General features: G+C 70.3%; 51 protein-coding genes, 2 tRNA genes and 1 pseudogene (1 of these 54 cut by a window edge). 29 read left to right on the forward strand and 25 right to left on the reverse strand.

The genetic code is table 11. The features are described 5' to 3' along the window. Nucleotides 1–90 precede the first annotated feature (90 nt). Both OG2516_RS03515 and hpt read right to left on the reverse strand, forming a co-directional pair. A complete protein-coding gene (locus OG2516_RS03515) occupies nt 91–294 on the reverse strand; it encodes a hypothetical protein (RefSeq protein WP_007254239.1) in 204 nt (67 codons plus the stop codon). Between the two features lie 4 nt (nt 295–298). Further along, nucleotides 299–844, reverse strand: coding sequence for a hypoxanthine phosphoribosyltransferase (gene hpt, locus OG2516_RS03520; RefSeq protein ID WP_007254240.1), 546 nt, complete (start codon nt 842–844; stop codon nt 299–301). Nucleotides 845–981: 137 nt separating this feature from the next. Here hpt and OG2516_RS03525 point away from each other — a divergent pair, with 137 nt between their 5' ends. Continuing rightward, nucleotides 982–1,428 carry a type II toxin-antitoxin system RatA family toxin gene (locus OG2516_RS03525; protein ID WP_007254241.1) on the forward strand — a complete coding sequence of 149 codons (447 nt, stop codon included), beginning with the start codon at nt 982–984 and terminating at the stop codon, nt 1,426–1,428. 15 nt (nt 1,429–1,443) lie between these two features. On the opposite strand, the gene OG2516_RS03530 is transcribed toward OG2516_RS03525, so the two are convergent. Then, complete coding sequence (locus OG2516_RS03530; RefSeq protein ID WP_007254242.1) at nt 1,444–2,604, reverse strand: cytochrome P450; 1,161 nt, start codon at nt 2,602–2,604, stop codon at nt 1,444–1,446. Between the two features lie 59 nt (nt 2,605–2,663). Here OG2516_RS03530 and OG2516_RS03535 point away from each other — a divergent pair, with 59 nt between their 5' ends. From OG2516_RS03535 to OG2516_RS03555, 5 genes are all read left to right on the forward strand, one after another. Further along, nucleotides 2,664–4,394 (forward strand): sensor histidine kinase, encoded by a 1,731-nt coding sequence (locus tag OG2516_RS03535; RefSeq protein WP_007254243.1) that lies wholly within the window; start codon nt 2,664–2,666, stop codon nt 4,392–4,394. After that, nucleotides 4,391–5,614, forward strand: a complete 1,224-nt coding sequence (locus OG2516_RS03540) for a sigma-54-dependent transcriptional regulator (RefSeq protein ID WP_007254244.1) — start codon at nt 4,391–4,393, stop codon at nt 5,612–5,614. Before OG2516_RS03535 ends, OG2516_RS03540 begins: the two co-directional genes overlap by 4 nt. Before the next feature lie 273 nt (nt 5,615–5,887). Beyond that, nucleotides 5,888–6,889 (forward strand): DctP family TRAP transporter solute-binding subunit, encoded by a 1,002-nt coding sequence (locus tag OG2516_RS03545; protein WP_007254245.1) that lies wholly within the window; start codon nt 5,888–5,890, stop codon nt 6,887–6,889. Nucleotides 6,890–6,965: 76 nt separating this feature from the next. After that, the gene (locus OG2516_RS03550) at nt 6,966–7,649 is read left to right on the forward strand and encodes a TRAP transporter small permease (protein WP_007254246.1); all 684 of its coding nucleotides are present in this window, start codon (nt 6,966–6,968) and stop codon (nt 7,647–7,649) included. Between the two features lie 4 nt (nt 7,650–7,653). Beyond that, entirely contained in the window at nt 7,654–9,162 is a 1,509-nt protein-coding gene (locus OG2516_RS03555) for a TRAP transporter large permease (protein ID WP_007254247.1), read from the forward strand. A gap of 140 nt (nt 9,163–9,302) precedes the next feature. On the opposite strand, the gene tpiA is transcribed toward OG2516_RS03555, so the two are convergent. The 9 genes from tpiA to rimK form a co-directional block, all read right to left on the reverse strand. Next, entirely contained in the window at nt 9,303–10,049 is a 747-nt protein-coding gene (gene tpiA / locus OG2516_RS03560) for a triose-phosphate isomerase (RefSeq protein ID WP_007254248.1), read from the reverse strand. A gap of 65 nt (nt 10,050–10,114) precedes the next feature. Then, nucleotides 10,115–10,495: a HesB/IscA family protein gene (locus OG2516_RS03565; RefSeq protein ID WP_007254249.1), complete on the reverse strand. Its 381-nt coding sequence runs from the start codon at nt 10,493–10,495 to the stop codon at nt 10,115–10,117. A gap of 46 nt (nt 10,496–10,541) precedes the next feature. Beyond that, nucleotides 10,542–11,234, reverse strand: a complete 693-nt coding sequence (locus OG2516_RS20850; protein WP_007254250.1) for a DUF3307 domain-containing protein — start codon at nt 11,232–11,234, stop codon at nt 10,542–10,544. Further along, nucleotides 11,231–11,848: an RNA polymerase sigma factor sigma-70 region 4 domain-containing protein gene (locus tag OG2516_RS03575; protein WP_007254251.1), complete on the reverse strand. Its 618-nt coding sequence runs from the start codon at nt 11,846–11,848 to the stop codon at nt 11,231–11,233. Before OG2516_RS03575 ends, OG2516_RS20850 begins: the two co-directional genes overlap by 4 nt. Before the next feature lie 85 nt (nt 11,849–11,933). Next, nucleotides 11,934–13,598, reverse strand: coding sequence for a mechanosensitive ion channel family protein (locus tag OG2516_RS03580; protein ID WP_007254252.1), 1,665 nt, complete (start codon nt 13,596–13,598; stop codon nt 11,934–11,936). A gap of 49 nt (nt 13,599–13,647) precedes the next feature. Beyond that, a complete protein-coding gene (locus tag OG2516_RS03585; protein WP_007254253.1) occupies nt 13,648–14,010 on the reverse strand; it encodes an SUF system Fe-S cluster assembly protein in 363 nt (120 codons plus the stop codon). A 67-nt stretch (nt 14,011–14,077) separates the two neighbouring features. Next, nucleotides 14,078–14,758, reverse strand: a complete 681-nt coding sequence (locus OG2516_RS03590; protein ID WP_007254254.1) for an MIP/aquaporin family protein — start codon at nt 14,756–14,758, stop codon at nt 14,078–14,080. A gap of 40 nt (nt 14,759–14,798) precedes the next feature. Further along, nucleotides 14,799–15,137 (reverse strand): ArsR/SmtB family transcription factor, encoded by a 339-nt coding sequence (locus OG2516_RS03595; RefSeq protein ID WP_007254255.1) that lies wholly within the window; start codon nt 15,135–15,137, stop codon nt 14,799–14,801. 53 nt (nt 15,138–15,190) lie between these two features. Continuing rightward, complete coding sequence (gene rimK / locus OG2516_RS03600; RefSeq protein ID WP_007254256.1) at nt 15,191–16,612, reverse strand: 30S ribosomal protein S6--L-glutamate ligase; 1,422 nt, start codon at nt 16,610–16,612, stop codon at nt 15,191–15,193. A gap of 122 nt (nt 16,613–16,734) precedes the next feature. On the opposite strand from rimK, the pseudogene tgt reads away from it, so the two are divergent. The 3 genes and pseudogenes from tgt (at nt 16,735) to prfB (ending at nt 21,951) form a co-directional block, all read left to right on the forward strand. Then, nucleotides 16,735–17,858: pseudogene (tgt, locus tag OG2516_RS03605) on the forward strand (tRNA guanosine(34) transglycosylase Tgt). Nucleotides 17,859–18,153: 295 nt separating this feature from the next. Continuing rightward, nucleotides 18,154–20,565 (forward strand): endopeptidase La, encoded by a 2,412-nt coding sequence (lon, locus tag OG2516_RS03610; RefSeq protein WP_007254260.1) that lies wholly within the window; start codon nt 18,154–18,156, stop codon nt 20,563–20,565. Between the two features lie 261 nt (nt 20,566–20,826). After that, a complete protein-coding gene (gene prfB, locus OG2516_RS03615; RefSeq protein ID WP_007254261.1) occupies nt 20,827–21,951 on the forward strand; it encodes a peptide chain release factor 2 in 1,125 nt (374 codons plus the stop codon). 33 nt (nt 21,952–21,984) lie between these two features. Here prfB and gpt read toward each other — a convergent pair whose 3' ends face one another. From gpt to fabI, 3 genes are read right to left on the reverse strand one after another with little or no spacing between them, the layout of a single operon-like run. Then, on the reverse strand, nt 21,985–22,485 hold the full coding sequence (gpt, locus tag OG2516_RS03620; RefSeq protein WP_007254262.1) for a xanthine phosphoribosyltransferase: 501 nt from the start codon (nt 22,483–22,485) through the stop codon (nt 21,985–21,987). 9 nt (nt 22,486–22,494) lie between these two features. After that, a complete protein-coding gene (locus OG2516_RS03625) occupies nt 22,495–23,106 on the reverse strand; it encodes a LysE family transporter (RefSeq protein WP_007254263.1) in 612 nt (203 codons plus the stop codon). Nucleotides 23,107–23,111: 5 nt separating this feature from the next. Then, on the reverse strand, nt 23,112–23,924 hold the full coding sequence (gene fabI, locus OG2516_RS03630) for an enoyl-ACP reductase FabI (RefSeq protein WP_007254264.1): 813 nt from the start codon (nt 23,922–23,924) through the stop codon (nt 23,112–23,114). Nucleotides 23,925–24,103: 179 nt separating this feature from the next. On the opposite strand from fabI, the gene pdxH reads away from it, so the two are divergent. The 4 genes from pdxH (at nt 24,104) to OG2516_RS03650 (ending at nt 25,973) form a co-directional block, all read left to right on the forward strand. Then, nucleotides 24,104–24,709, forward strand: coding sequence for a pyridoxamine 5'-phosphate oxidase (gene pdxH / locus OG2516_RS03635; RefSeq protein WP_007254265.1), 606 nt, complete (start codon nt 24,104–24,106; stop codon nt 24,707–24,709). A 149-nt stretch (nt 24,710–24,858) separates the two neighbouring features. Further along, entirely contained in the window at nt 24,859–25,398 is a 540-nt protein-coding gene (locus tag OG2516_RS03640; protein WP_040614953.1) for a cold-shock protein, read from the forward strand. Continuing rightward, the gene (locus tag OG2516_RS03645) at nt 25,362–25,850 is read left to right on the forward strand and encodes a DUF192 domain-containing protein (RefSeq protein WP_040614954.1); all 489 of its coding nucleotides are present in this window, start codon (nt 25,362–25,364) and stop codon (nt 25,848–25,850) included. Before OG2516_RS03640 ends, OG2516_RS03645 begins: the two co-directional genes overlap by 37 nt. Before the next feature lie 46 nt (nt 25,851–25,896). Then, nucleotides 25,897–25,973: transfer RNA gene (locus tag OG2516_RS03650), tRNA-Pro, on the forward strand. Between the two features lie 19 nt (nt 25,974–25,992). On the opposite strand, the gene OG2516_RS03655 is transcribed toward OG2516_RS03650, so the two are convergent. Continuing rightward, nucleotides 25,993–26,475: a hypothetical protein gene (locus tag OG2516_RS03655; protein WP_007254268.1), complete on the reverse strand. Its 483-nt coding sequence runs from the start codon at nt 26,473–26,475 to the stop codon at nt 25,993–25,995. A 564-nt stretch (nt 26,476–27,039) separates the two neighbouring features. Between OG2516_RS03655 and OG2516_RS03660 the strand changes: the two genes are divergently transcribed. Next, a complete protein-coding gene (locus OG2516_RS03660; protein WP_007254269.1) occupies nt 27,040–30,720 on the forward strand; it encodes a vitamin B12-dependent ribonucleotide reductase in 3,681 nt (1,226 codons plus the stop codon). A 206-nt stretch (nt 30,721–30,926) separates the two neighbouring features. On the opposite strand, the gene OG2516_RS03665 is transcribed toward OG2516_RS03660, so the two are convergent. Next, nucleotides 30,927–31,214, reverse strand: coding sequence for a DUF6958 family protein (locus OG2516_RS03665; protein ID WP_007254270.1), 288 nt, complete (start codon nt 31,212–31,214; stop codon nt 30,927–30,929). 103 nt (nt 31,215–31,317) lie between these two features. On the opposite strand from OG2516_RS03665, the gene OG2516_RS03670 reads away from it, so the two are divergent. Then, nucleotides 31,318–31,767 carry a PRC-barrel domain-containing protein gene (locus OG2516_RS03670; protein ID WP_007254271.1) on the forward strand — a complete coding sequence of 150 codons (450 nt, stop codon included), beginning with the start codon at nt 31,318–31,320 and terminating at the stop codon, nt 31,765–31,767. Here OG2516_RS03670 and OG2516_RS03675 read toward each other — a convergent pair. Then, the gene (locus OG2516_RS03675) at nt 31,764–32,183 is read right to left on the reverse strand and encodes a cupin domain-containing protein (RefSeq protein WP_040615428.1); all 420 of its coding nucleotides are present in this window, start codon (nt 32,181–32,183) and stop codon (nt 31,764–31,766) included. The genes OG2516_RS03670 and OG2516_RS03675 overlap by 4 nt on opposite strands. A gap of 75 nt (nt 32,184–32,258) precedes the next feature. Between OG2516_RS03675 and OG2516_RS03680 the strand changes: the two genes are divergently transcribed. Beyond that, on the forward strand, nt 32,259–33,317 hold the full coding sequence (locus OG2516_RS03680) for an NAD(P)/FAD-dependent oxidoreductase (protein WP_007254273.1): 1,059 nt from the start codon (nt 32,259–32,261) through the stop codon (nt 33,315–33,317). On the opposite strand, the gene eno is transcribed toward OG2516_RS03680, so the two are convergent. Genes eno through OG2516_RS03695 form a run of 3 tightly spaced genes read right to left on the reverse strand, consistent with a single transcriptional unit; the run spans nt 33,314 to nt 35,966 of the window. Then, a complete protein-coding gene (gene eno / locus OG2516_RS03685) occupies nt 33,314–34,588 on the reverse strand; it encodes a phosphopyruvate hydratase (protein ID WP_007254274.1) in 1,275 nt (424 codons plus the stop codon). The two genes, OG2516_RS03680 and eno, sit on opposite strands and share 4 nt — an antisense overlap. A 56-nt stretch (nt 34,589–34,644) precedes the next feature. Next, nucleotides 34,645–35,550, reverse strand: a complete 906-nt coding sequence (locus OG2516_RS03690) for a DMT family transporter (RefSeq protein WP_007254275.1) — start codon at nt 35,548–35,550, stop codon at nt 34,645–34,647. After that, nucleotides 35,550–35,966 carry a Fur family transcriptional regulator gene (locus OG2516_RS03695; protein WP_040614955.1) on the reverse strand — a complete coding sequence of 139 codons (417 nt, stop codon included), beginning with the start codon at nt 35,964–35,966 and terminating at the stop codon, nt 35,550–35,552. Before OG2516_RS03695 ends, OG2516_RS03690 begins: the two co-directional genes overlap by 1 nt. An 89-nt stretch (nt 35,967–36,055) precedes the next feature. On the opposite strand from OG2516_RS03695, the gene OG2516_RS03700 reads away from it, so the two are divergent. Next, complete coding sequence (locus OG2516_RS03700; protein ID WP_156799266.1) at nt 36,056–36,877, forward strand: GNAT family N-acetyltransferase; 822 nt, start codon at nt 36,056–36,058, stop codon at nt 36,875–36,877. Here OG2516_RS03700 and OG2516_RS03705 read toward each other — a convergent pair. The 4 genes from OG2516_RS03705 to OG2516_RS03720 are packed head-to-tail and all read right to left on the reverse strand — an operon-like array spanning nt 36,874 to nt 39,416. Next, entirely contained in the window at nt 36,874–38,094 is a 1,221-nt protein-coding gene (locus OG2516_RS03705; RefSeq protein ID WP_007254278.1) for an HD domain-containing protein, read from the reverse strand. The genes OG2516_RS03700 and OG2516_RS03705 overlap by 4 nt on opposite strands. Continuing rightward, nucleotides 38,094–38,528, reverse strand: coding sequence for a hypothetical protein (locus OG2516_RS03710; RefSeq protein ID WP_007254279.1), 435 nt, complete (start codon nt 38,526–38,528; stop codon nt 38,094–38,096). The genes OG2516_RS03705 and OG2516_RS03710 overlap by 1 nt, the downstream gene beginning before the upstream one ends. Beyond that, nucleotides 38,525–38,749 (reverse strand): hypothetical protein, encoded by a 225-nt coding sequence (locus OG2516_RS03715; protein ID WP_007254280.1) that lies wholly within the window; start codon nt 38,747–38,749, stop codon nt 38,525–38,527. The genes OG2516_RS03710 and OG2516_RS03715 overlap by 4 nt, the downstream gene beginning before the upstream one ends. 13 nt (nt 38,750–38,762) lie before the next feature. After that, the gene (locus OG2516_RS03720; RefSeq protein ID WP_007254281.1) at nt 38,763–39,416 is read right to left on the reverse strand and encodes an alpha/beta hydrolase; all 654 of its coding nucleotides are present in this window, start codon (nt 39,414–39,416) and stop codon (nt 38,763–38,765) included. A gap of 148 nt (nt 39,417–39,564) precedes the next feature. Between OG2516_RS03720 and iscR the strand changes: the two genes are divergently transcribed. From iscR to OG2516_RS20645, 12 genes are all read left to right on the forward strand, one after another. Beyond that, a complete protein-coding gene (gene iscR, locus OG2516_RS03725; protein WP_040614956.1) occupies nt 39,565–40,026 on the forward strand; it encodes a Fe-S cluster assembly transcriptional regulator IscR in 462 nt (153 codons plus the stop codon). 78 nt (nt 40,027–40,104) lie between these two features. Then, on the forward strand, nt 40,105–41,187 hold the full coding sequence (locus OG2516_RS03730; RefSeq protein WP_007254283.1) for a cysteine desulfurase family protein: 1,083 nt from the start codon (nt 40,105–40,107) through the stop codon (nt 41,185–41,187). 13 nt (nt 41,188–41,200) lie between these two features. Beyond that, the gene (gene sufB / locus OG2516_RS03735; protein WP_007254284.1) at nt 41,201–42,745 is read left to right on the forward strand and encodes a Fe-S cluster assembly protein SufB; all 1,545 of its coding nucleotides are present in this window, start codon (nt 41,201–41,203) and stop codon (nt 42,743–42,745) included. A gap of 3 nt (nt 42,746–42,748) precedes the next feature. After that, nucleotides 42,749–43,516 (forward strand): FkbM family methyltransferase, encoded by a 768-nt coding sequence (locus tag OG2516_RS18865; RefSeq protein ID WP_007254285.1) that lies wholly within the window; start codon nt 42,749–42,751, stop codon nt 43,514–43,516. A 16-nt stretch (nt 43,517–43,532) separates the two neighbouring features. Continuing rightward, complete coding sequence (locus OG2516_RS03745; protein WP_007254286.1) at nt 43,533–44,147, forward strand: hypothetical protein; 615 nt, start codon at nt 43,533–43,535, stop codon at nt 44,145–44,147. Between the two features lie 34 nt (nt 44,148–44,181). Further along, on the forward strand, nt 44,182–44,937 hold the full coding sequence (gene sufC / locus OG2516_RS03750) for a Fe-S cluster assembly ATPase SufC (RefSeq protein ID WP_040615438.1): 756 nt from the start codon (nt 44,182–44,184) through the stop codon (nt 44,935–44,937). Then, on the forward strand, nt 44,937–46,235 hold the full coding sequence (locus OG2516_RS03755; RefSeq protein WP_007254288.1) for a SufB/SufD family protein: 1,299 nt from the start codon (nt 44,937–44,939) through the stop codon (nt 46,233–46,235). Before sufC ends, OG2516_RS03755 begins: the two co-directional genes overlap by 1 nt. Next, nucleotides 46,235–46,735, forward strand: a complete 501-nt coding sequence (locus OG2516_RS03760; RefSeq protein ID WP_007254289.1) for a YIP1 family protein — start codon at nt 46,235–46,237, stop codon at nt 46,733–46,735. The genes OG2516_RS03755 and OG2516_RS03760 overlap by 1 nt, the downstream gene beginning before the upstream one ends. Further along, the gene (locus OG2516_RS03765) at nt 46,732–47,322 is read left to right on the forward strand and encodes a YIP1 family protein (RefSeq protein WP_007254290.1); all 591 of its coding nucleotides are present in this window, start codon (nt 46,732–46,734) and stop codon (nt 47,320–47,322) included. The genes OG2516_RS03760 and OG2516_RS03765 overlap by 4 nt, the downstream gene beginning before the upstream one ends. Beyond that, on the forward strand, nt 47,322–48,542 hold the full coding sequence (locus tag OG2516_RS03770; RefSeq protein ID WP_007254291.1) for a cysteine desulfurase: 1,221 nt from the start codon (nt 47,322–47,324) through the stop codon (nt 48,540–48,542). The genes OG2516_RS03765 and OG2516_RS03770 overlap by 1 nt, the downstream gene beginning before the upstream one ends. Before the next feature lie 193 nt (nt 48,543–48,735). After that, nucleotides 48,736–48,812 (forward strand) — tRNA-Arg (locus tag OG2516_RS03775). A gap of 238 nt (nt 48,813–49,050) precedes the next feature. Continuing rightward, on the forward strand, nt 49,051–55,956 hold the start of the coding sequence (locus tag OG2516_RS20645) for a tandem-95 repeat protein (protein WP_040614957.1). It continues 25,557 nt past the right edge of the window; 6,906 of the gene's 32,463 nt are visible here — the first part of the coding sequence; the start codon lies at nt 49,051–49,053; its stop codon lies off the right edge, out of view.

The following is a 55,956-nucleotide window of genomic DNA, read 5'->3' on the forward strand; positions in this document are numbered from 1 at the left end:
CCCGTAGGCCGGGCTTCAGCCCGGCAACCGTCGGCAGAGGTGGCGCGACGCCGTAGGCCGGGCTTCAGCCCGGCATCGCCAGCCTCCGCGTCAGCCCGGCGCCGCCGGCGAGACCTGTACCTTGGGGCGGCCGACGGGCTCCAGCGTGGCCCAGTCGGGCCAGCCGACGAAGCGGACCACCCCGGCGAGCAGCAGGCAGGCGGCGATCACGCCGAGCACCAGCTTCACCCGCTCCGCCGAGGGCGGGCGGTCGGCCCAGCGCTTGGCGCGCAGCAGCCAGCGCAGCTCGTTCATGCCGTCACTCCGCGTCCGGGAAGCGCACCTTGCCGATGAACGGCAGGTTGCGGTTGCGCTGGGCGTAGTCGATCCCGTAGCCGACCACGAACTCGTCGGGGATCTCGAAGCCGGTCCAGTCGGCCTTGAAGTCGACCTCGCGCCGCGCCGGCTTGTCGAGCAGCGCGATGGTGCGCAGCCGGGCCGGGGTGCGGGTGGCGAGGTACTGGGTGACCTTCGACAGGGTGTGGCCGGTGTCGACGATGTCCTCGACCACGAGCACGTCGCGCCCGCCGATCTCGCCGCGCAGGTCCTTCAGGATGCGCACCTCGCGGCTCGATTCCATCGAATCGCCGTAGGAAGAGGCCTCGAGGAAATCCACCTCCACCGGCAGGTCGAGCTCGCGCACGAGGTCGGCGATGAACACGAACGAGCCGCGCAGCAGCCCGACCACGACGAGCTGCTCGGTGCCGCGGAACTCGCGCTTGATCTCGTGGGCGAGCGCCTCGATGCGCGCGGCGATCGACTTCGCCGAGATCATCTCGTCGATGACGTAGTCGCGATTCACCATCGTGCAGCTCTCCTGTCCCGTGCGCGCGCCACCTAGCCGATGCGCGCGGCGCTGTCACGGGGCAAGGGCGGCTTGCCTCTCGCCGCCCGGCGTCCGACATAGGCGGGAACAGCCACCCGGAGCCAGCGTTCGTCCATATGCCGAAACACCACGAGACCCGCGTCCTGCCCTACACGCCCGACCAGATGTACGATCTCGTCGCCGACGTGGAGAGCTATCCCGAGTTCCTGCCCTGGACCGCCGCCGCGCGCGTCACCTCGCGCGAGGAGGCGGGCGACCACACGGTGATGCACGCCGACCTCGTGATCTCGTTCAAGGTCTTCCGCGAGCGCTTCTCCTCGAAGGTGACGCTGTACCCGAAGCACCAGATCGACACCGCCTACATCGACGGCCCGTTCCGCTACATGGAGAGCCGCTGGCGCTTCGAGGACGACCCGGCCGGGTGCCGGGTGATGTTCGACGTCGATTTCGAGTTCCGCAACCGCTTGCTGCAGGGCGCGGCGGGGATGTTCTTCAACGAGGCGATGCAGCGCATCGTGCGCGCCTTCGAGCGCCGCGCGGGCGTGCTCTACGGCGGCAGGTAGCGCCGCCGCCGCGGCTCAGCGCGCCACCATCAGCCGCTCGAGGCCGTGGAAGTGGAAGACGTCGGCATAGCCCGAGGGCTCGGCGGCGTGGAGGCCGGGGCAGGTCTCGAACAGCACCCGCAGCGCCACGGCCATCTCGAGCCGGGCGAGCGGCGCGCCGACGCAGAAGTGGATGCCGCCGCCGAACGCCGCCGATTGCGGCCCCGACCGGCCGGGCCGGAAGGCGTCGGGCTCGGGGTAGGCGGCCGGGTCGCGGTTGGCGGCGGCGAGCAGGCAGTTCACCTGGTCGCCGCGCGCGAAGCGGTGGCCGAACAGCTCGACCTCCTCGTAGACCCAGCGCGAGAACAGGTGCAGCGGCGGATCGAGCCGCAGGCACTCCTCGACCACCGCCGCATCCACCTCGCGCACCCCCTCGGCGAGCAGCAGCCGCACCGCGTTGCCCAGCGAGTGCACCGTCGCCTCGTGGCCCGCGTTGAGCAGCAGGATCACCGTCGCCACCAGCTCGTCCGTCGTCAGCCGCGCGCCCTCCCGCTCGACGGCGATGAGCTCCGAGAGCAGGTCCGGCCCCGGCGCCTGCCGCCGCGCCGCGACCGTCTCCTCGACGAAGTCGCGGAACGCCACCGAGGCGGCGACGGCGGCGTCCTCCATCTCGCGGGTGCGCCGCGCCTGGTACATGCCGACCATCGCGTTGGACCACGCCAGCAGGTCCGTCGCCCGCGCCTCCGGCACACCGAGCAGGCGGGCGATCACGATCACCGGCAGCGGCCGGGCGAAGGCGTCGAGCAGGTCGAACGGTCCGTCGGGAAAATCGGCGACGAGACCGCGGCACAGCGCCTCGATGTCGGCCTCCAGCGCCGCGATGCGCCGCGAGGTGAAGGCGCGCAGCACCAGCCCGCGCAGCCGGGTGTGGCGCGGCGGCTCGAGCTCGAGCATGGAGTCGGCCTCGATGTCGTAGAACGGCCGCAGCCGCTCGGGGATCGCCTCGGCGGCCTCCGCGGGGATCTCGCGCCCCAGCCGGCGGTCCTTGAGCAGCGCCATCACCGCCCGGTGCGACACGGCGCACAGGCCGTACTCCTCCCAGTGGAACAGGTCGCCCCCGGCGCGGGCGCGCTCGTAGAACGGGTAGGGGTCCTGGACGAAGGACGGCTCGGTCGGGTCTTGCGAGAGGTGCAGCATCGCGCGACCATTACCGCGCGCTCTGGCCAAGGCAAGCCACGGTTTCTATCCTCGCCGCCATGATCCGCCGCCGCACCCGCATCCCCGCCGCCCTCGCCTGGCTCGCCCTCGTCGCGGCGTTCTCGACCGGGGTCTGGTGGACCGGCTACCGCGCCGCGCTCGACCCGCTCGAGCGGCGCGGCGCGTCCGACCTCGCGCTCGCCTCCGACCGGCTCGTCAACCAGCTCCAGCGGTTCCGCGAACTGGCGGTGCTGCTCGCCAACCACGACGAGATCCGGCAGGTCGCGGCGAGCGACAGGGCGGCCGACATCCTGCTGCGGGTGCGCGACCTGACCGGCTCGCTCGACATCCTCGTCGTCGGCGCCGACGGCACCGAGCGGCTCAGCGCCATCGCCAGCGCGCCCGAGGCGCATGGCGGGCGCGGCTACTTCGAGCGCGCGATGGACGGGGCGCTGGGCGTGGCGCACCTGCGCTCGCCGCGCTGGGAGCGGCGGGCGTTCCTGTTCGCCGCGCCGATCTTCGCGCCCGAGGGGCCGGTGCGCGGCGCGGTGGTGGTCGCCGTCGACGCCGACGCCATCGAGCAGACCTGGCGCGGCGACCGGCCGACGGTGTTCTTCACCGACGCCGGCGGCACCGTGTTCCTGTCCAACCGCTCCGAGCTGGTGGGGCTGGCGCGGGCGGGCAGCGGCGAGGGCGCGCCCTTCGTCAACAGCCGCGCGCGCGCCCTTGGCGACAGCGAGATCTGGAGCCTCGACGGCGGCCCCTACCTGCCGCGCACCGCGCTGCACCTCGAGCGCGACCTGCCGGTGATCGGCATGGTCGGCGAGGCGCTCATCGACGTCACCCCCGCGCGCCAGGTCGCGACCCTGCAGGCCGCCGCCGCCGCCGCGCTGTGCCTCGCCTTCGGGGCGGTGCTGTTCTGGGCGACGGGCCGGCGGCGGGTTCTGGCGGAGGCCAACCGGCGGCTCGAGGGGCGGGTGCAGCGGCGCACGGCGGCGCTGAGCCGGCTCAACGCCGACCTGCGCCGCGAGGTGGCCGAGCGCGCCGCCGCCGAGGCGCGGCTGACCAAGGCGCAGGCCGATCTGGTGCAGGCGGGCAAGCTGTCGGCGCTGGGCCAGATGTCGGCGGGGATCAGCCACGAGCTGAACCAGCCGTTGATGGCGATCCGCTCCTTCGCCGAGAACGGCGAGGCGTTCCTCGAGCGCGGCCGCCCCGACGCGGCGGCGACCAACCTCGCGCGCATCGGCGAGCTGGCGCGCCGCATGGGCCGCATCATCCGCAACCTGCGCGCCTTCGCCCGGCAGGAGAGCCACCCGCCCGTCGACGTCGACCTCGTCGCGGTGATCGACACGGTGCTCGAGATGACCGCCGCGCGCGCCCGCGCCGACGGCGTCGCGCTCGACTGGCAGCGCCCCGCCGGCCCGGTGATGGTGCGCGGCGGCGAGGTGCGGCTGCAGCAGGTGTTCCTCAACCTCGTCAGCAACGCGCTCGACGCCACCGCCGCCGCCGACACCCGCCGCGTCACCCTCACCGTCGAGTCCGCGCCGGGGCGGGTGACGCTCGCCGTCGCCGACACCGGGCCGGGGATCGCCGATCCCGAGCGCATCTTCGATCCGTTCTACTCCACCAAGGAGGTCGGCGAGGCCGAGGGAATGGGCCTCGGCCTGTCCATCAGCTACGGGCTCGTCCAGGGCTTCGGCGGCGCGATCCGCGGCCGCAACCGGCCCGGGGGCGGCGCGCTCTTCACCGTCGAGCTCGACGCCGCCGCGCCGCGCGAGGTGGCCGCGTGAGCCGCCGGGTGCTGCTCGTGGACGACGACCGGGCGGTGCGCGAGGCGCTCGGCCAGACCCTCGAGCTCGCCGACCTCGCGCCGATCCTCGCCGGCAGCTTCATCGAGGCGCGCGACCACATCTCCGCCCGCTTCGACGGCATCGTCGTCACCGACATCCGCATGCCCGGCCGCGACGGCTTCCACCTGCTCGAGCACAGCCGCAAGATCGACCCGGAGCTGCCGGTGATCCTGCTCACCGGCGAGGGCGACATCCCCATGGCCGTCGAGGCGATCGGGCGCGGCGCGCACGACTTCCTCGAGAAGCCCTGCGCCCCGCGCGACTTCCTCGCCGCCGTCGAGACCGCGCTCGAGGGGCGCGTCGCGGTGCTCGAGGCGCGCCGCCAGAAGCTGCGGCTCGAGAGCGGCGACGCGGCGGCGCGGATGATCTTCGGCACCTCGCCCCAGGCCGAGGAGCTCAAGGCCCGGCTGCGCGCCGTGGCGCGGGCCTCGGCGGAGGTGCTGGTCACCGGTGAGCCCGGCTCGGGCACGCCCAAGGCCGCCGAGGTCATCCACCTCCTCTCCGCCGCCGCCCGGCACCCGTTCGTCAAGCGCGCGGCGGCCGGCATGGACGTGGAGGCGCTCGACGAGGCGCTCGCGGCGGCCGGGGCGGGGACGCTCTACCTCGACGAGGTCGGCCTGCTGCCGCCGGGGGCGCAATTCGCCCTGCTCGAGCGGCTCGAATCCGGCGGCCCCACCCGGATCGTCGCCGGCACCACCCGCGACCTCGAGGCCGAGAGCCGCGCCGGGCGCTTCAACGGCGATCTCTACTACCGGCTCGACCTGATGCGGGTGCGCATCCCCAGCCTGCGCGAGCGCCCCGACGACATCCCCGTCATGTTCCGCCGCTACGTCGCGCAGGCCTGCGAGCAGGCCAACCTGCCCCAGCCCGAGATCACCCCCGACGTGATCGCCCGCCTCATGGCGCAGGACTGGCCCGGCAACGGGCGCGCGCTGATGAACGCCGCGATGCGCTTCGTCATGGGCCTGTCTGACGGCGAGGAAGAGAGCGGCCTCGGCCTCGCCGAACAGCTCGCCCGGGTCGAGCGCTCGCTCCTCGCCGACGCCCTGCGCCGCACCGGCGGGCGCGCCACCGAGGCCGCCCGCAGCCTGAAGCTGCCGCGCAAGACCTTCTACGACAAGCTGGCCCGCCACGGCCTGCGCCCCGAAGACTACCGCTGACCAGGTCTCTGTCCTCGAAATCCCGGGGGAGTCGCCCCGCCGGGGCGACGGGGGCAGCGCCCCCGGCCTGTGCGGAATTCCGCACACTCGGGGCGTGAGGCTGTGCGACATCCCGCCCGCCTCCTGCGCCGCCGCCGCACAAGTTACTGAAAACAGTGGCACATCTCCTCCTTCCCACGGCGCTTGGCAGCCCCCGCCGCGCGCGCCAGACTGCCGCCCATGCACCCCGAGGAGGGGTGTGACCCGATACGAGACGTCCAGGGAGGACCCCCCATGAAGTTCATGACCACCGCCGCCACGGCGCTGGCGCTCTCGGTGAGCGCGACCGCCGGCTTCGCCGCCTGCGACGACGGCGAGATCGTCGTCAAGTTCAGCCACGTCACCAACTCCGACCGCCACCCCAAGGGCATCGCGGCGAACCTGCTGATGGAGCGGGTCAACGAGGAGATGGACGGCACCATGTGCATGGAGGTCTACCCGAACTCCACGCTCTACAACGACGACCAGGTGCTCGAGGCGATGCTGCAGGGCGACGTCCAGCTCGCCGCGCCGTCGCTGTCCAAGTTCGAGGCCTTCACCAAGGTCTTCCGCATCTTCGACCTGCCCTTCATGTTCGAGGACATCGCCGCCGTCGACGCCTTCCAGGCCTCCGAGGCCGGGCAGGAGATGATGAACTCGATGCAGCGCCGCGGCCTGCAGGGCCTCGCCTTCTGGCACAACGGCATGAAGCAGTTCTCGGCCAACGTGCCGCTGATGGAGCCGGGCGACGCGGCCGGGCTGAAGTTCCGCGTGCAGCCCTCCGACGTGCTGATCGCGCAGATGGAGGCGCTCGAGGCGTCGCCGCAGCCGATGGCCTTCTCCGAGGTCTACGGCGCGCTGCAGACCGGCGTCGTCGACGGCCAGGAGAACACCTGGTCCAACATCTACGGCCAGAAGTTCTTCGAGGTGCAGGACGGCACCACCGAGACCAACCACGGCGTGCTCGACTACCTCGTCGTCGCCTCGACCGACTGGCTCGACAGCCTCGACGCCGACGTGCGCGAGCAGTTCCTGACGATCCTCGAGGAGGTCACCGCCGAGCGCAACGCCGCCGTGGGCGAGGTCGACGCCGAGGCCCGCCAGGCGATCCTCGACGCCGGCGGCGAGATCCGCGAGCTGACCGACGAGCAGCGCCAGATGTGGGTCGACGCGATGCAGCCCGTCTGGGAGCAGTTCGTCGACGACGTCGGCCAGGAGAACATCGACGCCGCCCAGCGGATCAACGGCGAGACCTGATCGCCGCCACGAGACGAGAAGGCGCGTCCCCGCCCGGGCGGGGGCGCGCCGTTCACGACGCAGGGGAGGGGAGCGCATGAGCGCGCGAGGCTATCGCCCGAAGGGCAGGTTCGGGGCGGCCGTGCACGGCGCCGAGGAGACGATCATCGCGCTGCTGCTCGGCCTGATGACCCTCGTCACCTTCGCCAACGTGGTGCTGCGCTACGTGTTCAACAGCCAGATCATCTGGGGGCTGGAGCTCACGCTCGTCCTCTTTGCCTGGCTCGTGCTGTTCGGCATCGCCTACGGCTTCAAGGTCACCGCCCATCTCGGCGTCGACGCCATCCTCAACCTCGTGCCGAGCCGCACCCGCCGCGTGCTGGGGCTGGTCGCGGCCGCCGTCTGCCTCGGCTACGCGCTGCTGTTCCTGAAGGGCGCGTGGGATTACTGGGCCCCCTTCGGCGGCTTCGACGCGACCTCCGGGCGCTGGTTTCCCACCGGCTTCGCCGACAGCCGCGACCAGGCCTGGTACGAGACCGAGCAGATCCCGATCCCGTTCGGGCAGGCCTGGCTCGAGCAGACCTTCAACCTCGGCGAGGAGTACGAGAAACTGCCCCGCTTCATCCCCTACGCGATCCTGCCCGTCGCCGCGGCGCTGATCCTGCTGCGCCTCGTGCAGGCGACGGTGCGGATCGTGCGCGGCGAGATCGACTGCCTGATCGTCAGCCACGAAGCGGAGGACGCCGTCGAGGACGTCGCCGCCCGCAACCGGGAGGCCTGAGCGCATGGACGTTCTGCTGCTCTTCGTGATGATCATCGGCCTGCTGCTGATCGGCGTCCCCATCGCCGTCTCGCTCGGCTTCTCGTCGATCCTGTTCATGCTGCTGTTCTCCGACACCTCGCTGGCCTCGGTGGCGCAGTCGCTCTACCAGGCGATGGCGGGGCACTACACGCTGCTGGCGATCCCGTTCTTCATCCTCGCCTCGTCCTTCATGTCGACGGGGGGCGTCGCCAAGCGGATCATCCGCTTCGCCATCGCCTGCGTCGGCCACCTGCAGGGCGGGCTCGCCATCGCCGGGGTCTTCGCCTGCATGATGTTCGCCGCGCTCTCGGGTTCGTCGCCGGCGACGGTGGTGGCGATCGGCTCGATCGTGATCGCGGCGATGCGCCAGGTCGGCTACAGCCGCGACTTCGCCGCCGGGGTGATCTGCAACGCCGGCACGCTCGGCATCCTGATCCCGCCCTCCATCGTCATGGTCGTCTACGCCTCGGCCACCGACGTCTCGGTCGGGCGGATGTTCCTCGCCGGGGTGTTCCCGGGCCTGCTGGCGGGGCTGTTCCTGATGGTGACGATCTACATCTTCGCGCGCATCCGCAACATGCCCCGGGGCGAGTGGCTCGGCTGGGGCGAGATCTGGGCGAGCTTCCGCGACGCCTTCTGGGGGCTCCTGCTGATCGGCATCATCATGGGCGGCATCTACGGCCATCCCTGGCTCGGCATGCGCGAGATGACGGCCGAGAGCGGCGAGGCGATCCGCAGCTTCGGGGTCTACTGGCGCCCCGGCGCCTTCACCCCCACCGAGGCCGCCGCCGTCGCCGCGATCTACGCCTTCCTCGTCGCCGTCTTCGTCTACCGCGACATGGGCCCGCTCGCCGCGCCCCACCGCGAGGAGGTCCATGCCGGCGGACTGGGCGAGCACGCCGTCGCCACCGGCGCCGCGCCCGGCCGCTCCAACCTGTTGCGCAAGCCCTGGGCCCTCGTCACCGCCTTCTTCCACCGCGACACCCGCGACACGCTGTTCGAGGCGGGCAAGCTGACCGTGACGCTGATGTTCATCATCGCCAACGCGCTGCTGCTCAAGCACGTGCTGACCGACGAGCAGGTGCCCCAGGCCATCGCGGCGGCGATGCTCGACGTCGGCTTCGGGCCGGTGATGTTCCTGGTGATGGTCAACATCGTGCTGCTGATCGGCGGCCAGTTCATGGAGCCCTCGGGCCTGCTCGTGATCGTCGCGCCGCTGGTCTTCCCGATCGCGATCAGCCTCGGCATCGACCCGATCCACCTCGGCATCATCATGGTGGTGAACATGGAGATCGGCATGATCACCCCGCCGGTGGGGCTCAACCTCTTCGTCACCTCCGGCGTCGCCGGCATGCCGGTGATGGGCGTCGTGCGCGCGGCGCTGCCGTTCCTCGCCGTGCTCTTCGTCTTCCTGATCCTGATCACCTACGTCCCGGCGATCTCGACCTACCTGCCGACCGCCGTGATGGGGCCGGAGATCATCGTCAACTGAGCCCGCGCGCCGCCCCTTCGGCGCGCGCACCGGGTCCCTGCGGCCATGCGTATTTGTGGCGAGATGAAGCCGGGCGCGCGCCCCGGGGTCTCTGTCCTGCAAATATCCCCGCCGGAGGCTCCCCCGGCCGGGCCGGGCGCTCACGCCTGCTCGAGGGCGCTGACGATGGGCGAGAAATCCTCCGCCCGCAGGCTCGCGCCGCCCACGAGGGCGCCGTCGACGTCGCGCACCGAGAAGATGTCGGCCGCGTTCGACGCCTTGACCGAACCGCCGTAGAGCAGGCGGATGCCGTCGGCAGCGTCGGGCAGGTGGGTGGCGAGCTCCTTGCGCAGGTATTCGTGGACCTCGGCGATCTGCTCCAGCGTCGGCACCTTGCCGGTGCCGATGGCCCAGACGGGCTCGTAGGCGACGACGGTGTTGGCGGCGGTCGCGCCCTCGGGGAGGGAGGCGCCGAGCTGGTCGGCGACGACGGCGAGGGTGGTGCCGGCCTCGCGCTCGGCGAGGGTCTCGCCGAGGCAGATCACCGCGACGAGCCCCGCGGCGTGGGCGGCGGCGGCCTTGGCGGCGACCGTCTCGGAGGTCTCGCCGTGGTCGGTGCGGCGCTCGGAATGGCCGACGATGACGTGGCTCGCGCCCGCCTCCTTCAGCATCGCCGCCGAGATGTCGCCGGTATGGGCGCCGGACTCGCTGGAATGGCAATCCTGCCCGCCGACGCGCAGCGGGTGGCTGCCGCGGGCATCGGCCATCGGCGCGACGAGGGTGGCGGGCGGGCAGAGCAGCAGCTCGACGGCGCTGTCGGGGTGGGCGGCGCAGAGCGCCTCGACCTCGGCCAGCGCGGCGCGGGAGCCGTTCATCTTCCAGTTACCGGCGGCGAGCTTCCTGCGCATGGGCGGCGTCCTTTCCTGTGGCTGCGCCTTCGCTTAGCAAGCGGGGCGGGCCCGGGGAAGGGGCGTCAGGCCTTCGTCTGCTCCGCGGCCAGCTCCTCGACGTCCTTGAACTTGATCGACTCGCCGCAGCCGCAGGAATCGGTGACGTTGGGGTTGTTGAACTTGAAGCCGCTCTCGAGCAGCGCGGTCTGGTAGTCGATCTCGGTGCCGAACAGGAACATCTGCGCCATCGGCGCGATCATCACCCGCGCGCCGTCCTGCTCGACGACCTCGTCGTTGGGATCGACGCTGTCGGCGAAGTCCATCGTGTATTCCATGCCCGCGCAGCCGCCCTTCTTGACGCCGATGCGCAGGCCCTGGTGGCCGTCGCGCTGCATCAGGCGCCGGATCTGGGCGGCGGCCCGGTCGGTGATGGTGACGGCCTGCTTGCCGGGGATCGAGAACATGGGCGCACTCCTTCGATGCCCAATCTAGGGACCGGCGCGGGGGCGCTCAAGGGGGCGGGGGGAGGTGTCGCAGGGCGGCGGCGGTGGCGAGCGCCGCGCCGATGGCCCAGCCGAACGAGGCGAGGGTGCCGATGATGACGTATTCGCCCGCGCGCTGGTCGCGCGAGGCGGTGTCGAAGCGCAGGATCGACTTGGCCGCGATCAGGAAGCCGATGCCGGCGGCGTTGCCCGACAGGATCAGCAGGAAGATCAGCGCGCGCTCCAGCTGCCCGATGAGCCGGCCGGCATGCTCCAGCCCGTCGAGCCGCGCGTGCTCCTGGTAGGGGCGCATCAGCAGCCCCACCGCCGGCCCGCCCGCGAGGGTCGCCGCGATCAGGCCGGTCGCGAGCAGCAGCGCCGTGAGCGCCGCCGGGGGCAGGGGCCAGGCCAGCGCGGCCGGGAACAGCCAGGCGAGCCCGGCGAGGACGGCGATGTGCGCCGCCTGGTCGGCGAGGAAGGCGGCGAGGGTCGGCGGGGCGAGGTGGGCCTTGAGCCAGTCGATGACGAGGTGGGTCGCCGCGACGGCGAGCGGCACGAACGGCGCGCCGCCGGTGACGGCGAGGGCGAGGGCGAAGTGGATCGCGGCGTGCGCCAGCAGCGGGCCGGGCCGGCGCTTGGCCTCGGCGAGGCGGGCGCTCTGGAGCAGGAAGTCGCCCGCGAGGTGGGCGAGGAGCAGGGCGAGGAAGGTGTGGACCATCATGCGTAGGCGTGCGCGCGGAAGGCGGCGAGGATGCGCTCGAAATGCCCCGCCCCGGCCGCCGCGAGGCGCGACTGCACCGCCTGCCGGGTGATGCCGAGGCGCGCCGCGATCTCGTCCTGGGTCAGCGGGTTGGGGCGCAGCACGTAGGCCGCCGCCTCGGCCTGCGCCGCCGACCAGCCGGTGGCGATATGCTCGATCAGGTCGAGCGCCCCCGCCTGCCAGGGCGCGACGTCGTCGCCCGCGATTGCGAGGCGGTTGCGGCGGGGCAGGGACTCCAGGGCGTCGCCCGAGGCCACGAAGGCGCTGCCCGCGGCATCGGCTAGATCGCGGCTGCCGGGGTGGTCGACGGCGCCGATGCCGATGGCGATGCGGGTGGCGAGTTCGGCGCCGGCCAGGCCGGCGAGCATCGCGAGGGTGGCGTCGAGCGCGAGGGCGGCGTCGGGGACGAGCACCTGCCAGCCGTCGCCGCGGAAGCGGGTGAAGCGGAGGTCGTGGCCGACCTCGCGGCCGAAGGCGTCGGCCGCCTCGGCGAGGCGCGCCATCGCCGCGTCGGTGCTGGCGGCGTCGGCGGCGCGGGAGGCGACGAGATCGCCGGTAAGGACAGCGGCAGGCATGGGGGCAGGATCGGGGTTGCAGCCCCAAAAAGCAAGTGAACATGCTTGCAATGGGGGAAAGCAAGTCAGAGGGCTTGCGAACCCATCAGCCGGTCGCGTCGGCGGCCGCGCCCTCGGGGAACAGGGACTTGCCGTCGGCCGACAACTCGGCGGCGGCATCCAGCAGGCGCTCGCGCACCTCGCAGGTGGCGGCCCAGGCGGTGTTGGCGTCGAGGCAGGGCACCATGAACAGGACCTCGCGGCCGAGGACGTCGTGCGCGGTGGTGTAGACGCCGCGGTTGTCGTCCTCCTCTGAGACGTCGTCGGTCTCGTTCAGGATGTCCTCGTAGCGCGCGCGCAGCTCGGAGATGTCGGCCTCGTGCGACAGCCGCAGCCGCACCTCGCCGATCATCGCGGCCTCGTTCATCGTCCAGTTCTCGAACGGCTCGGCCACGAAGTCGATCACCGGTACGATCAGCCGCTTGCCGGTCCAGGTGCGCAGCTGGACGTAGGTGAAGTTGATCCGCTCGACGTTGCAGAGGTTGCCCTGGTACATCACGCGGTCGCCGATCTTGGCGGACTGGTTCAGCGCGATCTGCAGCGAGGCCATGATGTTGGCGAGCACGTTGCGCGCGGCGAAGGCGAGGATCAGCGTGATCGCGCCCGCCGAGGCGAGCAGCGAGTAGCCGAACGACTGCATCATGTTGGCCTGCCGCAGCACGAGCCCGGCGCCGACGATCACCGCCAGCACGATCAGGAACCGGCGCAGCGCGGCGACGTGGGTGGCGAGGCGGCGCTTCTTCTCCTGGCCGTCGCCGCTGATCTTGAGGTCGTTGTCGTCGAAGGTGACGAGCCGGTCGAGGATCACGTCGGCGACGTTGATGATCGCCCAGAGCGCCGAGCCGACGAAGCCGATGGCGATGAGCGGCGACAGCAGCGTGTCGATGCGGCCGGAAAAGACGAACAGCCACTGGGTGAAGATGGCCGCCACGGCGGTGACCACGGCGAGCACCGCCGGCGGGCGGATCGCGACGAGGAACGAGGTGCTGCCGCTGTCGCGCCGGGTCCGGTTGAGACCGCGCGAGGTCAGGCGGTAGGCGAGCACGCCGGCGCCGATGGCGGTGGCGATGGCGATCGGCAGCAGGATCACCTCCCACCAGTGCAGCCCCCAGAACGCCTTCTCGCGCAGCGGCCCGGGCAGCATCTTCTCGAGCCGCGACGGGCCGTAGCGCGCGGCGAGGGCGGGCAGGTTGTCGACGGACTGGCGCGAGAACACCCAGACCGGGTCGTCCTCGCCGGCGCGCACCCGGTCGAGGCGGATGCTGACCGGACGGTCGTCGAGCGGGAGCACCCAGAGCACGAGCGAGCGGCGCGGCTCGCCGGCCATGGCGCTCTCGCTGGGGGCACGCGCGTTGAGCGAATCCGGCCGGTCGAGCAGGCGCTGCCAGTTCACCACGATCTTGCGGTCGACGAGGGTGGCGAGGTCGCGCGCGAGGGCGGGGCCGACCTCGGCCTGCTCGGCCGGGTCGTAGGCGGTCAGGTCGAGCAGGTGGGCGGCGCCATCCCAGTCGTTCGCGGCGGCGCGGCCGAAGAAGCTCTCCATCGCCGCCTGCGGCGTGTCGCGGTCGATCGTGTCGGGGGCGGGGCCGAGGCCGGCGTTGAGGCTGTCGCGGACGAACCAGTCGCCGCTCGCCCCGTCCTGCTGCGCCGCGAGGGCGGCGGGGAGCGACAGCAGCAACGCGAGGCAGAGAAGGCGGAACAGGCGGAGCATCGGGGCTGAAACCTCCCCGCGCCCGCTTCGTTCCCGCGCGCGCGTCTGTTTACATGAAGCCGAGCTCGAGGCGGGCCTCATCGGACATCATCTCCATGCCCCACTGCGGCTCCCAGGTCAGGTCGACGTCGACCTGCTTGACGCCCGGCAGCGGCTCGATGGCGGCGGCCACCCAGCCCGGCATCTCGCCGGCGACGGGGCAGCCCGGCGCGGTCAGCGTCATCGTGACGTCGACGGCGCCCTCGTCGTCGATGCGGATCGTGTAGACGAGGCCGAGGTCGTAGATGTTGACCGGGATCTCGGGATCGTACACCGAGCGGCAGGCCTCGACGACGCTGTCGTAGAGCGGGTGCTCCGTGCTGGAGGGGGCAATGAGAGGAGTGCCCTCGAGGGGCGGCGCCTGTTCGGTCATGATGTCTCGCACGCTTGGTTGAGCGAAAATATAAGGTTTCCGCGTCACGGCGTAAAGGGAGGGTGGGTCAGTCCGCCTGCCGCGCTTCGTCGCGGGGACCGCCGAGCAGCCAGCCGATGAACAGCGTCGCGAGCAGCGCGCCCGCGACCTGCGCCAGTATGAAGGGCGGCACGTCGGCGGGGCGGATGCCGGCGAAGGTGTCGGAGAAGCCGCGAGCGATGGCGACGGCGGGGTTGGCGAAGCTGGTGGAGGCGGTGAACCAGTAGGCGGCGGTGATGTAGAGCCCGACGAGCATCGGGACCGCGTCGGGCCGGTGGCGGACGCCGGCGAAGATCGTCGCGACGAGGCCGAAGGTGGCCACCACCTCGGCGAGCCACTGGGCCGGGCCGGTGCGCACGGTCTGGCTCAGCTGCCACAGCGGCAGCTCGAACATCGCGTGGGCGAGCAGGCTGCCCGCGATGCCGCCCGCGACCTGCGCGGCGATGTAGGGGCCGACCTCGCGCCACGGCGCGTCGCGGCGCAGGGCGAAGGCGAGGGTGACGGCCGGGTTGAAGTGCGCACCCGAGAGGGGGCCGAGGATGGTGATGAGCACCACGAGGATCGCGCCGGTGGGCAGCGTGTTGCCCAGCAGCGCGAGCGCGGTGTCGTCGGTGAGGCGGTCGGCCATGATGCCCGAGCCGACGACGGTGCCCACGAGCATCGCCGTGCCGAGCGCCTCGGCGGCGAGACGGCGGCCGAGGTCGCTCACGGGGCCGGGCTCGCGGCGGCGGGGACGGGCGTGGCGGGCATCAGTCCGTGGTCTCGTCGCGGTGGCCGGCGAGGCGCGGGTAGCAGCGGCCGGGCTCGCCGCCGCAGCAATCGTCGATCAGGAACGACAGCACCTCGCCGATGCGCTCGGGCCGGGCGCTGTAGCGGATGTGGCGGCCTTCGCGCACGGACTGCACCAGCCCGGCGGCGCTCAGCACCGACAGGTGCGACGACATCGTGTTGGCCTTCGCGCCCTGCGCGGCGGCGATGTTGCCCGCCGTCATGCCCTCGGGCCCGGCGCAGATCAGCGCGCGCAGCACCGACAGCCGGACCGGCTGCGACAGGGCGGCGAAGAGGGTGGCGGCTTCGGTCGTTTCCATAGTTCAAGATTTAACGAAATGTCGTTGACGGTGCAACCCGTCCGCGCGCCGCCTCAGCTCGAGGCGGCCTTGCGGCGGGGCTTCATCGGCGCGGGGCGGACCTTGGTCTCGATCTCGTCGTAGAGGATGCGGGCGAGGTTCTTGCCCGACGCCTTCTCGATGCCCTCGAAGCCGGGGCTGGAATTGACCTCGAGGATCTTCGGCCCGTCGTTGGAGCGCAGCAGGTCGACCCCGGCGACGCCGAGCGAGAACGCCTTGGCCGCCTTGATCGCGGCGGCGCGCTCGACCCGGCTGATCTTCACCGCCTCCGCGGTGCCGCCCCGGTGCAGGTTGGAGCGGAAATCGTCGCCCGCCGCCGTGCGGCGCATGGAGGCGACCACCTTGTTGGCGATGACGAAGCAGCGGATGTCCTCGCCGGCGGCTTCCTTGACGAACTGCTGCACGAGGAAGTTCGCCTTGAGGCCCCGGAAGGCATCGATCACCGACTGCGCGGCCTTCTTCGTCTCGGCCATGACCACGCCTTTGCCTTGCGTCGATTCCAGCAGCTTGACGATGAGCGGCGCGGCCCCGACCAGGCCGATCAGGTTGTCGGTATCCTTGGGCGAGGCGGCGAAGGCGGTGGTCGGCATCCCGATCCGGTGCCGGGCGAGGATCTGGTGGGCGTGCAGCTTGTCGCGGCTGGCGGTGATGCCCTCCGAGCCGTTGACGCAGTAGGTGCCGAGCGTCTCGAACTGGCGGATCACGGCGGTGCCGTAGGGGGTGATCGAGGCGCCGATGCGCGGGATCACCGCGTCGTAGCGGGGCAGGCGCTTGCCGTCGTAGTGGATCTCGGGGGCGAGGGCGTTGATCGCCATGTAGCAGCGCGTCGTGTCGATGACCTCGACGGCGTGGCCGCGGTTCTCGCCTTCGTGCACGAGGCGCTGGGTAGAGTAATTGTTGGGCTCGCGCGACAGCACCGCGATGCGCAGGGCGCGGTTGGGCTGGGTGTCGCGGATCTTCTTGGCGGAGTAGACGTCGTAGGAGCGCTCGGGCCGCAGGTAGCGCTCGGAGGGCGCGACGATGCAATCCTCGCGCAGCGCCTGCCGGCCGAGCAGCATCCGCGAGGCCATCGTGGCGCGGTCGGTGAGGGTGACCTCGATCGGCCAGCTCTCGCCGTCGCCGGCGTCGAGCAGGGTCTCGATCACGAAGCGCAGCTCGCTGTCGCCGTTCGAGCTCGTCACCTCGCGCCGGTCGACGATCGTCGCCGAGCAGGGGATCGACAGGTCGTCCCGCCCCGGCACCGGGTGGATCGCGAAGCGCACCTTGGGCGCCCGCGACGGCCCGAAGGTCTCGATGTCGAAGGCGTGCAGCGCCGAGGTGCGCGCGCCGGTGTCGACCTTGGCCTTGATCGTCGGCAGGCCCAGCTCCGGCAGCCCCAGCCACTCCTCCCAGCCGAGCAGGATGGGGGCGGCGGGCTTGTCGGTATCGTCGGGCATGGGGCGGCCTTTCCTTCGGGGTTGGTGCGTGGGTAGCAACGCCGGGGCCTCAGGGGAAGGCTCGCCGCGCGCCGGGGGGGGCGCCGATTGCCAAGCCGGGCGGGCGGGGATAGGTCGCGGGCATGAGCTTTGCCTTCCGCCTCGACGCCACCGACGGCGCCGCCCGCACCGGGGTCATCTCGACCCCGCGCGGCGAGATCCGCACCCCGGCCTTCATGCCCGTGGGCACCGCCGCCACGGTCAAGGCGATGATGCCCGAAAGCGTGCGCGCCACGGGCGCCGACATCTGCTGGGCAACACCTACCACCTGATGCTGCGCCCCGGCGCCGAGCGCATCGCCCGGCTCGGCGGGCTGCACCGGTTCATGAACTGGGACCGGCCGATCCTGACCGACTCGGGCGGCTTCCAGGTGATGAGCCTCGCCGACCTGCGCAAGCTCACCGAGACGGGCGTCACCTTCCGCTCGCACGTGGACGGCAGCAGGCACGAGCTGACACCGGAGCGCTCGATGGAGATCCAGCGCCTGCTCGGCTCCGACATCGTGATGGCGTTCGACGAGTGCCCCGCGCTGCCCGCCGACCGGGCGCGCATCGAGGAGAGCATGCGGCTGTCGATGCGCTGGGCGGAGCGCTCGCGCGCGGCCTTCGGCGACCGGCCCGGCCATGCGCTCTTCGGCATCCAGCAGGGCGGGCTCGAGCGGGACCTGCGCGACGAGAGCGCGGCGGCGCTGACGGGGATCGGCTTCGAGGGCTACGCCATCGGCGGCCTCGCGGTGGGCGAGGGGCAGGAGGCGATGTTCTCCGTGCTCGACTACGCGCCCGGACAGCTCCCGGCGGACAGGCCGCGCTACCTGATGGGCGTGGGCAAGCCCGACGACATCGTCGGCGCGGTGAAGCGCGGCGTCGACATGATGGATTGCGTGCTGCCCTCGCGCTCGGGGCGCACCGGCCAGGCCTGGACGCGGCGCGGGCAGGTCAACCTGCGCAACGCCCGCCACGCCGACGACCCGCGCCCGCTCGACGAGGACTGCACCTGTCCCGCCTGCACCGGCTACAGCCGCGCCTACCTGCACCACGTGGTGCGGGCCCGCGAGATGATCGCCGGTATGCTGCTGACGTGGCACAACCTGCACTATTACCAGGCGCTGATGGGCGAGATGCGCGCGGCCATCGCCGCGGGGCGGTTCGCGGCGTGGGAGCAGGGGTTTCACGCGGCGCGCGACCAGGGGGACGTGGAGCGCCTGTGAGCGGCCGCCGGGGGCTGTCTGCCCCCGGACCCCCGAGGATATCTCCAGGACAGAGGGGGGCGCGGCGCGCTTGCGGCGGGGGCGGCGCGTCTGCGCGCGACGGGCGTTCGTTTAGGGACAAGTGACACGATCCTCGCCTTGCTCCCCTGCGCGTGGAGGGGCATTGTCGGGGGCAACGCCGAGCGAAGGTTGAAACGGAGGGGACAGGCCCCCAGATTCAACATCCAGTCAGGGGACGGGTCGAGGCTGCCGACATCTGGGGCCGCGCCGTCTGCCGAAGTATAAGGACACGAGCATGCAAGAAGCCCTCAGCCCCTCCTACCCGGTCCTGCCGCTGCGCGACATCGTCGTGTTTCCGCACATGATCGTGCCGCTCTTCGTGGGCCGCGAGAAATCCGTGCGCGCGCTCGAGGAAGTAATGCAGGACGACAAGCAGATCCTGCTGTCGAGCCAGGTCGACCCGACCGCCGACGATCCCGATCCCGAAGGCATCTACCGCACCGGCGTCCTCGCCAACGTGCTGCAACTTCTCAAGCTGCCCGACGGCACCGTGAAGGTGCTCGTCGAGGGCCGCCAGCGGGTGCGCATCGTCGATTTCCTCGACAACGACTCCTTCTTCGAGGCCACCGCCGCCGAGCTCGAGGAGGAGGAGGGCGACGTCGAGACGGTCGCGGCGCTGCTGCGCTCCGTCTCGGGCGAGTTCGAGCGCTACGCGAAGGTCAAGAAGAACATCCCCGAGGAGGCGCTCGCGGCCGTTTCGGAAGCGTCCGATCCGGCCAAGCTCGCCGACCTCGTCGCCGGCCACCTCGGCATCGAGGTCGCCAACAAGCAGGAGCTCCTCGAGACGCTCTCCGTCGCCGAGCGGCTGGAGAAGGTCTACGGGCTGATGCAGGGCGAGCTGTCGGTGATGCAGGTCGAGAAGAAGATCAAGACCCGCGTCAAGAGCCAGATGGAGCGCACCCAGCGCGAATATTACCTCAACGAGCAGATGAAGGCGATCCAGCGCGAGCTGGGCGACGGCGACGAGGGCGCCAACGAGATCGCCGAGCTCGAGGAGAAGATCGCCAACACCAAGTTCTCCAAGGAGGCCCGCGACAAGGCCGAGGCGGAGATCAAGAAGCTCAAGTCGATGTCGCCGATGTCGGCCGAGGCCACCGTGGTGCGCAACTACCTCGACTGGCTGCTGTCGATCCCGTGGGGCGTGACCTCGCGCACCAAGAAGGACCTGGGCCGCGCCGAGAAGATCCTCGATGCCGATCATTACGGGCTCGAGAAGGTCAAGGAGCGCATCGTCGAGTATCTCGCGGTGCAGCAACGCTCCCGGAAGTCGAAGGGGCCGATCATGTGCCTCGTCGGCCCGCCCGGCGTGGGCAAGACTTCGCTCGGCAAGTCGGTCGCCAAGGCCACGGGGCGCGAGTTCATCCGCATCTCGCTGGGCGGCGTGCGCGACGAGTCCGAGATCCGCGGCCACCGCCGGACCTATATCGGCTCGATGCCGGGCAAGATCATCCAGGCGCTGAAGAAGGCGAAGACGACCAACCCGCTGATCCTGCTCGACGAGATCGACAAGATGGGCCAGGACTTCCGCGGCGACCCGGCGAGCGCGATGCTCGAGGTGCTCGACCCCGAGCAGAACGGCACCTTCGTCGATCACTACCTCGAGGTGGAGTACGACCTCTCCAACGTGATGTTCCTCACCACGGCGAACTCGTACAACATGCCCGGGCCGCTGCTCGACCGGATGGAGATCATCAGCCTCGCCGGCTACACCGAGGACGAGAAGCGCGAGATCGCCCGCCAGCACCTGTTGCCCAAGGTGATGAAGAACCACGGGCTGAAGGCGAAGGAGTTCAGCGTCGACGACAGCGCGCTGACCGCGATGATCCGCACCTATACTCGCGAGGCGGGGGTGCGGAACCTCGAGCGCGAGATCGCCAAGGTGGCGCGCAAGGCGGTGACCAAGATCGTCAAGAAGGAGGAGGAGGTCATCGAGGTGACCGAGGCCAATCTCGACGAGTATCTCGGCGTGCCCCGGCACCGGTTCGGCCTTGCCGAGCAGGAGGACCAGGTCGGCGTCGTGACCGGGCTGGCCTATACCTCGGTGGGCGGCGAGTTGCTCAACATCGAGGCACTGCGCCTGCCGGGCAAGGGCCGGATGAAGACCACGGGCAAGCTCGGCGACGTGATGAAGGAGAGCATCGACGCGGCCTCCAGCTACGTCCGCTCGATCGCGCCGCAGATCGGGGTCAAGCCGCCGAAATTCGACGCGCTCGACATCCACGTCCACGTCCCCGACGGCGCCACGCCCAAGGACGGGCCGAGCGCTGGCCTCGCGATGGTCACGTCCATCGTGTCGGTGCTGACCCAGATCCCGGTGCGGCGCGACATCGCCATGACCGGCGAGGTCTCGCTGCGCGGCAACGCGATGCCGATCGGCGGGCTCAAGGAGAAGCTGCTCGCAGCGCTCCGGGGCGGCATCAAGACGGTGCTGATCCCGGCGGAGAACGAGAAGGATCTCCCCGAGATCCCCGACAACGTGAAGGAGGGGCTGGAGATCGTCCCGGTCAAGCACGTCTCCGAGGTGCTCGAGCGCGCGCTGGTGAGCAAGCCCGAGCCCATCGAGTGGGACGAGGCCGCCGAGGAAGCCGCCGCCGCCGAGGCGCTCCTGCTCCGCAAGGACGAGGGGCCGGGTGCGGTGACGCACTGACGCCTCAAAGGAAGGGGGCGCTCCTGCGGGAGCGCCCTTTTTCGTTGGCGGAAGCCGGGCTGAAGCCCGGCCTACCGGGGCTGTCTCGTAAGCCGGGCTTCAGCCCGGCATTCCTAAAAGGCCCACAGGCCGTAGGCCGGGCTTCAGCCCGGCCCCCGCCCGCGCCCGAATGCACGGCTCGCGGCTCCGCCCCGCCATCCGCTTGTCCGGGGCAGGGGGCTCCTGTATCAGAGCCCGCACACTGATCTTGAGGTAAAAATCATGCGCGCCGAGACGCAGAACCTTGTCGAGGCCATCGAGAAGTCGTTGGCGCTGCTGGCCCAGCGGATGGACCGGGAGACCGCGCCGCACCGGCTCGAGGAGTTCAACGCGCGGGTCGAGGACCCGACGCTGTGGGACGACCCGGCGGCGGCGCAGAAGCTGATGCGCGAGCGGCAGGCGCTCGTCGATTCGATCGAGACCTACGACGGCATCGCGCGCGAGCTGGCCGACAACGTCGAGCTGATCGAGCTCGGCGAGATGGAGGACGATTCCGAGGTCGTCGCCGAGGCGGAGGCCGCGCTCGCCGCGCTCAAGGAGCGGGCCGCGCAGAAGGAGCTCGAGGCGCTGCTCGACGGCGAGGCCGACGGCAACGACACCTTCCTCGAGATCAACGCCGGCGCCGGCGGCACCGAGGCCTGCGACTGGGCGCAGATGCTGCAGCGGATGTACGTGCGCTGGGCCGAGAAGCGCGGCTACAAGGTCGAGCTGCAGTCGGAGGAAGCGGGCACCGAGGCGGGGATCAAGTCGGTCTCCTACAAGATCAGCGGCCCCAACGCCTACGGCTGGCTCAAGTCCGAGAGCGGCGTGCACCGGCTGGTGCGGATCTCGCCGTTCGGCAAGGGCACGCGGGAGACGTCCTTCGCGTCGGTCTGGGTCTACCCGGTTGTCGACGACAACATCGAGATCGAGATCAACCCGAGCGAGATCCGGCTCGACACCTACCGCTCGTCGGGCGCGGGCGGTCAGCACGTCAACACCACCGACTCGGCGGTGCGGATCACCCACCTGCCGACCGGCATCGTGGTGACGAGCTCGGAGAAGTCGCAGCACCAGAACCGCGACATCGCGATGAAGGCGCTGAAGTCGCGGCTCTACCAGATGGAGCTCGACCGGCGCACCGCCGACATCAACGCCGCCCACGAGGCCAAGGGGTCGGCGGGCTGGGGCAATCAGATCCGCTCCTACGTGCTGCAGCCCTACCAGATGGTGAAGGACCTGCGCACCGGCCACGAGACCTCGGACACCGGCGGCGTCCTCGACGGCGCGCTCGACGGCTTCATGGCCGCGACGCTGGCGATGGCGGTGTCGGGCAAGAGCCGCGCCGAGGCGCGCGGGGAGGAGTGACCGCTCCCCGACAGGCCGGCGGGGGCGGCGGCGTCAGTCGGTGCCGCGGTAGGGCTGGACGTACTGCAGCGCCATGTCCCAGGGGAAGAAGATCCAGGTGTCCTGGCTCACCTCGGTGATGAAGCTGTCCACCTGGCCCCGGCCCTGGGGCTTGGCGTAGACGGTGGCCACGTGCGCCTTGGGCATGTGCGCCCGCACCACTTCCAGCGTGCGGCCGGTATCGACGAGGTCGTCGATGATGAGCACGCCGGTGCCGTCGCCCACGAGGTCCATGTCGGGTGACTTGATCACCTTCGGCTCGCTCTGGGTCTGGTGGTTGTAGCTCTTGACGCTGATCGTATCGACGTGGCGGATGTCGAGCTCGCGGGCGACGATCATCGCCGGGGCCATGCCGCCGCGGGTGATCGCGACGACGGCCTTCCAGGCCCCGTCGTCGGGGCCGTGGCCGTCGAGCCGCCAGGCGAGCGCGCGCGCGTCGCGGTGAAGCTGGTCCCAGCTGACGTGGAACCCCTTTTCGTGAGGGAGTTTGTCCATGGCCACCCTTTATCCGAGCGCGACGCGCAGGCCAAGCACTCCGAGCGCCCCGCCGAGGCCGCGGTCCACCCAGGCCTTCGCGCCCAGGTAGGCGGCGCGGGCGCGGGGCAGCGAGAACAGGCGGGCGACGAGCAGGTACCACAGCACCTCGTCGAGCAGCACCAGCGCCACGATCGCCGCCAGCCAGCCCGTCCCGGTGCCCGGCGGGACGAGGCCGATGAAGACCGCGCCGAAGAACACGGCCGTCTTGGGGTTGGCAAGGAAGGTGAAGAGCCCGGTGCGCACGGCGGCCGCGAATCGGGTGGGGCCGGCGGTGCCGGTGACGGCCAGCGGCGCGTCGGCGTGGCGCCACATCTTCAGCGCCAGCCACACCAGGTAGGCGCCGCCGATGACCTTCAGCGCCGTCAGCAGGCCGGGCACCAGCTCGAACAGCAGCGCCAGCCCCGCCAGCGCCAGCGTCGCCCAGAGCGCCGCGCCGATCCCGAAGCCGAGCGCGAGCCCGGCGGCGGGCCGGAAGCCCGACGCGGCGGCGGTGCGCACCGCGACGACGAAGGACGGCCCCGGGCTGATCGCCGCGGCGAGGTGGATGGCGAGGATGGTGAAGAGCGCCGCCGCGCTCATGCCGCTCAGCCCTTGCCGGCGTCGATGTCGGGCGCGTCGACCGCCTTCATGCCGACCACGTGGTAGCCGCAATCGACGTGGTGCGTCTCGCCGGTGACGGCGCCGCCGAGGTGGGAGAGCAGGTAGAGCGCGCTGTTGCCCACGTCGTCGGTGGTGACGGTGCGGCGCAGCGGCGAGTTCAGCTCGTTCCACTTCAGGATATAGCGGAAATCGCCGATGCCGGAGGCGGCGAGCGTCTTGATCGGGCCGGCGGAGATGGCGTTGACGCGGATGCCGTCCTTGCCGAGGTCTTCGGCGAGGTAGCGCACCGACGCCTCGAGCGCGGCCTTGGCGACACCCATGACGTTGTAGTGCGGCATCACCCGCTCGGCGCCGTAGTAGGTCAGGGTCAGGCAGGAGCCGCCCCTGTTCATCATCTTCTCGGCACGCTGCACGACGGCGGTGAAGGAGTAGACGGAGATGTCCATCGACATGGCGAAGTTGGCGCGGCTGGTGTCGACGTAGCGGCCGCGCAGCTCGTTCTTGTCGGAGAAGCCGATGGCGTGGACGACGAAATCGATGTTGTCCCAGCGCTCCTTGAGGCCATCGAACAGGGCGTCGATGGAGCCCTCGTCGGTCACGTCGCAGGGCAGGACGATGTCGCTGCCGAGCGAGGCGGCGAGCGGCTCGACCCGCTTCTTCAGGGCGTCGCCCTGGTAGGAGAAGGCGAGTTCGGCGCCCGCGTCGGCGCAGGCCTTGGCGATGCCCCAGGCGATAGACTTGTCGTTGGCGAGCCCCATGATCAGGCCCCGCTTCCCCTTCATCAGCTCCGAGCCCATCCGCTTCCCTCGCTCTTGTTGACGCTGCGCCCCTTGACGGGCCCGCCGGCGTTTTCTCAGGGTTAGGCGATAGACACAACGGCTTCAAGCCGCGGCGAAATTCCGATGCGCAGTTGCGCGGGTGGATCAATTCTCTTAACAGCGCCGGGGCTTCGGCAGGGACGGGGGTATCAATTCCGATGAGCGACAGGTCCGGGATCTTCGCGGGAGACGATCCGTTCGCGCTCGCCCGTGGGTGGCTGAACGAGGCAGAATCGTCTGAAATCAACGACCCGAACGCCATCGCGCTGGCAACGGTCGACCCATCGGGGCTGCCGAACGTGCGGATGGTGCTGCTCAAGGCGATTGAAGCAGATGCTTTCGTGTTCTACACCAATTATGAGAGCGCCAAGGGTGTGGAGATCGATGCGACCGGCAAGGCGGCCTTCGTGATGCACTGGAAGTCCCTCCGCCGGCAGGTCCGGGTGCGGGGCCTTGTGGAGCGTGAGGGCGGCGAGACGGCCGACGCCTATTACCGGTCCCGCTCGCTGAAGAGCCGTATCGGCGCCTGGGCATCGCGCCAGTCGCGCCCGCTCGAGTCGCGCGCCGCCCTGATGGCCGAAGTCGCCCGCCAGACCGCCGCGCACGGCACCGCGCCCGAGCGGCCGCCCTTCTGGGGCGGCTACCGGCTGCGGCCGCTGGAGATCGAGTTCTGGGCGGACGGGGCGTTTCGCCTCCATGACCGATTCCGCTGGACGAGAGGGAATGTTGACGAAGAGTGGTCCACCGTGCGCCTGCATCCGTAAGGACGTGGCCGGCGGGTGGCGGGATGGTACCGCTCAACAAGGATTGTTCGAGTTTTTTACCATTATCTAAACAGTGTGTGTCAGTCTCTGTTTGAAGTGAACGCCGTCGGCTGAAGATCTTGGCCGCCGACGGCCGCGGGAAGGGAAGCATGGCGACGGAACAGGACGGAGGAGTGACGGTCACCGGGACCGTCAAGTGGTTCGATCCCGCCAAGGGCTTCGGCTTCATCGTGGCCGAGGATGGCGGGCCCGACATCCTGTTGCACGCCAACGTGCTGCGCAACTTCGGACAGAGCTCCGTCGCCGACGGCTCCGGCATCGTCGTCGAGGTGCAGGATACTCCGCGCGGCAAGCAGGCCGTCGCCGTCGTCGAGCTGACGCCGCCGGAGCTGCCGCGCGTCAGCCAGTTCGGGGACCTCGCCGAGATCGATCCGGAAACGCTCGCCAGCACGCCGCTCAGCCCGGCGCGGGTGAAGTGGTTCGACAAGGGCAAGGGCTTCGGGTTTGCCAACGTGTTCGGGTTGGCGGAGGATGTGTTCGTCCATATCGAGGTGCTGCGCCGGTCGGGCCTGTCCGACCTGCAGCCGGGCGAGGCGATCTCGCTGCGGGTGATGGATGGTAAACGCGGTAAGATGGCCATGGAGGTTTCGTCATGGGAAGCGGCGCTCACGGACTCCGCCAGGCAATAGCCGGCGCGCTGGCGCTGTGCGCGGCGCTGCCGGCGACGGCGCAGGAGCTTTGCTCGGAAGACCGGGTGACGGTGACGGGCGAGTGGGGGCAGGCGCGCTTTCACGTGCAGGTGGCCGACGACAACGCGGAGCGCGGGCGCGGGCTGATGTTCGTGGAGGAGATGCCGACGATGGCCGGCATGCTCTTCGTCTACGAGGCGCCGCAGCGCGCCTCCTTCTGGATGGCCAACACGCTGATCCCGCTCGACATGATCTTCGCCGCGCCCGACGGCACGGTCACCCGCGTCCATCACGAGGCGATCCCGCACGACCGCACCCCGATCGACGGCGGCGACAACGTCCGCTACGTGCTCGAGATCAACGGCGGCCTGGCCGCGCAGCTGGGCATCTCCGAGGGCGACGTGCTCCAGCATCCGGCGATCGGCCCCGATCCCGCCTTGCCCTGCCGCTAGCCCTTCCCAAAGCCGCGCGCCTTGGCTAGAGACGCGGCACGGTCGTCGGGGCGTGGCGCAGTCTGGTAGCGCACCTGTTTTGGGTACAGGGGGTCGTGAGTTCGAATCTCGCCGCCCCGACCACCGTGATCTCCTCCGGCATCTAGAGCGGCTGTCCGCCTGCGCGCAGCATCACGTCCTTCATCATCCGCCCCATCTGCGAATCTGCGAGCCGAATGATCCGCAGCCCGCCGGCCTGCTGCGGGACGCGGATGTAGTTGTCGGCCGTCACGAGAAAGCCGCCGTCGTCGGCCGCCTCGCTCGCGAACGAGATGACGAATCGCGGCAGGTTCTCGACCGTCCCGTCGAATTCCAGGATCAGCGCCGCCGCCGCGTCGACCGGGGGCAGCGACTCGCAGCGCAGGTGGCTCCGGTCCGGGCGCACGATCTCCTGGCCCGGCGCGGTGCAGGCCTCGGCGGCGGCGTAGAACAGCCGGTCGGGGTAGTCGGAGAAGAACGCCTTGCTCTGCCCGGGCGCCGCGCCGGTCTCGACCTCCGAGACGTCGAGCACCAGCTCGCCCGGCGGCACGGGCGCGGCGCAGGCCGCGAGCAGGGCGAGGCCGACGAGGGCGGGCAGGGGGCGCATGGGCGGACTCCTTCGTGCCGGGGCTGCGAGCAGAGTGGCATGTATGTGACTCCCCCGAAAGAGCGTCCCACTGACGCGGGAAGTTCTCCCCCGGCGGTGGATGATCCGGCCGCGCCGCTTCGGGCGACGCCTCGGATTCGGCCATTAACCCTTTCTGCCACAAGGCTCGCGCCCTTCCGGGGGCCCGCGGCTTGATCGTGCTGTCTGTGGAGCATCCTGTGGAGGAATCGCCGCCCGATTGGGCAAGGCGGCGCGGCAACACCAGATCAACAGCAAAGAGCTAGATTTTGTCGAAAATCCACGTTGACCCACCACTCCTAGTAAGCCTACTTTTGTGACTGTCGGCGCGGGGGCCACTAGATGTGGTAGCAGCGGCGGCAAAGGGTACAGTCAGGCATACCAGCGCGACCCCGCCACACCGGGCGGTGCGCCACCCCGCTCGCCATGCGGCCGCGGGGGCCGGGCTTCCCTTTGCGCCCAACCTGGCGGGCCGCGAGAGGCACCGGGGCGACCCGAACAACAGTTGGACCGCCCGCAAGCGGCGGCAAATGGGGCTAGGACGTAATGAAGATCGATCGCCGTTTCACCAAGGCCGGCCAGGACGCGTATGCCGACGTGGAGTTCCGCGTCACCTCTTCGGAGATTCGCAATCCTGACGGCACCACGGTGTTCAAGCTCGACAAGTGCGAGGTCCCCGCCTCCTGGAGCCAGGTCGCCTCGGACGTGATCGCGCAGAAGTACTTCCGCAAGGCCGGCGTCCCCTCCGAGATCGTCAAGGTGAAGGAAAAGGGCGTCCCCGAGTTCCTGTGGCGCGGCAAGCCCGCCGAGGGCGCGACCATGTCGGGCGAGACCTCCGCGCGGCAGGTGTTCGACCGCCTCGCCGGCGCCTGGGCCTACTGGGGCTGGAAGGGCGGCTACTTCTCCACCGAGGCCGACGCCGCCGCCTACTTCGACGAGATGCGCTACATGCTTGCCACCCAGATGGCCGCGCCGAACTCGCCGCAATGGTTCAACACCGGCCTGCACTGGGCCTACGGCATCGACGGCCCCGCCCAGGGCCACTTCTACGTCGACTGGAAGACCGGAAAGCTCACCAAGTCGAAAAGCTCCTACGAGCACCCCCAGCCGCACGCCTGCTTCATCCAGTCCGTCGCCGACGACCTCGTCAACGAGGGCGGCATCATGGACCTCTGGGTGCGCGAGGCGCGGCTGTTCAAGTACGGCTCGGGCACGGGGACGAACTTCTCGTCGCTGCGCGCCGAGGGCGAGAAGCTCTCGGGCGGCGGCAAGTCGTCGGGGCTCATGGGCTTTCTGAAGATTGGCGACCGCGCGGCGGGCGCCATCAAGTCTGGCGGCACGACCCGTCGGGCAGCGAAGATGGTCATCGTGGACGCGGACCATCCGGATATCGAGGACTTCATCAACTGGAAGGTCCTCGAGGAACAAAAAGTCGCGTCCATTGTCGCGGGTAGCAAGATGCACGAGCAGAAGCTCAACGCCATCTTCGCCGCGATCCGGACCTGGGACGGGGCCGAGGCCGACGCCTACGATCCCAAGTCCAACGGGGCTCTGAAAGAGGCGATCCGCGAGGCCAAGAAGGTCGCCATTCCGGAGACCTACGTGAAGCGGGTGCTGGATTATGCCCGCCAGGGGCATACCAGCATCCACTTCCCCACCTACGACACCGACTGGGACAGCGAGGCCTACAACTCGGTCTCTGGCCAGAACTCCAACAACTCGATCCGCGTCACCGACGCCTTCCTCGAGGCGGTCCGCAATGACGGCAGCTGGGACCTGATCTCGCGCACCGACGGCAGCGTCACCCGCACCGTGCAGGCCCGCGACCTCTGGGAGCAGATCGGCCACGCCGCCTGGGCCTGCGCCGATCCCGGCATCCAGTTCCACGACACCGTCAACGCCTGGCACACCTGCCCGGAAGACGGCGCGATCCGCGGCTCGAACCCGTGCTCGGAGTACATGTTCCTCGACGACACCGCCTGCAACCTCGCCTCGATGAACCTGCTGACCTTCCACAAGGACGGCGCGTTCCTGGCCGAGGAGTACATGCACGCCACCCGGCTCTGGACGCTGACGCTCGAGATCTCGGTGATGATGGCGCAGTTCCCGTCGAAGGAGATCGCGCAGCTTTCCTACGATTTCCGCACCCTCGGCCTCGGCTACGCCAACATCGGCGGGCTGCTGATGAACATGGGCCTCGGCTATGACAGCGACGAGGGCCGCGCCATGGGCGGTGCGCTCACCGCCATCATGACCGGCGTCGCCTACGCCACCTCCGCCGAGATCGCCGGCGAACTTGGCGCCTTCTCCGGCTACGAGCGCAACCGCGAGCACATGCTGCGGGTGATCCGCAACCATCGCAACGCGGCCTACGGCAAGAGCGACGGCTACGAGGCGCTGGCGGTCAAGCCGGTCGCGCTCGACCACGCCAATTGTCCCGACCGCCGGCTGGTGCAGCTCGCCACCGCGGCCTGGGACGAGGCGCTCGCGCTCGGCGAGAAGCACGGCTACCGCAACGCCCAGTCCACCGTCATCGCGCCGACGGGCACGATCGGGCTGGTGATGGATTGCGACACGACCGGGATCGAGCCGGACTTCGCGCTGGTGAAGTTCAAGAAGCTCGCCGGGGGCGGCTACTTCAAGATCATCAACCGCTCGGTGCCCGCCGCGCTCGACACGCTCGGCTATTCGGCGGCCCAGGTCGACGAGATCGTCAACTACGCCGTGGGCCGCGGCACCCTCGTCGGCGCGCCCGGGATCAGCCACGAATCGCTGGTCGGGCACGGCTTCACCAAGGCGGTGATCGAGAAGGTGGAGGCGGCGCTGCCGTCGGCCTTCGACATCCGCTTCGTCTTCAACCAGTGGACGCTGGGCGAGGACTTCTGCACCGGCACCCTCGGCATTCCCGCCGACAAGCTCAACGACCCGACCTTCGACCTGCTGCGCCACCTGGGCTACAGCCGGGCCGACATCGACGCCGCCAACGACTTCGTCTGCGGCACGATGACCCTCGAGGGCGCGCCGCACCTCGCCGAGGCGCACTACGCGGTCTTCGACTGCGCCAACCCCTGCGGCAAGAAGGGCAAGCGCTACCTCTCCGTCGAGGCGCACATCCGCATGATGGCGGCGGCGCAGAGCTTCATCTCGGGGGCGATCTCCAAGACGATCAACATGGCCAACGACGCCACGATCGAGGATTGCCAGCAGGCCTACGAGCTGTCCTGGTCGCTCGGGGTCAAGGCCAACGCGCTCTACCGCGACGGCTCCAAGCTCTCCCAGCCCCTCGCCGCGGCGCTGATCGAGGACGACGAGGAGGCCCGCGAGACGCTGGAGACCGGCTCGGTGCCCGAGAAGGCGGCCGTTCTGGCCGAGAAGATCGTCGAGAAGATCATCGTCAAGGAGGTGATGCGCACCGACCGCTCGAAGATGCCGCACCGCCGCCGGGGCTACACGCAGAAGGCCATCGTGGGCGGCCACAAGGTCTACCTGCGCACCGGCGAGTACGAGGACGGGCGGCTCGGCGAGATCTTCATCGACATGCACAAGGAAGGCGCCGGCTTCCGCGCGATGATGAACAACTTCGCCATCGCCGTCTCCGTCGGGCTTCAGTACGGCGTGCCGCTCGAGGAGTTCGTCGACGCCTTCACCTTCACCAAGTTCGAGCCGGCCGGCATGGTCCAGGGCAACGACAGCATCAAGTCGGCGACGTCGATCCTCGACTACATCTTCCGCGAGCTGGCCGTCTCCTACCTCGACCGCACCGACCTCGCGCACGTGAAGCCCGAGGGCGTGAGCTTCGACGACATGGGCCGCGGCGAGGAGGAAGGCGTCAGCAACTTCCGCCCGGTCCCCGACAGCCGCGGCGCCTCGCCGATCGACGTGCTGCGGCAGGTCGCCTCGTCGGGCTACATCCGCAAGCGGGTGCCGCAGGAGCTGATGGTGCTCGACGGCGGGCAGGGTGCGGCGGGCAACGTCGCGCTCGGCACGGCGGAGCAGGTGGCGGCGTTCTCGGCCGTGGTGTCGGGCGCGGGCGCACCGGCGGGCGAGAGCTCGACACGGGCTCAGGGCATGGCCACGACCGCGGCCTCCGCGCTGACGGCGCGCGACAAGGCCAAGATGCAGGGCTACGAGGGCGATCCCTGCGGCGAATGCGGCAACTATACCCTGGTGCGCAACGGCACCTGCATGAAGTGCAACACCTGCGGCGGCACGTCGGGCTGTAGCTGATCAGATCATGAGCACCTCCTCGCTGCTGTCGAATCGACAATAGCGGGGAGGTCTGAACAAAAGGTTGACGAGACGCGGGCAGCGACTTCGCTCTTGGCTCTCCTCCCGCGGGAGGAGCGGCGTTCAGGCCGCAGGCAACGAACCGGGCGGTACACCAGAACGAGCCTGAACGGCATCAACTCGAGGGGGCTCCAGGCCCCCTCTTTTCATGTCCGGTAGAGCCGCACCGGCTTCGTGGAGCGCGCCAGCACGCCCTTCGCCTCGAGGTCGAGGTGGACGGCCTTGAGCCACCAGCCCGAGGTCGCCCCGCCCGGGAAGTGCTCTTCGGGCAGCAGCGGCTTGAGCGCCGCGTGCGCGTCGGCCACCGCCATGCCCGGCGGCGCGTCGGGCAGCACCTGGAGCAGCGCGGCGCGCATCGCCTCGTATTTCGCCCGCTCGAGCCGCGTCACCTGCCCGGGGTGGTTCACGTTCTCCACCTCGATGCGGTCGTTCATGGTGTCCCTCCTCGTCCGGTAGCGTGCACCTGTCCGGTGCGGAACGTTTGTCCGAGACTGAGCGTTTGTCCGCCGACATGCCACCCCCTTCAGGAGACCGCCCATGCGCCGCCTCATCTCCCTCGCCGTCGCTCTCGCGCCCCTCGCCGTCGGCGCCCAGGAGGCTGTCCTCGACGAGGATCCCGGACCCATGTCCGACAGCGACATGGCCCTGCTGGTCAAGGCCGACGACGTCTCGGACGCGGAGATCTACACGCTCGCGGAAGGCTACGACGAAGCCTTTTGGGCGAGCGGCGAGGACTTCGGCCCGGTGCTGTCGAATCTGCAGTCGATCGGCGAGGTCGAGGACGTGATGCTCGACCGCGACGGCCGGGTCGTCGGGGTGACGGTCGATGTCGGCGGCTTCCTCGGGATCGGCGAGAAGGAGGTCCTGCTGCCGCTGAACGATATCCGACTGGTGGCCGAGGACGACGACGACCTGATGATCGTCACCCGCCTGACCGAGGAGCAGCTCGAGGCGCAGGACGACGTCGGCGGCGTGTTCGGCGACTAGGGCGGGATGTCGAAGCCCGGCGGCGCGAGGGTGAAGCCTTCGAAGCGGAAGGCCGGGCTGACGGTGCAGCCGACGAGGGTCCAGTCTCCGGTCGTGCGCGCCGCCTGCCAGTGGTGCGGCGGCACGATGTGCTGGGGGAACTCGCCCGCGGCGAGGTCCGGGCCGAGGCGGTAGTGCTGCGCCGGGCCGGCGTCGCTCTCGGAGATGGACAGGATGAGCGGCGCGCCAGCGTAGAAGTGCCAGATTTCCGCGGCATCGACCGTGTGCCAGTGGCTGCGCTCGCCCGCTTTCAGCAGGAAGTAGATCGCCGTACCGGGCGGGCGGCCCTCGCTCTCGGCGATCCATGTCTGCCGGTAGTGGCCACCTTCGGGATGCGGCGATAAGCGGAGGCGGGAGATGATGTCGTCGGCGCTCAGATCGGTCATGGTGGGTGGCTAGCATGGCGGGCCGCGGCGGTCATCAAGGCAGGCAGACCAGGCGAGGGAGCGCAGATGGGCAAGCGGGTGATCGTGATCGGTGGGGGCATCATCGGGGCCTCGGTGGCGTGGCACCTCGCGCGGCGGGGGGCGGAGGTGACGGTGCTGTCCGCCGGGCCGGGGCCGGCGAGCGGCGCGACGTTCGGCTGGATCAATGCGAGCTTCTACCTCGACGAGGCGCACTTCCGGCTGCGGCAGGCGGGTATGGCGGCCTGGCATCGGCTGGAGGCGGTGGCCGGGCAAGGACTGGTCGACTGGTGCGGATGCCTCAACTGGGAGGAGCCGGACCCGGCGGAGACAGCCAGGCGGCTGAGCGGACTCGGATACGCGATCAGACAGCTGCCCGGTACCGAACTCCGGGTGCGGGAGCCGCGGCTGGCGGGCTTGTCCGATACCGCACTTCACGCGCCGGAAGAGGGGATCGTCGAAGGTGCGGAGGCCGTTGCACGGCTGCTCGCGGGCTCGGGCGGCGTCGTCCTGTCGGGGGTGAAGGTTAGCGCACTGCTGGCCGAGAAAGGACGCGTGTCCGCTATCGACACCAACGCCGGGCGCTTCGAGGCCGATCACGTCGTGCTCGCCGCCGGAACGGAGACCGCCGCCCTGCTCGCGCCGCTCGGGATCGAGCTGCCGATGTTGCAGCGGCCCGGGATGGTCCTGCGCACGCGGCCCGTCGAGAAGGTGCTCTCGCACATCATCGTCGCGCCGGGGCAGGAGCTGCGGCAGGACGCGGCCGGGCGGCTCGTCGCCTCGACGGTGGGCAAGCACCAGGAGGATCGGGCGGACCGCATCGCGGAGCGACCCGACCTGGCGGCGGAGGCGACGCTGGCTCGGATCGCGGCGCTGCTGCCCGGCGTAGACCTGGAACTGGAGAGCGTCACCCTGGCCAACCGCCCGATGCCGGCCGACGAGCGGCCGGTGATCGGCGCGGTCGGCCCCGAAGGGCTGACCGTCGCCGTGATGCATTCGGGCGTGACGCTCGCGGCGATCCTCGGCGAACTGGTCGCGGCGGAGGTGATGACCGGCGCCGACGACCCGCTGCTGCGGCCCTACCGCCCGAGCCGGCTCATCGCCTAGCGCAGGATCGAGCGGCCGGCATACTCGGCGGCCGAGCCAAGCATTTCCTCGATGCGGATCAGCTGGTTGTACTTCGCCAGCCGGTCGGAGCGGGCGAGCGAGCCGGTCTTGATCTGGCCGCAGTTCGTGGCGACGGCGAGGTCGGCGATGGTGGCGTCCTCGGTCTCGCCAGAACGGTGCGACATGACGTTGGTCATGCCCGCACGGTGGGCCATCTCGACGGCCTGCAGCGTCTCGGTGAGCGAGCCGATCTGGTTGACCTTGACCAGCATCGAGTTCGCGGCGCGCTTCTCGATGCCCATCTTCAGCCGCTTGGGGTTGGTGACGAACAGGTCGTCGCCGACGAGCTGGCAGCGCTCGCCGAGCGCGGCGTTGAGCGCGACCCAGCCGTCCCAGTCATCTTCCGAGCAGCCGTCCTCGATGGAGATGATCGGGTAGTCCTTCACCAGCGCCTCGAGGTAGGCGACGTTCTCCTCGGGGGAGAGCTTTTTCCCTTCGCCCACCATGTCGTAGACGCCGTTCTTGAAGTACTCGGTGGCGGCGCAATCGAGGGCGAGATGGATGTCGTCGCCGGGGGTGAAGCCGGCCTTCTCGATGGATTTCAGGATGAAGTCGAGCGCTTCGCGGGTCGAGCCGAGGTTGGGGGCGAAGCCGCCCTCGTCGCCGAGCCCGGTCGAGAGACCGGCATCCGATAGCTCCTTCTTGAGCGTGTGGAAGACCTCGGAGCCGAACCGCACCGCCTCGGCGATGGAGGTCGCGGCGACGGGCATGATCATGAATTCCTGGATGTCGATCGGGTTGTCGGCATGCTCGCCGCCGTTGATGATGTTCATCATCGGCACCGGCAGCATCCGCGCCGAGGTGCCGCCGACATAGCGGAAGAGCGGCTGGCCGGAGTAGATCGCGGCGGCCTTGGCCGTGGCGAGCGAGACGCCGAGGATGGCGTTGGCGCCGAGGCGGGCCTTGTTGTCGGTGCCGTCCAGCTCGATCATCGCGAGGTCGATCTCGACCTGGTCGGTGGCGTCGGCGCCGAGGATCGTCTCGGCGATCTCGCCGTTGACCGCGGCGACCGCCTCGAGCACGCCCTTGCCCTTGTAGCGCCCCTTGTCGCCGTCGCGCTTCTCGACCGCCTCGTAGGCGCCCGTCGACGCGCCCGAGGGCACCGCCGCGCGGCCCATGGTGCCGTCCTCGAGGGTGACGTCGACCTCGATCGTCGGGTTGCCCCGGCTGTCGAGGATCTCGCGGGCGTGGATGTCGATGATGGTGCTCATGATGGTCTCCCGGACGAGATGTTTGCGCTATCGGACCGGCGGCGCGGTCGGTCGCGCTATAGCGTGGGTTGCGCCTGGAGGGAAGCGGCGCGCGCGGCCCGGCGCCTGAGCCGCTGCTCGCGCCAGAAGGCGTAGAGGCCGGAGCCGACGATGATCCCGGCGCCGAGGTAGGTCATCGCGTCGGGGCGCTCGCCGAAGAAAATCGTCGCCAGGATCAGCGCGAACAGGATCCGCGCGTAGCGGAACGGCGCGATGACGCTCATCTCGCCGAGCCGCGTCGCCGCGACGATGAGCGAGTAGCCCGTCATCCCCACCACCAGCGTCGCCGCGAGGCCGGCCCAGACGAAGGGCGAGGGCATCACCGGAGTGTCGCCCGCGAAGATCATCATCAGCGCGCCCGCGGGGATGACGACGGTGAAGGCCGAGGCCGACAGCTGCAGCGAGGGCACGCCGGGGGGAATGCGCCGCGTGGCGAGGTCGCGCATGGCGAGGCCGGCGACCCCGAGCAGCGCGAACAGCGCCGCGGCGTCGGCGCCGCCGATGCCCGGCCGCAGCACGATCATCACGCCCGCGAAGCCGAACCCGACCGCCGACCAGCGCCGCCAGCCGACGGTCTCGCCGAGGAACAGCGCCGCGCCGAGCACCACCGCGAGCGGCACCGCCTGCAGGAGCGCCGAGGCGGTCGACAGGTCGCCCAGCGTGAAGGCGAGCACGTAGCCGAGGGTGCCGAAGAGTTCGCCGAGGTTGCGCAGGATCGCCGCGCGGCCGAGCAGCGCGCGCGTGAACATCGGCTGGCCCCTGCGCGCCAGCAGCGCCCAGTAGCTGAGCGCGCCGAACAGGCCGAGGAGCATCAGCGCCTGGCCCGTCGGGATCATCGTCGCGATGCCCTTGAGGAGCGCGTCCTCGACCGCGAACGCGGCCATCGACAGCGTCATGAACAGCGCCGCGCGCAGGTTGTCCATCAGCTGTCGTCCTTCAGAGGAACCCCGTAGAGCTCGAGCTTGTGGCCGGTGAGGCGGTAGCCGAGCTTGCGCGCGATGCGCTCCTGCAGCTGCTCGATTTCGGCGTCGACGAACTCGATGACGTTGCCGCTCTCGAGGTCGATGAGGTGATCGTGGTGGGCGCGGGAGGCGGGCTCGTAGCGGGCGCGGCCGTCGCCGAAATCGAGCTTGTCGAGAATGCCTTGCTCCTCGAACAGCTTGACGGTGCGGTAGACGGTGGCGAGCGAGATGCCGGCATCGGCGGAGGACGCGCGGGCGTAGAGCTCCTCGACGTCGGGGTGATCGTCGGCGGCCTCGAGCACGGCGGCGATGGTCCGGCGCTGGCCGGTCATCCTGAGGCCCCTGGCCTCGCAGCGCTGTAGGATGGTCTTGGGCATGGCGGGGACTCGGGTCGCGCTCCGGGGCCTCCTCTTACCGCGCGGGGGCGGGAGTGGCCAGAGGCGGGGCGTTAGGGGAATCTTCATGGGTGCGTGCTTTGCTGCGCGTCATGGAGGCGCTGCAGCAGACGCCGGTGTTCGCCGCCGCGGTGAGGGCGCTCGGCGGGCGGGCGCGCGTCGTCGGCGGCGCGCTGGTAATCGAGCGGCGGCTGCTCGGTGTGCCGGTGCGGCTGGCGTCGCGCTGGCGGGCGGGCGAGGGGTCCGCGCCGGCGGCGTTGGTCAACGCCGAGACGGCGGCGTGCGGCGCGCCGCTGCGGGCGATGGGCTACCGGCGGATCGTCGCGCCGGTGGAGGTGGCGGAGCTGTGCCTGGCGCCGCCGCCCGACGCGCTGCGGGCGGCGATGGCGCAGAAGTGGCGCAACCGGCTGAACGCGGGCCTGGCGCGCGCGGGGCCGGCGCCGGAGGGCGGGCCGTTCTGCATGGAGCGGCACGGCTGGGTGCTCGCGGCGGAGGCGGCGCAGCGGCGGGCGCGCGGCTATCGCGGGCTGCCCGGCGCGCTGGTGCCCGCGCTGGCGGCGGCGGAGCCGGGGGCGGTGCACTGTGCGGCGATCGGGCGGCAGGCGGCGATGATCTTCGTGCGCCACGGCGCGGTGGCGACATATCTCGTCGGCTGGTGCGGCGACGAGGGGCGGGCGGCGGAGGCACACCGCCGGCTGCTCTGGGCGGCGATGCTGTCGCTGCGCGCGCAAGGCGTGTGCCGGCTCGACCTCGGCACCACCAACGCCGCGGCGCCGGGGCTGCGGCGCTTCAAGGCGGGCAGCGGCGCGCGGCTGCGCCGGCTCGGCGGGACGTGGCTGTGGCTGCCGGGTTGCCGCGCCTGCGGTATCGGTTCGGCAAGATCCGGGCGCTAGTCTCGCGGTGAGAACCAGGCGTCGAGGCGGGGCTCGAGGGCGGACCAGAGCGGCGCGGCGCCGCGGCGGACCTTGGTGCCGACGCGGGCTTCGAGCTGCTCGCGGGTGACGGCGTAGGCGGTCCAGGTGCCGCCGTCGGTGGCGAGGTTCGCCATGACGGGCTGGACCCGGTCGAGCGCCTTGGCGAAGACGGCGTCGGGGCTCACGGCCGCCTCGAACTCGTCCCAGAGGGCGCGGAAGGCGGCGCCCTGCGGGCCGGGCAGCAGGCCGAAAAGTCGCGCCGCCGCCCGTTCCTCGCGCGCGGCCTGCAGCGCTGCGTCGTGCAGCGCGTGGACGGGCACGTCGCCGGCGTCGATCTCGACGAGGTCGTGCAGGACGAGCATCTTCAGCGACCGGGCGGGGCGGACTTCGGGCGCGGCATGTTCGGGCAGCACGATGGCGTAGAGGGCGAGGTGCCAGGAGTGCTCGGCAGAGTTCTCGCGCCGGGTGCCGTCGAAGGTGCCGGTGGCGCGCAGGACGCCCTTCAGCCGGTCGGCCTCGGCGAGGAAGCGCAGCCGCGCGCCGAGCGGTTCGGGCGCGGGCAGGCCGGCGCCGTCGAGCAGGGCGGTGGCGTGAGCGTGCAGCTCCGGCCAGTCATCGCGCAGCGCGGCGGCCTCGCCGGTGGTCAGCGCGGCCCGGGCGGCGTCGCGGTCGGTCTCGGTGAGGCCGGTGGCGGCGAGCGTCTGCAGGAGCGGCTGGGCGAGGGCGAGCGTCCGGACGAAGCGCGCCGCCGGGCCGTCGCCGTGCCGTGCCTCGGCGTGGAGCGCGGCGAGGGCGGCGCCCTGCTCGGCGGGGAGCAGGGCGAAGAGCGGGGTGACGGGGCCGGTGTGGCCATCGGTGCCGGGGGCGCTGGTGTCGGTGCCGCCGGGACCTGGGCGGTCCGGAAGGTCCTCGGCGTTACGCGCCCCACCCCAGTCCGCCCGTGCCGCCGCGACACGCGCGGGGGCGACGGCGTCGAGGTCGTGCAGGAGGCAGAGCGCGAGGGCGCGGTCCAGGTCGGTGCCGGCGGGGGCGCTGTCGGCGAAGGCGAGGGCCCAGAGGGCGCGGTGCCAGGCGGCCTCGGCGGCGTTCTCGGCGCGGCGGTCGTCCATGAGGCGGCTGCCGCTCGGCACGGCCTTGAGGCCGTCGGCGGCGACGAGGAAGGCGAGCTGCGCGGCCAGGCGGTCGGCGGCGGCCATCACCCGGTGCCCGGCCGCGAGAAGGTGCGGGAAGGGGGCGGCGCGACGCCGGGGCGGAGCATGGCGGTGAAGTGCTCCGGGTCGGGGAAGCCGTCCCACGGATAGAGCCCGTGGCAGGCGTTGAGGAAGGCCTCGATGACCGCCGGGTCCTGCAGCGGCGGCCACTCGGTGGCCAGGGTCCGGTCGATGCGGCCGAGCGGCGGCAGGGCGTGATAGCCCGCCCTCCACCAGATGCCGCGCTCGAAGGGGCTGGCGGGGGTGCGGGGCGTGGCGACGATCTCGGCGTCGCTCAGCGGGCCGCCGTCAGCGTCGCGGCGCAGTGTGAGGAGGAGGTCGAGCGTGCCGTCGACCTCGACGCGGGCGACCTGGCCGAGCCCGTGGCCGCCGTCGAGCAGCGGCACGAGGAAGTGGTCGGCCTCCGCCGGCGCGCTCACTCCTTGAGCCCGCCCTGCGCCTCGATCTCCTTGAGCGCCGCCCGCGCGCGCCGCTCGGCGAGCCGGACGCGGATCGCGGTGCGGAAGGCCTCCTCGGTGGTCTGCGAGGAGGCGCCGAGCGACTTGGCCACGGCCTCGGCGATGCGGTCGTCGCCGAGCCGGTCCATGAGCTCGATCGTCTCGAGGGCGAGGCGGTCGGCGACGTCGTCGGTCAGGGACATGGGCGCGGCTCCCTCAGCGGGTGGTTTCGGTCAGGCGGCGGCCGACATACTCGCTCACCGAGGTGATCATCGTGTCCATGTGCGGATCCTCGAAGAAGTGGCCCGCGCCCTCGACCGTCTGGTGGGTGATGGTGATGCCCTTCTGCTCGTGGAGCTTGTTCACGAGGTTGACCGTGTCCTGGGGAGGGGCGACGCGGTCGCCCGAACCGTTGATGACCAGCCCCGACGAGGGGCAGGGGGCGAGGAAGGAGAAGTCGTACATGTTGGCCGGCGGCGAGACCGAGACGAAGCCGGTGATCTCGGGGCGGCGCATGAGCAGCTGCATCCCGATCCACGCCCCGAACGAGAAGCCGGCGACCCAGCAATGCTTGGCGTTAGCGTTCATCGACTGCAGGTAGTCGAGCGCCGAAGCGGCGTCGGACAGCTCGCCGACGCCCTGGTCGTACTCGCCCTGGCTGCGGCCGACGCCGCGGAAGTTGAACCGCAGGACGGTGAAGCCCAGCTTGTAGAATGCGTAGTGCAGGTTGTAGACGACGCGATTGTTCATCGTCCCGCCGAATTGCGGGTGCGGGTGCAGCACGATGGCGATCGGCGCGTCGCGGTCGCGCTGCGGGTGATAGCGGCCCTCGAGCCGGCCTTCGGGGCCAGGGAAGATTACCTCGGGCATGCATCACCTTTCGTCGCGCGGCCGCGAACTTGACGTTTGCGCGGGCTTGTTTAGAAGTGTTCTAAACTCCGGATCCCGGAGGTATAGGGGAAGTAAACAGGCGTGTCGGCGGCGTCAATGCTGGCCGCGTTCCCGTCCGGAGGGTCTGATGAAGCTGAGTACCAAGGGTCGTTACGCGATGGTCGCCCTGGCCGACCTGGCGCTGTTGCCGCAGGGCGGGCTGGCGTCGCTGGGCGAGGTCTCGCGGCGGCAGGACATCTCGCTGCCCTATCTCGAGCAGCTGTTCGTCAAGCTGCGCCGCGCCGGCCTCGTCGAGAGCGTGCGCGGCCCCGGCGGCGGCTACCGTCTCGCGCGACCGGCGAGCGAGATCCGGGTGGCCGACGTGCTCGGCGCGGTCGACGAGACGGTGAGCGCGATGCACAAGGGCGCGGGCGCCTCTGGCGGCGCGTCGGGCTCGCGGGCGCAGTCGCTGACCAACCGGCTCTGGGAGGGGCTGTCGGCGCATGTCTACGTCTTCCTGCACCAGACCCGGCTGTCGGACGTGGTGGGCAACGCGCTCGCCCCGTGTCCGGCGGTACCGTCGCTGTTCGAGGTCGTCGATGAGGGCTGAGCCGGGAGAGGGGGGCGCTGCCCCCGTCGCCCCGTGGGCGACTCCCCCGGGATACTTCCAGGACAGAGGGGGGCGCGCGTGACGCGGGTCTATCTGGATCACAACGCCACGGCGTCGCTGCGGGACGAGGCGCGGGCGGCGATGGTCGCGGCGATGGACGTGGTGGGCAATCCGTCCTCGGTCCACGCCGAGGGGCGCGCGGCGAAGGGGCTGGTCGAGGCGGCGCGGGCGGACCTCGCCGAGGCGCTCGGCGCGCAGGGGTTCGACATCGTCTTCACCTCGGGCGCGACGGAGGCGGCGGCGCTGGCGCTGTCGGCGGGCTGGAGCCGGGTGCTGGGCTCGGCCGTCGAGCACGACGCGGTGGCGGCCTGGGCCGACCGGGTGGCCTGGGAGACGCTGCCGGTGGGGCGCGACGGGCGCGTCGGCGCGGTGGCGGCGGCGCCGGGCGAGCTGGTGGCGGTGCAGGCGGCCAACAGCGAGACGGGCGTGTTGCAGGCGCTGGAGCTCGACACCGGCGGCGCGCTGCGGCTGGTCGACCTGGTGCAGCTCGTGGGCCGGGTGCCGGTCGCGCTGAGCTGGCTGCCGCCGGCGCTCTACATGATCTCGGCGCACAAGTTCGGCGGGCCCAAGGGCGTCGGCGCGCTGCTGGTGCCGCAGGGGACCGACCTGCCGGCGCTGCTGGTGGGGGGCGGGCAGGAGATGGGGCGGCGCTCGGGGACGGAGAACGTCGTCGGCATCGCCGGGATGGCCGCCGCCGCGCGCGCCGCGATGGCCGAGCTGGCCGGGGGCGCGCAGGAGCGGATCGGCCAGTTTAGAAATATTCTAGAATCCGCCATTGCGGCCGGCGCGCCAGAGACTATTTTTGTCGGGAAAGACTCGGACCGCCTGCCGAACACCTCCTGCCTTGTCACTCCGGGCTGGAAGGGCGAGACGCAGGTGATGGCGATGGACCTCGCCGGCTTCGCCGTCAGCGCCGGCAGCGCCTGCTCGAGCGGCAAGGTCCGCGCCAGCCGCGTGCTGGGCGCGATGGGATACGACGACGAGGCGGCGGCGAGCGCGATCCGCGTGTCGCTGGGCCCCGAGACGACGGAAGACGAGGTTCTGCGGTTCGCCGAGACCTGGACCGCGAAACTGAAGCGACACCGCGCCCGCGCGGCGTGAGGAAGGACGAGACATGACCGCACTGGACACCCCGAAGGTCACCGAGGTGAAGGAAGGCGTCGACGAGGAGACCGTCGAGGCCGTCCGCAAGCTCTCCGGCAAGTACAAGTACGGCTGGGAGACCGACATCGAGATGGACTACGCCCCCAAGGGGCTGAGCGAGGACATCGTCCGCCTGATCTCGGGCAAGAACGACGAGCCCGAGTGGATGACCGAGTGGCGTCTGGGCGCCTACGCGCGCTGGCTGAAGATGGACGAGCCCGACTGGGCGATGGTCGAGTATCCCGAGATCGACTTCCAGGACCAGTATTACTATGCCCGCCCGAAGAGCTTCGAGACCAAGCCGAAGTCGCTCGACGAGGTCGATCCCAAGCTGCTCGAGACCTACCAGAAGCTGGGCATCCCGTTGAAGGAGCAGATGATCCTCGCCGGGGTCGAGGGCGCCGACGAGGTGGCGACGCCGGAGGACAACAGCGAGCGCAAGGTCGCGGTCGACGCGGTGTTCGACTCCGTCTCGGTGGGCACGACCTTCCAGAAGGAGCTGCAGAAGGCCGGCGTGATCTTCTGCTCGATCTCCGAGGCGATCCGCGAGCATCCCGAGCTGGTGAAGAAGTACCTCGGCTCCGTCGTGCCGCAGGGCGACAACTTCTACGCCGCGCTGAACTCGGCGGTGTTCTCGGACGGCTCCTTCGTCTACGTGCCGCCCGGCGTGCGCTGCCCGATGGAGCTGTCGACCTACTTCCGCATCAACGCCGAGAATACCGGCCAGTTCGAGCGCACCCTGATCATCGCCGACAAGGGCTCTTACGTCTCCTACCTCGAGGGCTGCACCGCGCCGCAGCGCGACACCGCGCAGCTGCACGCCGCGGTGGTCGAGATCATCGTCGAGGAAGACGCGGAGGTGAAGTATTCCACCGTCCAGAACTGGTATCCGGGCGACGAGGAAGGCCGGGGCGGCATCTACAACTTCGTCACCAAGCGCGCCGATTGCCGCGGCGACCGGGCGAAGGTGATGTGGACCCAGGTGGAGACCGGCTCGGCCGTGACCTGGAAATACCCGTCCTGCATCCTGCGCGGCGACGACAGCCAGGGCGAGTTCTACTCGATCGCGATCACCAACAACCATCAGCAGGCCGACACCGGCACCAAGATGGTCCACCTCGGCAAGCGCACCAAGTCGCGCATCGTCTCCAAGGGCATCTCGGCGGGGCAGGCGCAGAATACCTACCGCGGCCTCGTCTCGATGCACCCGAAGGCGCTCGAGAGCCGCAACTACACCCAGTGCGACAGCCTGCTGATCGGCGACCAGTGCGGAGCCCACACGGTCCCCTACATCGAGGTCAAGAACAACAGCAGCCGCGTCGAGCACGAGGCGACGACCTCGAAGGTGGACGACGAGCAGATGTTCTACTGCCGCCAGCGCGGCATGGACGAGGAGGAGGCGGTGGCGCTGATCGTCAACGGCTTCGCCAAGGAAGTGCTGCAGGCGCTGCCGATGGAGTTCGCCATGGAGGCCCAGCAGCTCGTCGCGATCTCGCTGGAAGGCTCGGTGGGCTAGGACGTGGACGAGGTCGTTGTCCGGGAGCTGAGCCCCGTCGTGCGCAAGCGGATGGGGCGGCCCGCGCGGTATATCACGCCGCGCGGGGCGCGTGTCGTGCTGTCGCGCCGCTTCGGCACGCCGGTGCTGTTCACCATCGACAACGAGGCCGACCGCATCCACCAGGTGCACGGCAAGGGCGCGTTCTACGAGGCCAAGCAGCTGGAGGTGCTCGCCGAGCACTTCCCCGAGGGCGGCACCTTCGCCGACATCGGCGCCAACATCGGCAACCATTCGCTCTACATGCTGCTGTTCGGCGGCGCGACGACGGTGATGCCGTTCGAGATGAATCCCGACGCGATCGCGCTCTACCTGTCCAACATCTGCCTCAACGGGCTCGAGGACCGGGTGACGCTCGAGACGCTGGGCTACGGGCTCGGCGACGTTGAGATCGACGACGCCGCCGTGCACGCACCGAAGGGCAACCTCGGCTGGGCCAAGGTCGACACGACCGGCGGCGGCGACATCCCGCTGCGCACGGGGGACAGCCTGATCGACGGGCGGCACGTGGATTTCCTCAAGGTCGACGTGGAGGGCATGGAGGTCGCCGCGCTGCGGGGGCTGGCGAAAACCGTGGCGTCGTGCCGGCCGAACATGTTCGTCGAGGTCGACCACCGCAACCGCGCCGACTTCGAGGCGTTGATGGAGGAGTGGGACTACACCATCGCGCGCGCGTTCGGCGGCAACCGGATCAACGAGAACCTGCTGCTGTTACCCAAGGAGCGCCGCTGAGGCGGCGGGGACGGCGATGAGCGAGACAGAGAGCCAGGCCCCTACCGCGCCCGAGCGGCCGGCGCTGACGCTGCCCGAGGCCGAGGCGGCGTGGCTGCGCGAGGCCTACGAGGCCGCCGGGGTGATCCTGGAGTACGGCTCGGGCGGCTCGACCGTGATGGCGGCCGAGATGGACGGCAAGACCGTCACCTCGGTCGAGAACGATCCGGCCTGGGCGGACATGATGGAGGCGTGGTTCGCCGCCAATCCGCCCGCCTCGCTGCCGCGCATCGCGCGGGTGGACGTGGGCGAGGTGAAGGAGTGGGGCAAGCCCGCCAACAACGCCCGCCACTTCGCCTATCCCGGCTACGCGCTCGGGGTCTGGGGCGGCAAGGCGTTCGTGCAGCCCGACCTGGTGCTGATCGACGGGCGCTTCCGGGTGGGCTGCCTGCTGGCGTGCGTGTTCCGCTCGCGCCGGCCGGTGCAGGTGATGTTCGACGATTACGTGGACCGGCCCGAGTACCACGTCGTCGAGGACTACGCCGAGAAGGTGGAGGTCCGGGGCCGCATGGCGCGCTTCGAGGTCACGCCGCGGCGGATCAGGAACCATGAATTGCTGCGCGTGGCGCAGCTGTTGCAACTGAAGAACTAGGTCGCGGGGTCCCCCGCGAGAAGGAGACGAGATGCTGTTGGATATCAAGGGGCTCGAGGTCAAGCTCGAGGAAGAGGACAAGCAGATCCTGAAAGGTGTCGACCTCGAGGTCGAGGCCGGCAAGGTGCACGCGATCATGGGCCCGAACGGGTCGGGCAAGTCGACGCTCTCCTACGTGCTCTCGGGCCGCGACGGCTACGAGGTCACCGGCGGCAGCGCCAGGCTCGACGGCGTCGACCTGCTCGAGCTCGAGCCCGAGGAGCGCGCCGCGGCCGGCCTGTTCCTGGCGTTCCAGTACCCCGTCGAGATCCCCGGGGTCGGCAACATGACCTTCCTGCGCACCTCGCTGAACGCCCAGAAAAAGGCCCGCGGCGAGCCCGAGGTGAGCTCGGCCGACTTCCTCAAGCTGGTGCGCGAGAAGGCCAAGAGCCTGCAGATCGACCCCGACATGCTCAAGCGGCCGGTCAACATGGGCTTCTCCGGCGGCGAGAAGAAGCGCAACGAGATCCTGCAGATGGCGATCCTCGAGCCGCGCATGTGCATCCTCGACGAGACCGATTCCGGCCTCGATGTGGACGCGATGAAGCTGGTCTCCGACGGCGTCAACGCGCTGCGCGACGCCGGCCGGGGCTTTCTGGTGATCACCCACTACCAGCGCCTGCTCAACCACATCACGCCCGACGTGGTCCACATCATGTCCGACGGCCGGATCGTGAAGACCGGCGGCCCCGAGCTGGCGCTCGAGGTCGAGGAGAACGGCTACGGCGACATCCTCGGCGAGGTGGCCTGATGGCGAAGGCGGCACTGAAACAGCAGAAGACCGACGCCACCGAGGCGCGGCTGGCCGGCCTGCGGTTGCCCGAGAGCGGCGCGTGGCTGCGCGAGGCGCGCGAGGCGGCGCTCGGCCGGGTGCAGGCGATGGGCCTGCCGCACCGGCGCGACGAGTACTGGCGCTTCACCGACCCGACCTCGCTGAGCGCGGCCGAGCCCGCGCCGGCGGCCCTGTTCGATCCGCAGGAGGCGCCGCTGTTCGATAGCGTCGACCGGCTGCGGCTGGTGTTCGTGGACGGCGTGTTCGACGCCGAGGCGTCCGACGACCTCGCGCTCGAGGGCATCGAGATCGAGCGGCTCGCCGAGGCGGGCGCGAAGGACATCCACTGGGCCCGCGACGTGTACGGCCGGCTCGAGGCGCAGGGCCACGAGAAGACCGACCGCCCGCTCGCCGCACTCAACAGCGCGACGGCGACCGACGGCGTGGTGATCCGCGTCACCGGCACGCCGGCAAAGCCCGTTCACCTCGTCTACGAGCGCGCCAGCGAGCGCGCCGACGCGGTGCTGCACCATGTGGTCAAGGTCGAGCAGGGCGCGTCGGTGACGCTGCTCGAGACCGGCCCCGGCGCGGCGCGCCTGTCGACGGGGCTCGAGGTCGACGTGGCCGACGGCGCGGCCTGCCACCTCGTGCGGGTGCAGGGGCGCGATCACGAGCGGCGTGCGGAGACGTCCGTCTTCGCGCGGCTCGGCACCGAGAGCACCTTCAAGACCTTCACCCTGACCTTCAACGGCGTCCTGACGCGCAACGAGTGCGTCGTCGAGCTGACCGGCGACGATGCCGTCGCCCACATCGCGGGTGCCTGCCTCGGGGCGGGCAAGGACTTCCACCACGACGACACCGTCTTCGTCACCCACGACGCCGTCGATTGCGAGAGCCGGCAGGTGTTCAAGAAGGTCCTGCGCAACGCCGCCACCGGCGTGTTCCAGGGGAAGATCCTCGTGCGCAAGGGCGCGCAGAAGACCGACGGCTACCAGATCAGCCAGTCGCTCCTGCTCGACGACGACGCCCAGTTCCTGGCCAAGCCCGAGCTCGAGATCTACGCCGACGACGTGGCCTGCAGCCACGGCTCCACTTCGGGCGCGATCGACCCCGAGGCGCTGTTCTACCTGCGCTCGCGCGGGGTCGGGGAGGTCGAGGCGACCAACCTGCTGACGCTGGCCTTCGTGGCCGAGGCGCTCGAGGAGATCGAGGACGAGGCCTACGCCGACGAGCTGCGCGAGCGGCTCGCGGGCTGGCTGGAGCGGCACGCCGCCTGATGGCCGTGACCGCCGACATATGGCGCACCTGGCGGGGCCCGCGCGCAGTGATGCGCGGGTTCCTCGCCCAGGGGCCGCGCGAGGACAGGGCGCTGGCGTTCCTGTTCCTCGGGTGCCTGTTGCTATTCGTCGCCCAGCTTCCCCGGCTCGTGCGCGTCGCCGAGGGGCTGGAGGCGGCACCGGGGCAGGAGGCGGCGGCGCTGTCGCAGCTCGCGGCCTACGCCTTCTTCGGCAGCGTGCTCGTGCTGCCGCTCATGTTCTACCTGCTCGCCGCGTTCAGCCACCTCGTCGCCCGCGCCCTGGGCGGGCAGGGGAGCTGGTTCGGCGCGCGGCTGGCGCTGTTCTGGGCCCTGCTCGCGAGCGCGCCGCTGGCGCTGCTCTACGGGCTGGTGCGCGGCTTCATCGGTCCGGGGCCGCAGGCGGCGCTGGTCGGGGTCGGCTGGTGCGTCGCGTTCGGCGTCATCTGGCTGCTGTCGCTGATCGAGGCGGAACGGCCATGACCGGCGCGCTCCCCGGCCTGCTGCGCCTGCTCTGGGCGACGATCGAGCGGCCCGCCGAGGTGGCGCGGATGATCCTCGCCCAGCGGCTCTCGCGCCAGACGCTGTGGCTGGCGCTGGTGCTGGTGACGGTCCTGTCGGTGCTGCTGGTGGGGCTGCTCAACCTCGTCGCGCCGCCGCCCGAGGACGCGGTGATGCTCGCGGTGACGCCGTTCGCCTACGCCTTCATCCTCGGCGGCTCCCTCGTCATCGCCGTCTTCGCGCTCCACTTCACCGGCCGCATGCTCGGCGGCTCGGGAGAGCTGCCCGACACGCTGGCGCTGCTGGTCTGGCTGCAGACGCTGTTGCTCGCGTTGCAGCTGGTGCAGCTCGTGCTCATCCTCGTCAGCCCGCTCCTCGGCGGCATCGCGGCGCTGCTCAGCATCGCGGCGGCGCTCTGGGTGCTGCTTCATTTCATCAACGAGGCCCAATCCTTCGGCTCGCTCGGACGGGCGGCGCTGACGCTCGTCGTGTCGCTGCTCGGCATGGGCGTGGGCCTCTCCGTGCTGCTCGGCCTGATCGGAGCGATCGCGGGCACAGGAGACATCTGATGTACGACATCGACAAGATCCGCGCCGACTTCCCGATCCTGTCGCGGCAGGTCAACGGCAAGCCGCTCACCTACCTCGACAACGGCGCCTCGGCGCAGAAGCCGCAGGCCGTGATCGACGCGGTCACGCGCGGCTATGCCGAGGAATACGCCAACGTCCACCGCGGCCTGCACTACCTGTCGAACCTCTCGACGGAGCGCTACGAGGCGGTCCGCGCCACCGTCGCCCGCTTCCTCCACGCGCCGACGGAAGACGAGATCGTGCTCAACACCGGGACCACGATGGGGATCAACCTCGTCGCCTACGGCTGGGCGATGCCGCGCCTGGAGGCGGGCGACGAGATCATCCTGTCGGTGATGGAGCACCACGCCAACATCGTGCCCTGGCACTTCCTGCGCGAGCGCCAGGGGGTGAAGCTGGTGTGGGTCGACGTCGACGAGACCGGCGCGCTCGACCCCGACAAGCTGCTCGCCGCCGTCACCGAGCGCACCAAGCTGATCGCGGTGACGCACATGTCGAACGTGCTCGGCACCCGGGTCGACGTGAAGGCGATCTGCGCGGGCGCGCGGGCGCGCGGCGTGCCGGTGCTGGTCGACGGCAGCCAGGGCGCGGTGCACGGCCCCGTCGACGTCGCCGACATCGGCTGCGACTTCTACGCCATCACCGGCCACAAGCTCTACGGCCCCTCCGGCTCGGGCGCGATCTACATCCGCCGCGAGCGGATGGACGAGATGCGCCCGTTCCTCGGCGGCGGCGACATGATCCGCGAGGTCAGCAAGGAGCAGGTGCTCTACAACGACCCGCCGATGAAGTTCGAGGCCGGCACCCCCGGCATCGTCGCCACCATCGGCCTCGGCGCGGCGCTCGAGTACCTGATGGAGATCGGGATGGAGCGCATTGCCGCCCACGAGGCCGACCTGCGCGACTACGTGCAGGAGCGCTTCGCCGGCCTGAATTGGCTGACGGTGCAGGGCACAGCGCCGGGCAAGGGCGCGATCTTCTCGTTCACGCTCGAGGGCGCGGCCCACGCCCACGACATCTCCACCGTGCTCGACAAGAAGGGCGTCGCCGTGCGCGCCGGCCACCACTGCGCCGGGCCGCTGATGGATCACCTCGGCGTCAGCGCCACCTGCCGCGCCTCGTTCGGGATGTACAACACCCGCGCCGAAGTCGACCGATTGATCGAGGCGCTGGAGCTCTGCCACGAGCTGTTCGCCTGAGCCGGAGCTGAGTCCAGGCGCGGACTGTGTTGTGCTTCCCTCACGACGGCGGCCGGGGCGTCGGCCACGGCGACAACCATAGTTGTCGTCCCAAGTGGGGTGAGCGCTAGGGCTGACCTGCCACGAGAAAGAGGCTCCGTGTCGCGGGGAAACCCGTTGCGGGGCCTCTCCGCAGAAGCTATAGGGCGCACAGGCACCCGTAGCTCAGCTGGATAGAGCGCTGCCCTCCGAAGGCAGAGGCCATAGGTTCGAATCCTATCGGGTGCGCCACCTTCTCCCGCAAGTCAACGACACGCGCGCCGGTGCTGATATTTGGTGCCCGGGCATCTATGGCTTTGACAGGCGTCGAGAAGGCTCGGTAAGGTCGTTGCATATTTGATGCGATAGCCTGCCGATGCTGCCCCGGTTTGCCAGGGGACCGACAATTTTCGTCACATGCGCCGGTGGGCCCTCGATGGGGGGTTTTTCCGGTGCTTTGTTTCATCAACAGCATTCGTGCGGCCTGACGATGGCCCTTTCCAGAGAGCTCCTGCTCGCGCTCTTCTCGCTCGACAGCTACAATCGCGGCGCCGATGCTGTCGTCTCCCTTTCCACCGACGCACTCGGCGATGCCACGGTGCTGCCGCCCGACCCGACGCTGGCGGTCGACTGGCAGGAGGCCGGCTACTACGCCGTCGCCTATGACACGAGCGGCATCGACGCGCTGGCCGACGAGGCGGTGCTGGCGTTCCGCGGCACCAACCCGACGCTCGATCCGCACTACTACGACTCGCCCGAGTGGCTCGGCATCTCCGACGACTGGAGCACCGGCAGCGGGCTGCCGGGCGGCAGCGAGGGACGGGTCGCGCTGGCGCTCGACCAGTTCCGCGCGGTCAGGGGCACGACGAGCGACGGGGCGGTCGCGCTCACCGGGCACGGGCTCGGCGGCGGGCTGGCGGGGCTGGTGGCGACGGCCTACGGGCAGGACGCGCTGACGTTCGATCACCTGCCACACGAGCACGCCACGGACGAGCTGTTCGCGCTGGCGCAGACCGACACCGCCGTACAGGACCGCCACTTCGACGGCAGCGCGCCGGCCGCCTTCGACGGCAGCGGCGTCGATACGCTGGCCATCCAGGGCGCGCGCCTCGAGGAGCTGCGGCTCGCCGCCGCGAGCCCGGCGGCGGCGCTCCTGCCGCGGACGGGGCTGCTCGACAGCACGAGCCTCGGCTCGCTGCCGATGCTGGTGCACCTGCAATGGGCGGCGGAGCAGGGCCATACCGACTGGCACCTCGTCGGCGACGAGATCTGGACCGCCTTCTTCGACACCGACATCGCCGAGAGCATCGCGGGCATCGACGCCTTCACCGGCACCGGCGACGCGCTGACCACCATGCAGACGGCGCTGGCCTACTCGGCGCTCGACAGCGGCGAGCGGCCGTTCGGCGACACCGCGATCTGGGCGCTGTTCGACGACGCCGACGAGCTCGGCCGACTCAAGGCGAGCGGGGCGGCGTGGCTCGACGAGCTGGTGCTGACGGACGACGGCTACCAGACGGTGCTGCAGAGCCTCGCCGACCTCGTGGTGCAGAATGCCGCGTCGCTGGCGATCGGCGACGTGGAGGACGACGCGTCGGCGCGGCTCGGCATCCTGTCGCTGCCCGACGGCGCGACGCGATTCGACCTCGCCGCGCTCACCTTCGGCGGCGACACCGGCACCGCGCCGATCAACCTCGACGGCCTGCGCGGGGCGATCCTGCGCCAGAGCGAGTTGTCCGACGAGCGGATCGAGGTGGCGACGGGCTTCGCGTCGCTCGAGGCGCTGTTCACCGAGCTCCTCGGCGTCGGCGTCACCAGCATCGCGTCGATCACCGTGCTCGAGCCGGGCGGTGCGCCGCCAGGTGCCGGCCCCGGCAGCGGGCCGCACGTCATCGTCGGCACCGACGGCGCGGATGTCATCGACGCCGGCGGCACGTCGCAGCCCGTCGTCATCACCTCGGGCGGGGGCGGGGACGTGGTCACCGGCGGCGGCGGCGGCGGCGTCATCACCACCGGCGGCGGCGGCGACAGCGTCACGGGCGGGGGCGGCTCGGAATACATCTACGGCGGCGGCGGCGACGACACGGCCGTGCAGAGCGAGGGCGACGACGTCATCTTCGGCGGCGACGGCTACGACCGCTTCGAGCTGGCGGGCGAGGGCGGGCACGTCGCCACGATCTGGATCTCGCCGTTCCTGCAGTTCCCCTTCACCACGCGCGAGCAGGCGGAAGTCCAGCTGCGGCTCGAACGCGAGGGGTACTCGACGCTGCTCTGGGAGATGGAAGAGGTCATCTTCAGCGAGCGGGCCGACTACGTCCATGTCGGCACCGAGCATGTCGTCGACAGCTTTGACGAGCAGATCCTGATCGACTTCGGTAGGGCCCCGGGCGGCGGGCCCGACGACGACGTGCTGGATTTCATCGCCGGGATCGACAACTTCTACGAGTCGCTCGGTGTCTTCTATCGCAACGGCTACGTCCAGGTCGCCGAGCCGGCGCTGTTCGGCGGCTACCGCGAGGCGATCCGCGACGGCTTCGCCATCGTCAAGACGGTGGACCGCCTGCTCGAGGAGGAGGACGACACCGTCGTTCCCGACATGGTCGGCTTCACGGGCCTGGATTCCGTCTACCTCACCGACGCCGACGACCGCTTCGCCATCACCGGCGACGACGCGGGCACGATCTCGGGCACCGGCGAGATCTACGGTCGCGACGGCGACGACGTGATCTTCATCTCCGACATCGCCGCCGGCGATCTCACGGTCGACGGCGGGGCGGGCGACGACATCCTCATCGTCTCGGGCGGGGAGGGCGTGACCGTCGCCGGCGGCCTCGGCCGCGACGTCATCATCAACTCGACCCCCGACGGGATCCTCTATGGCGACACGCCCACGGGCACCGTCGTCAACGCCGACGGCACGGTCACGCCGGTCGGCGACGGGCCGGAGAACGGCGATCTGTTCTACTTCGCGCCGGGCACCAAGATCATGGACCCGCAGAAGCACGACGTGCTGTCCTACTACGGGATCCCGCTGACGGGCGGCGATGCCTCGGCCTCGTCGGTGTCGTTCCTGCTGGGCGCGCGCACGGGCAGCAAGCACGTGCTCGACGCGGTGGCCAACAGCTTCACCTACTTCGCGCTGGTGAGCACGGCCGCCGAGAACGGGCTGATGCGGACGTTCTTCGACACCTGGCTGCCCAACATCGTCTACGTCGCCGAGGAAGACGGCCGCTTCATCGTCGCCAACACCACCGACCTCCTGTTCCGGGTCGCCACCGGCCTGGCGCTGCCCGACGAGGTGGCCTACGGCGAGGATCTGACCTTCAACACGCGCGGCGTCCTCGAGGTCAACGACTTCGACCTCACCACGTCCGACAACTTCGACATCCCGTGGAAGGAAGACCTCGGCGGTTTCGCGTCGGTCGACGACTCCCTCAACGACAACGTCGGCGACTTCGGGATGCTCTTCAACTTCCCGAACGTCTTCTCGACCATCATGGGCGGCCTCGGTGCCGCGGCCGAACTCGTCCGCGCCACGCCGGCGGGTGTCGGGGCCTTCTTCCAGGCCTACGACGCCATCATGCTCGCCGATGCCGCCAACTGGATGCTGGGCGCCGCGATCCGCTCGGCCAAGGCGCTGGACTGGGTGGACGGGGAAGACCCGCTGATCATCGACCTCGACGGCGACGGGATCGAGACGATCGCCCCCAATCAGGCGCAGGTCTTCTTCGACTTCGACAACGACCTCTTCGCCGAAGCCTCGAGCTGGCTCAACGCCGACGACGGCTTCCTCGTGCGCGACCTCAATGACAACGGCCGCATCGACAACGCCTCGGAGATGTTCGGCACCCAGACGGGCGACGGCTTCGACGATCTCGGCGCGCACGACGACACCGGCGACGGCGCGATCACCAGCGCCGACGCGATCTGGTCGCAGCTGCGCATCTGGCGCGACCTCGACGGCGATGCCGAGACCGATGCCGGCGAGCTCTTCACCCTCGACGAGCTCGGCATCCTGTCGCTCTCGCTCGCGACCGACCCGCTCGACATCACACAGCCCTCGGGCGTGCAGCTCTTCGACACCGCCGAAGTCGCCTTCGCCGACGGCACGGTCACGCGGGCCTACGAGTCGATCTTCGAGACCTTCGAAACCTACACCAAGTACGCCGGCGAGGCAGGCCGCGCGCCCTGGCTCGCCAACCTCGCGGTCGACAACAAGGGCTACGGCTCGATGACCGACCTCAGCGTCGCCATCGCCAATGACATCGCCTTCGGGCAGATCGTGGCCGACGTGGGCGCGTCGATGACGGAGCCCGACTTCCTCGCCCTGCGCGACCAGATCGGCCCGGTCCTGAGCTACTGGGGCCAGACCCTCGAGCGAACCCGCGAGCTGACGCCGGTGCTGGTGCACGAGGATGCCGAGGGCAAGGTCACGCTGGCCGACTACGGGATCTACGTCGAGGACGAGACCGGTGGCTACTGGACGCTGAACAGCGGCGCGCCGGTGCGCGACGGCGGCGGGGCGGTGATCGACCGGCCCAGCCTGTCCGACCTGCTGGCCCAGTCCGCCGGCGCGGGCGAGACATGGCAGCTCGAGCAGACCTGGTCGCCCGCCCTGCGCGGCGCGCCGGTCGCGCATCGCGGCGAGGCGCCCTACCTGATGCGCATCGTCGACGACCGCGCGGTCATCGACGACTGGGGCATCGAGCAGCCCGACGGCTCGTGGCAGCTCGCCAGCGGGCGCGCGATCACCGACGCCTCGGGCGCGCTCATCGCCCGGCCGACCGTGGCCGACATCCTCGCCCTGCCGCGCGAGGCGGGGCAGGAGTGGCGGGTCGAGGAGATCGGGCACAACCCGCTCGCCGACCTCGACGTCGAGCATATCGGCGTGCGCGTCACCGACGGCATCGTCGTGGACTACACCGTCGAGCTGACCGACCAGGACGGCACCTTCCACGTCTGGGCACGCAACCTCGACCGGGCGCTGGAGCTGCAGTTCAAGACGGGCGACAGCCGCGAGTTCCAGCTGCGCAACTATGCCGTCGACCTCGACACGCTCGACGAGGTCGGCTCGCGCGACGAGAGCGCCTACCGCGTCGAGCTGCTGACGCCCGGCCAATTCCACTTCGCCACCAGCCTCGGCGGCTACGACTTCCACCCCGAGATGCTCTCGGCCACGCTCGACAACACGACCGGCCTGATCGATTACCGCGTGACCGCCGACGGCGACTACACGCTGTCCACCGAGACCTACGAATCGGTCATCGCCCCGATGATCGAGCTGATCGGCGCCAACTTCCAGCAATACGTCCTGATCAGCCGCCGCCTCGCCGTCCGGCTGGCGCTGCAGGACGGGCTCAAGGATTTCGCGCCCGATCTCGAGTACGACCCGGAGCTCGACGTCTTCCAGCCGACCTCGGGCCGTGGCCTGTTCCCGATGTTCGAGGCGATCTTCGCGGCCGCGCCGGGCAGCAACGCCGACGACGCGGTGGTCGACTACCTGATCAACTGGAACGCGATCCTCACCCAGGTCTACCCGGACTACCAGCCCGCCGATCCCAAGTTCTTCTTCGACTCCACCGTCGCCATCGACCAAGCCTCCGTCTTCCAGATGGCGCTCGCCGCCTACGAGGCGCACCCGCTCGACATCGACGTGCCGACGCTGGCCAACGCCTTCAGCGTCGACGAGCGCCGCCTCGTCGAACACGCGCCCGCCGACACGGAGGTGCGCGGGCACGAGGGGGTGAACTTCTTCTACCTCACCGGGGGCGATCAGACGGTCGTCGGCAGCTACGACGCCGACACGCAGGCCTTCGACCCCGAAGAGGTGCAGATCGACGTCTACTTCATCGGCGCCGACGCCGGCGACGACGTCATCTACGACCGCGACCTCGGCGACCAGGACCAGCTGCGCTTCACCAGCCTGCGCTCGGACGAGGTGCGGGCGGTGCGCGACGGGGAGGACCTCTACCTCTACTACAACGACGGCGCCAACCACGTGCTGCTACGCGACCAGTTCCTCGGCGAGCGCAACGCGCTGCTGGGCAACGGCGAGCGCAGCCAGACCGGCGTCGACGAGATCGTCTTCGCCGACAGCGCCGTCTGGGACCGCCAGCGCATGGCGTTCAACGTCGTCGACTTCGAGCGCGCCGCCGGCGACTTCAACGACGCCTATTACGGCTCGGGCTCGGGCGACGTCATGTTCGGCGGGCTCGGCAACGACTACCTGAGCGGCGGCGCGGGGGGCGACACCTACATCTTCCGCATCGGCGACGGCCAGGACGTGATCGACGACGTCGGCGGCTTCTCCTTCGGGCCGGTGCAGGCGGGGCTCGACTTCCTGATGTTCCGCGGCGAGATCACCGAGGACACGATCCGGCTGACCCGCGACGGCGCCTCGACGGACGTGCTCATCACCATTCTCGACAGCGCGGGCAACGAGACCGGCGATTCCGTGCTGCTGGTCAACCAGTTCGGCGGGCTGCGCCTGAACCTCGGCGGTTTCGCCGAGGCCATCGGCACCGACGAAGGGCTCGACTTCGTCGCCCCCAACCAGATCGAGAAGATCGTCTTCGAGCGGGGCGGGATGCTGAGCTTCTCCGAGCTCGTGGACCGCGTGCTCGAAAATGCCCGCACCGACGGCGACGACGCGATCTACGGGGTGCTCAACGACAACACCCTCGACGGCGGCGCGGGCGACGACTACCTCACCGGCCAGTCCGGCTTCGACACCTACATCTTCGGGCGCGGCTACGGGCGCGACGTGATCGAGGACAAGGACTTCGCCTCCGCGCTGTTCGGCCCCAAGGACGACCTGCTCCAGTTCACCGACGACATCCGCTGGACCGACCTCGACTTCCTGCGCGACGGCAGCTCCGACACCCTCACCCTGCGCATCTCGGGCACCGAAGACGAGGCGATCCTGCCCGACTTCCTCGAGGAGATCCTGCTCGTCGGCTACCTGAACCTGATCGAGGAGATCGAGTTCTCCGACGGCACCACGTGGTCCTACCTCAAGCTGCTGCAGCATTATGTCGACATCGCCAGGACCGACGGTAACGACACCATCTACGGCTTCGAAACCATCTCCGACCGCCTCGACGGCGGCCTCGGCGACGACCGGCTCGAGGGCCAGAGCGCCGGCGACACCTACGTCTTCGCCGCAGGCTACGGCAGCGACACGGTGTTCGACAGCGCCGGGGCCGACAAGATCGAGTTCGTCGGGCTGACGTCGGAGGACGTGGAGTTCTCGCGGACCGCGCTCGACCTGATCATGACGATCAAGGGCACCAGCGACCGGATCGTGCTGGAGAACCAGTACGTTCGCGCCGGCCAGCAGGCGCACGCGGTCGAGCTCTTCCAGTTCACCGACCGCAGCCTCGACTACACCGACTTC

Origin of the sequence: Oceanicola granulosus HTCC2516, from assembly GCF_000153305.1 — a bacterium.
Classification (GTDB): domain Bacteria; phylum Pseudomonadota; class Alphaproteobacteria; order Rhodobacterales; family Rhodobacteraceae; genus Oceanicola; species Oceanicola granulosus.

Bases quoted from the DNA above. Each gene is read 5' to 3' on its own strand.
- OG2516_RS03515 (WP_007254239.1), bottom strand. From the start codon at position 294: ATGAACGAGCTGCGCTGGCTGCTGCGCGCCAAGCGCTGGGCCGACCGC.
- hpt (WP_007254240.1), bottom strand. From the start codon at position 844: ATGGTGAATCGCGACTACGTCATCGACGAGATGATCTCGGCGAAGTCG.
- OG2516_RS03525 (WP_007254241.1), top strand. From the start codon at position 982: ATGCCGAAACACCACGAGACCCGCGTCCTGCCCTACACGCCCGACCAG.
- OG2516_RS03530 (WP_007254242.1), bottom strand. From the start codon at position 2,604: ATGCTGCACCTCTCGCAAGACCCGACCGAGCCGTCCTTCGTCCAGGAC.
- OG2516_RS03535 (WP_007254243.1), top strand. From the start codon at position 2,664: ATGATCCGCCGCCGCACCCGCATCCCCGCCGCCCTCGCCTGGCTCGCC.
- OG2516_RS03545 (WP_007254245.1), top strand. From the start codon at position 5,888: ATGAAGTTCATGACCACCGCCGCCACGGCGCTGGCGCTCTCGGTGAGC.
- OG2516_RS03550 (WP_007254246.1), top strand. From the start codon at position 6,966: ATGAGCGCGCGAGGCTATCGCCCGAAGGGCAGGTTCGGGGCGGCCGTG.
- OG2516_RS03555 (WP_007254247.1), top strand. From the start codon at position 7,654: ATGGACGTTCTGCTGCTCTTCGTGATGATCATCGGCCTGCTGCTGATC.
- tpiA (WP_007254248.1), bottom strand. From the start codon at position 10,049: ATGCGCAGGAAGCTCGCCGCCGGTAACTGGAAGATGAACGGCTCCCGC.
- OG2516_RS03565 (WP_007254249.1), bottom strand. From the start codon at position 10,495: ATGTTCTCGATCCCCGGCAAGCAGGCCGTCACCATCACCGACCGGGCC.
- OG2516_RS20850 (WP_007254250.1), bottom strand. From the start codon at position 11,234: ATGATGGTCCACACCTTCCTCGCCCTGCTCCTCGCCCACCTCGCGGGC.
- OG2516_RS03575 (WP_007254251.1), bottom strand. From the start codon at position 11,848: ATGCCTGCCGCTGTCCTTACCGGCGATCTCGTCGCCTCCCGCGCCGCC.
- OG2516_RS03580 (WP_007254252.1), bottom strand. From the start codon at position 13,598: ATGCTCCGCCTGTTCCGCCTTCTCTGCCTCGCGTTGCTGCTGTCGCTC.
- OG2516_RS03585 (WP_007254253.1), bottom strand. From the start codon at position 14,010: ATGACCGAACAGGCGCCGCCCCTCGAGGGCACTCCTCTCATTGCCCCC.
- OG2516_RS03595 (WP_007254255.1), bottom strand. From the start codon at position 15,137: ATGGAAACGACCGAAGCCGCCACCCTCTTCGCCGCCCTGTCGCAGCCG.
- rimK (WP_007254256.1), bottom strand. From the start codon at position 16,612: ATGCCCGACGATACCGACAAGCCCGCCGCCCCCATCCTGCTCGGCTGG.
- lon (WP_007254260.1), top strand. From the start codon at position 18,154: ATGCAAGAAGCCCTCAGCCCCTCCTACCCGGTCCTGCCGCTGCGCGAC.
- prfB (WP_007254261.1), top strand. From the start codon at position 20,827: ATGCGCGCCGAGACGCAGAACCTTGTCGAGGCCATCGAGAAGTCGTTG.
- gpt (WP_007254262.1), bottom strand. From the start codon at position 22,485: ATGGACAAACTCCCTCACGAAAAGGGGTTCCACGTCAGCTGGGACCAG.
- OG2516_RS03625 (WP_007254263.1), bottom strand. From the start codon at position 23,106: ATGAGCGCGGCGGCGCTCTTCACCATCCTCGCCATCCACCTCGCCGCG.
- fabI (WP_007254264.1), bottom strand. From the start codon at position 23,924: ATGGGCTCGGAGCTGATGAAGGGGAAGCGGGGCCTGATCATGGGGCTC.
- pdxH (WP_007254265.1), top strand. From the start codon at position 24,104: ATGAGCGACAGGTCCGGGATCTTCGCGGGAGACGATCCGTTCGCGCTC.
- OG2516_RS03640 (WP_040614953.1), top strand. From the start codon at position 24,859: ATGGCGACGGAACAGGACGGAGGAGTGACGGTCACCGGGACCGTCAAG.
- OG2516_RS03645 (WP_040614954.1), top strand. From the start codon at position 25,362: ATGGGAAGCGGCGCTCACGGACTCCGCCAGGCAATAGCCGGCGCGCTG.
- OG2516_RS03655 (WP_007254268.1), bottom strand. From the start codon at position 26,475: ATGCGCCCCCTGCCCGCCCTCGTCGGCCTCGCCCTGCTCGCGGCCTGC.
- OG2516_RS03660 (WP_007254269.1), top strand. From the start codon at position 27,040: ATGAAGATCGATCGCCGTTTCACCAAGGCCGGCCAGGACGCGTATGCC.
- OG2516_RS03665 (WP_007254270.1), bottom strand. From the start codon at position 31,214: ATGAACGACCGCATCGAGGTGGAGAACGTGAACCACCCCGGGCAGGTG.
- OG2516_RS03670 (WP_007254271.1), top strand. From the start codon at position 31,318: ATGCGCCGCCTCATCTCCCTCGCCGTCGCTCTCGCGCCCCTCGCCGTC.
- OG2516_RS03680 (WP_007254273.1), top strand. From the start codon at position 32,259: ATGGGCAAGCGGGTGATCGTGATCGGTGGGGGCATCATCGGGGCCTCG.
- eno (WP_007254274.1), bottom strand. From the start codon at position 34,588: ATGAGCACCATCATCGACATCCACGCCCGCGAGATCCTCGACAGCCGG.
- OG2516_RS03690 (WP_007254275.1), bottom strand. From the start codon at position 35,550: ATGGACAACCTGCGCGCGGCGCTGTTCATGACGCTGTCGATGGCCGCG.
- OG2516_RS03695 (WP_040614955.1), bottom strand. From the start codon at position 35,966: ATGCCCAAGACCATCCTACAGCGCTGCGAGGCCAGGGGCCTCAGGATG.
- OG2516_RS03705 (WP_007254278.1), bottom strand. From the start codon at position 38,094: ATGGCCGCCGCCGACCGCCTGGCCGCGCAGCTCGCCTTCCTCGTCGCC.
- OG2516_RS03715 (WP_007254280.1), bottom strand. From the start codon at position 38,749: ATGTCCCTGACCGACGACGTCGCCGACCGCCTCGCCCTCGAGACGATC.
- OG2516_RS03720 (WP_007254281.1), bottom strand. From the start codon at position 39,416: ATGCCCGAGGTAATCTTCCCTGGCCCCGAAGGCCGGCTCGAGGGCCGC.
- iscR (WP_040614956.1), top strand. From the start codon at position 39,565: ATGAAGCTGAGTACCAAGGGTCGTTACGCGATGGTCGCCCTGGCCGAC.
- sufB (WP_007254284.1), top strand. From the start codon at position 41,201: ATGACCGCACTGGACACCCCGAAGGTCACCGAGGTGAAGGAAGGCGTC.
- OG2516_RS03745 (WP_007254286.1), top strand. From the start codon at position 43,533: ATGAGCGAGACAGAGAGCCAGGCCCCTACCGCGCCCGAGCGGCCGGCG.
- OG2516_RS03755 (WP_007254288.1), top strand. From the start codon at position 44,937: ATGGCGAAGGCGGCACTGAAACAGCAGAAGACCGACGCCACCGAGGCG.
- OG2516_RS03760 (WP_007254289.1), top strand. From the start codon at position 46,235: ATGGCCGTGACCGCCGACATATGGCGCACCTGGCGGGGCCCGCGCGCA.
- OG2516_RS03765 (WP_007254290.1), top strand. From the start codon at position 46,732: ATGACCGGCGCGCTCCCCGGCCTGCTGCGCCTGCTCTGGGCGACGATC.
- OG2516_RS03770 (WP_007254291.1), top strand. From the start codon at position 47,322: ATGTACGACATCGACAAGATCCGCGCCGACTTCCCGATCCTGTCGCGG.